Source organism: Humidesulfovibrio sp., assembly GCF_030689645.1.
Taxonomy (GTDB): domain Bacteria; phylum Desulfobacterota; class Desulfovibrionia; order Desulfovibrionales; family Desulfovibrionaceae; genus Humidesulfovibrio.
Genome location: NZ_JAUYFU010000036.1, coordinates 1 through 56,276, shown reverse-complemented (window position 1 = coordinate 56,276; position 56,276 = coordinate 1). Strand labels below are relative to the sequence as shown.

The 56,276-nt window shown below is 63.1% G+C and carries 51 protein-coding genes and 1 pseudogene (1 of these 52 running past the window's edge); 16 read left to right on the top strand and 36 right to left on the bottom strand.

The genetic code is table 11. The features are described 5' to 3' along the window. The 3 genes in view from Q8O35_RS05805 to Q8O35_RS05795 are tightly spaced (at most 28 nt apart) and all read left to right on the top strand, a layout consistent with a single transcriptional unit that may run on beyond the window. Positions 1–1,959, top strand: partial view of a bifunctional acetate--CoA ligase family protein/GNAT family N-acetyltransferase gene (locus Q8O35_RS05805; RefSeq protein ID WP_305571584.1) — the 3' portion only. 768 nt of this gene lie to the left of the window's left edge; 1,959 of the gene's 2,727 nt are visible here — the last part of the coding sequence; its start codon lies beyond the left edge, outside the window; it ends in the stop codon at positions 1,957–1,959. A gap of 28 nt (positions 1,960–1,987) precedes the next feature. Next, positions 1,988–2,422, top strand: coding sequence for a 4Fe-4S binding protein (locus tag Q8O35_RS05800; RefSeq protein ID WP_305571582.1), 435 nt, complete (start codon positions 1,988–1,990; stop codon positions 2,420–2,422). Further along, positions 2,419–4,167, top strand: a complete 1,749-nt coding sequence (locus tag Q8O35_RS05795; protein ID WP_305571580.1) for an aldehyde ferredoxin oxidoreductase N-terminal domain-containing protein — start codon at positions 2,419–2,421, stop codon at positions 4,165–4,167. The genes Q8O35_RS05800 and Q8O35_RS05795 overlap by 4 nt, the downstream gene beginning before the upstream one ends. A 377-nt stretch (positions 4,168–4,544) precedes the next feature. On the opposite strand, the gene Q8O35_RS05790 is transcribed toward Q8O35_RS05795, so the two are convergent. The 12 genes and pseudogenes from Q8O35_RS05790 to Q8O35_RS05735 form a co-directional block, all read right to left on the bottom strand. After that, positions 4,545–4,982: a YraN family protein gene (locus tag Q8O35_RS05790; RefSeq protein ID WP_305571579.1), complete on the bottom strand. Its 438-nt coding sequence runs from the start codon at positions 4,980–4,982 to the stop codon at positions 4,545–4,547. After that, positions 4,928–5,647: a ribonuclease HII gene (locus Q8O35_RS05785; RefSeq protein WP_371133100.1), complete on the bottom strand. Its 720-nt coding sequence runs from the start codon at positions 5,645–5,647 to the stop codon at positions 4,928–4,930. Before Q8O35_RS05785 ends, Q8O35_RS05790 begins: the two co-directional genes overlap by 55 nt. 90 nt (positions 5,648–5,737) lie before the next feature. Further along, positions 5,738–6,088: a 50S ribosomal protein L19 gene (gene rplS, locus Q8O35_RS05780; protein WP_305571576.1), complete on the bottom strand. Its 351-nt coding sequence runs from the start codon at positions 6,086–6,088 to the stop codon at positions 5,738–5,740. A 46-nt stretch (positions 6,089–6,134) separates the two neighbouring features. Then, positions 6,135–7,442: pseudogene (gene trmD, locus Q8O35_RS05775) on the bottom strand (tRNA (guanosine(37)-N1)-methyltransferase TrmD); the annotation flags it as partial. A 2-nt stretch (positions 7,443–7,444) separates the two neighbouring features. Then, positions 7,445–8,179, bottom strand: a complete 735-nt coding sequence (rimM, locus tag Q8O35_RS05770; protein WP_305571574.1) for a ribosome maturation factor RimM — start codon at positions 8,177–8,179, stop codon at positions 7,445–7,447. A gap of 4 nt (positions 8,180–8,183) precedes the next feature. Continuing rightward, the gene (locus Q8O35_RS05765; protein WP_305571572.1) at positions 8,184–8,417 is read right to left on the bottom strand and encodes a KH domain-containing protein; all 234 of its coding nucleotides are present in this window, start codon (positions 8,415–8,417) and stop codon (positions 8,184–8,186) included. Between the two features lie 78 nt (positions 8,418–8,495). Next, positions 8,496–8,735: a 30S ribosomal protein S16 gene (gene rpsP / locus Q8O35_RS05760; protein ID WP_305571570.1), complete on the bottom strand. Its 240-nt coding sequence runs from the start codon at positions 8,733–8,735 to the stop codon at positions 8,496–8,498. A 98-nt stretch (positions 8,736–8,833) separates the two neighbouring features. Further along, positions 8,834–10,408: a signal recognition particle protein gene (gene ffh / locus Q8O35_RS05755; protein ID WP_305571613.1), complete on the bottom strand. Its 1,575-nt coding sequence runs from the start codon at positions 10,406–10,408 to the stop codon at positions 8,834–8,836. 135 nt (positions 10,409–10,543) lie between these two features. After that, a complete protein-coding gene (locus Q8O35_RS05750) occupies positions 10,544–11,329 on the bottom strand; it encodes a GGDEF domain-containing protein (protein WP_305571568.1) in 786 nt (261 codons plus the stop codon). A 38-nt stretch (positions 11,330–11,367) separates the two neighbouring features. After that, the gene (locus Q8O35_RS05745; protein ID WP_305571566.1) at positions 11,368–11,964 is read right to left on the bottom strand and encodes a hypothetical protein; all 597 of its coding nucleotides are present in this window, start codon (positions 11,962–11,964) and stop codon (positions 11,368–11,370) included. 78 nt (positions 11,965–12,042) lie between these two features. Then, on the bottom strand, positions 12,043–12,291 hold the full coding sequence (locus Q8O35_RS05740) for a hypothetical protein (RefSeq protein WP_305571564.1): 249 nt from the start codon (positions 12,289–12,291) through the stop codon (positions 12,043–12,045). A 160-nt stretch (positions 12,292–12,451) separates the two neighbouring features. Further along, a complete protein-coding gene (locus tag Q8O35_RS05735; protein ID WP_305571562.1) occupies positions 12,452–13,177 on the bottom strand; it encodes a helix-turn-helix domain-containing protein in 726 nt (241 codons plus the stop codon). Between the two features lie 500 nt (positions 13,178–13,677). Here Q8O35_RS05735 and Q8O35_RS05730 point away from each other — a divergent pair, with 500 nt between their 5' ends. Both Q8O35_RS05730 and Q8O35_RS05725 read left to right on the top strand, forming a co-directional pair. Then, a complete protein-coding gene (locus tag Q8O35_RS05730) occupies positions 13,678–15,042 on the top strand; it encodes a phosphomannomutase/phosphoglucomutase (RefSeq protein WP_305571560.1) in 1,365 nt (454 codons plus the stop codon). A gap of 336 nt (positions 15,043–15,378) precedes the next feature. Continuing rightward, positions 15,379–16,173 carry an HD-GYP domain-containing protein gene (locus Q8O35_RS05725; RefSeq protein WP_305571558.1) on the top strand — a complete coding sequence of 265 codons (795 nt, stop codon included), beginning with the start codon at positions 15,379–15,381 and terminating at the stop codon, positions 16,171–16,173. A 133-nt stretch (positions 16,174–16,306) separates the two neighbouring features. Here the strand turns inward: Q8O35_RS05725 and Q8O35_RS05720 are convergent, their stop codons facing one another. The 7 genes from Q8O35_RS05720 to Q8O35_RS05690 form a co-directional block, all read right to left on the bottom strand. Further along, the gene (locus Q8O35_RS05720) at positions 16,307–17,044 is read right to left on the bottom strand and encodes an SPOR domain-containing protein (RefSeq protein ID WP_305571556.1); all 738 of its coding nucleotides are present in this window, start codon (positions 17,042–17,044) and stop codon (positions 16,307–16,309) included. 49 nt (positions 17,045–17,093) lie between these two features. Beyond that, positions 17,094–18,788, bottom strand: coding sequence for an arginine--tRNA ligase (argS, locus tag Q8O35_RS05715; RefSeq protein WP_305571554.1), 1,695 nt, complete (start codon positions 18,786–18,788; stop codon positions 17,094–17,096). 141 nt (positions 18,789–18,929) lie between these two features. After that, the gene (locus Q8O35_RS05710) at positions 18,930–19,982 is read right to left on the bottom strand and encodes an elongator complex protein 3 (protein ID WP_305571552.1); all 1,053 of its coding nucleotides are present in this window, start codon (positions 19,980–19,982) and stop codon (positions 18,930–18,932) included. Continuing rightward, entirely contained in the window at positions 19,979–20,860 is an 882-nt protein-coding gene (locus Q8O35_RS05705; RefSeq protein WP_305571550.1) for an ABC transporter ATP-binding protein, read from the bottom strand. Before Q8O35_RS05705 ends, Q8O35_RS05710 begins: the two co-directional genes overlap by 4 nt. Then, positions 20,860–22,038 carry an efflux RND transporter periplasmic adaptor subunit gene (locus tag Q8O35_RS05700; RefSeq protein WP_305571548.1) on the bottom strand — a complete coding sequence of 393 codons (1,179 nt, stop codon included), beginning with the start codon at positions 22,036–22,038 and terminating at the stop codon, positions 20,860–20,862. Before Q8O35_RS05700 ends, Q8O35_RS05705 begins: the two co-directional genes overlap by 1 nt. Positions 22,039–22,310: 272 nt before the next feature. Then, positions 22,311–23,780 carry a sigma-54 dependent transcriptional regulator gene (locus tag Q8O35_RS05695; RefSeq protein WP_305571546.1) on the bottom strand — a complete coding sequence of 490 codons (1,470 nt, stop codon included), beginning with the start codon at positions 23,778–23,780 and terminating at the stop codon, positions 22,311–22,313. Further along, positions 23,765–25,336: a sensor histidine kinase gene (locus tag Q8O35_RS05690; RefSeq protein WP_305571544.1), complete on the bottom strand. Its 1,572-nt coding sequence runs from the start codon at positions 25,334–25,336 to the stop codon at positions 23,765–23,767. The genes Q8O35_RS05695 and Q8O35_RS05690 overlap by 16 nt, the downstream gene beginning before the upstream one ends. A 221-nt stretch (positions 25,337–25,557) precedes the next feature. Here Q8O35_RS05690 and Q8O35_RS05685 point away from each other — a divergent pair, with 221 nt between their 5' ends. Further along, on the top strand, positions 25,558–27,042 hold the full coding sequence (locus Q8O35_RS05685; protein ID WP_305571542.1) for a hypothetical protein: 1,485 nt from the start codon (positions 25,558–25,560) through the stop codon (positions 27,040–27,042). A gap of 463 nt (positions 27,043–27,505) precedes the next feature. Next, on the top strand, positions 27,506–29,221 hold the full coding sequence (locus Q8O35_RS05680; protein ID WP_305571540.1) for a recombinase family protein: 1,716 nt from the start codon (positions 27,506–27,508) through the stop codon (positions 29,219–29,221). 176 nt (positions 29,222–29,397) lie between these two features. Here Q8O35_RS05680 and Q8O35_RS05675 read toward each other — a convergent pair whose 3' ends face one another. Then, a complete protein-coding gene (locus Q8O35_RS05675; protein WP_305571538.1) occupies positions 29,398–30,315 on the bottom strand; it encodes a hypothetical protein in 918 nt (305 codons plus the stop codon). Positions 30,316–30,866: 551 nt separating this feature from the next. On the opposite strand from Q8O35_RS05675, the gene Q8O35_RS05670 reads away from it, so the two are divergent. From Q8O35_RS05670 to Q8O35_RS05655, 4 genes are all read left to right on the top strand, one after another. Then, a complete protein-coding gene (locus tag Q8O35_RS05670) occupies positions 30,867–31,313 on the top strand; it encodes a hypothetical protein (RefSeq protein WP_305571536.1) in 447 nt (148 codons plus the stop codon). A 1,372-nt stretch (positions 31,314–32,685) separates the two neighbouring features. Beyond that, positions 32,686–32,925, top strand: coding sequence for a hypothetical protein (locus Q8O35_RS05665; protein ID WP_305571534.1), 240 nt, complete (start codon positions 32,686–32,688; stop codon positions 32,923–32,925). A gap of 2 nt (positions 32,926–32,927) precedes the next feature. Beyond that, positions 32,928–33,983 (top strand): hypothetical protein, encoded by a 1,056-nt coding sequence (locus tag Q8O35_RS05660; protein ID WP_305571532.1) that lies wholly within the window; start codon positions 32,928–32,930, stop codon positions 33,981–33,983. Between the two features lie 19 nt (positions 33,984–34,002). After that, the gene (locus Q8O35_RS05655; RefSeq protein ID WP_305571530.1) at positions 34,003–34,410 is read left to right on the top strand and encodes a hypothetical protein; all 408 of its coding nucleotides are present in this window, start codon (positions 34,003–34,005) and stop codon (positions 34,408–34,410) included. A gap of 168 nt (positions 34,411–34,578) precedes the next feature. Here Q8O35_RS05655 and Q8O35_RS05650 read toward each other — a convergent pair whose 3' ends face one another. The 3 genes from Q8O35_RS05650 to Q8O35_RS05640 all read right to left on the bottom strand — a co-directional run bounded on the left by Q8O35_RS05650 (position 34,579) and on the right by Q8O35_RS05640 (position 37,427). After that, a complete protein-coding gene (locus tag Q8O35_RS05650; RefSeq protein ID WP_305571528.1) occupies positions 34,579–34,986 on the bottom strand; it encodes a hypothetical protein in 408 nt (135 codons plus the stop codon). A gap of 125 nt (positions 34,987–35,111) precedes the next feature. Beyond that, complete coding sequence (locus Q8O35_RS05645) at positions 35,112–37,061, bottom strand: hypothetical protein (protein ID WP_305571526.1); 1,950 nt, start codon at positions 37,059–37,061, stop codon at positions 35,112–35,114. Between the two features lie 12 nt (positions 37,062–37,073). After that, the gene (locus Q8O35_RS05640; protein WP_305571524.1) at positions 37,074–37,427 is read right to left on the bottom strand and encodes a TraR/DksA family transcriptional regulator; all 354 of its coding nucleotides are present in this window, start codon (positions 37,425–37,427) and stop codon (positions 37,074–37,076) included. A gap of 595 nt (positions 37,428–38,022) precedes the next feature. On the opposite strand from Q8O35_RS05640, the gene Q8O35_RS14820 reads away from it, so the two are divergent. Continuing rightward, positions 38,023–38,241 carry a transposase gene (locus Q8O35_RS14820; RefSeq protein ID WP_371133099.1) on the top strand — a complete coding sequence of 73 codons (219 nt, stop codon included), beginning with the start codon at positions 38,023–38,025 and terminating at the stop codon, positions 38,239–38,241. 242 nt (positions 38,242–38,483) lie between these two features. Here the strand turns inward: Q8O35_RS14820 and Q8O35_RS05635 are convergent, their stop codons facing one another. The 5 genes from Q8O35_RS05635 to phnC form a co-directional block, all read right to left on the bottom strand. After that, positions 38,484–38,897 carry a DUF6326 family protein gene (locus Q8O35_RS05635; protein WP_305571522.1) on the bottom strand — a complete coding sequence of 138 codons (414 nt, stop codon included), beginning with the start codon at positions 38,895–38,897 and terminating at the stop codon, positions 38,484–38,486. A 207-nt stretch (positions 38,898–39,104) separates the two neighbouring features. Then, positions 39,105–40,121: a phosphonate dehydrogenase gene (locus Q8O35_RS05630; RefSeq protein WP_305571520.1), complete on the bottom strand. Its 1,017-nt coding sequence runs from the start codon at positions 40,119–40,121 to the stop codon at positions 39,105–39,107. Next, on the bottom strand, positions 40,118–40,915 hold the full coding sequence (gene phnE / locus Q8O35_RS05625) for a phosphonate ABC transporter, permease protein PhnE (RefSeq protein WP_308735276.1): 798 nt from the start codon (positions 40,913–40,915) through the stop codon (positions 40,118–40,120). The genes Q8O35_RS05630 and phnE overlap by 4 nt, the downstream gene beginning before the upstream one ends. 2 nt (positions 40,916–40,917) lie before the next feature. Further along, on the bottom strand, positions 40,918–41,775 hold the full coding sequence (gene phnD / locus Q8O35_RS05620) for a phosphate/phosphite/phosphonate ABC transporter substrate-binding protein (RefSeq protein ID WP_305571518.1): 858 nt from the start codon (positions 41,773–41,775) through the stop codon (positions 40,918–40,920). A gap of 40 nt (positions 41,776–41,815) precedes the next feature. Then, positions 41,816–42,616 carry a phosphonate ABC transporter ATP-binding protein gene (gene phnC, locus Q8O35_RS05615; protein WP_305571516.1) on the bottom strand — a complete coding sequence of 267 codons (801 nt, stop codon included), beginning with the start codon at positions 42,614–42,616 and terminating at the stop codon, positions 41,816–41,818. Positions 42,617–42,852: 236 nt separating this feature from the next. On the opposite strand from phnC, the gene Q8O35_RS05610 reads away from it, so the two are divergent. The 3 genes from Q8O35_RS05610 to pstA all read left to right on the top strand — a co-directional run bounded on the left by Q8O35_RS05610 (position 42,853) and on the right by pstA (position 45,663). Next, positions 42,853–43,707, top strand: coding sequence for a PstS family phosphate ABC transporter substrate-binding protein (locus Q8O35_RS05610; RefSeq protein ID WP_305571514.1), 855 nt, complete (start codon positions 42,853–42,855; stop codon positions 43,705–43,707). Between the two features lie 129 nt (positions 43,708–43,836). After that, a complete protein-coding gene (gene pstC, locus Q8O35_RS05605; protein WP_305571512.1) occupies positions 43,837–44,727 on the top strand; it encodes a phosphate ABC transporter permease subunit PstC in 891 nt (296 codons plus the stop codon). A gap of 120 nt (positions 44,728–44,847) precedes the next feature. After that, complete coding sequence (gene pstA, locus Q8O35_RS05600; RefSeq protein WP_305571609.1) at positions 44,848–45,663, top strand: phosphate ABC transporter permease PstA; 816 nt, start codon at positions 44,848–44,850, stop codon at positions 45,661–45,663. A gap of 359 nt (positions 45,664–46,022) precedes the next feature. On the opposite strand, the gene phoU is transcribed toward pstA, so the two are convergent. From phoU to Q8O35_RS05560, 8 genes are all read right to left on the bottom strand, one after another. Next, the gene (gene phoU / locus Q8O35_RS05595) at positions 46,023–46,688 is read right to left on the bottom strand and encodes a phosphate signaling complex protein PhoU (protein ID WP_305571510.1); all 666 of its coding nucleotides are present in this window, start codon (positions 46,686–46,688) and stop codon (positions 46,023–46,025) included. 8 nt (positions 46,689–46,696) lie between these two features. Continuing rightward, positions 46,697–47,455 carry a phosphate ABC transporter ATP-binding protein PstB gene (gene pstB, locus Q8O35_RS05590; protein ID WP_305571508.1) on the bottom strand — a complete coding sequence of 253 codons (759 nt, stop codon included), beginning with the start codon at positions 47,453–47,455 and terminating at the stop codon, positions 46,697–46,699. 231 nt (positions 47,456–47,686) lie between these two features. Next, positions 47,687–48,373 (bottom strand): response regulator transcription factor, encoded by a 687-nt coding sequence (locus Q8O35_RS05585; protein ID WP_305571506.1) that lies wholly within the window; start codon positions 48,371–48,373, stop codon positions 47,687–47,689. A gap of 128 nt (positions 48,374–48,501) precedes the next feature. Next, the gene (locus Q8O35_RS05580; RefSeq protein WP_305571607.1) at positions 48,502–49,272 is read right to left on the bottom strand and encodes a GGDEF domain-containing protein; all 771 of its coding nucleotides are present in this window, start codon (positions 49,270–49,272) and stop codon (positions 48,502–48,504) included. Next, complete coding sequence (locus tag Q8O35_RS05575; protein ID WP_305571504.1) at positions 49,158–50,855, bottom strand: EAL domain-containing protein; 1,698 nt, start codon at positions 50,853–50,855, stop codon at positions 49,158–49,160. Before Q8O35_RS05575 ends, Q8O35_RS05580 begins: the two co-directional genes overlap by 115 nt. A gap of 296 nt (positions 50,856–51,151) precedes the next feature. After that, positions 51,152–52,423, bottom strand: a complete 1,272-nt coding sequence (locus Q8O35_RS05570; RefSeq protein ID WP_305571502.1) for a magnesium transporter MgtE N-terminal domain-containing protein — start codon at positions 52,421–52,423, stop codon at positions 51,152–51,154. Positions 52,424–52,447: 24 nt separating this feature from the next. Then, positions 52,448–52,627 carry a hypothetical protein gene (locus Q8O35_RS05565; protein WP_305571500.1) on the bottom strand — a complete coding sequence of 60 codons (180 nt, stop codon included), beginning with the start codon at positions 52,625–52,627 and terminating at the stop codon, positions 52,448–52,450. 15 nt (positions 52,628–52,642) lie between these two features. Continuing rightward, the gene (locus Q8O35_RS05560) at positions 52,643–53,911 is read right to left on the bottom strand and encodes an NRAMP family divalent metal transporter (RefSeq protein ID WP_305571498.1); all 1,269 of its coding nucleotides are present in this window, start codon (positions 53,909–53,911) and stop codon (positions 52,643–52,645) included. 393 nt (positions 53,912–54,304) lie between these two features. Between Q8O35_RS05560 and Q8O35_RS05555 the strand changes: the two genes are divergently transcribed. After that, positions 54,305–55,885 (top strand): alkaline phosphatase, encoded by a 1,581-nt coding sequence (locus Q8O35_RS05555; RefSeq protein WP_305571496.1) that lies wholly within the window; start codon positions 54,305–54,307, stop codon positions 55,883–55,885. Positions 55,886–56,276: the final 391 nt, after the last annotated feature.

Genomic DNA, 56,276 nt, shown 5'->3' with positions numbered 1-56,276 from the left:
GCAGCCACGGGCGGCGGCGCGGAGATAGCCGCCAGCGCCTCCACCGACGAAGTCTACGATGTGGCCTTCCGTCGCGCAGGCATGCTGCGCGTGGGCAGCATCGACGGCCTGTTCGACGCGGCCCAGACCCTTTCCGGCGGGCGGCCCGTGCGCGGCGACCGCCTGGCCATTCTGGTCAACGGCGCTTCGGCGGGCATCATGGCGGCAGACGCCCTGCTCTCCGGCGGCGGGCGGCTGGCCCACTTCACCGATGACACCACCCTCGCCCTGGACAAACTTCTGGGCGGCGCCTGGGACGGCGGCAACCCGGTGGGGCTGCGCTTCGACGCCAAGGCTGCGGACTGGGTGGAGGCCCTCAAAATTCTGCTCACCGATCCAAGCGTGGACGCGGCCCTTTTGCTGCATGTGCCCTTTGCCGGGCTTTCCGAGGTTGAGGTGGCCCAGGCCGTTGCCCTGCAGGCCAAGAAGGCCAAGCGCATGGTGCTCACCTCCTGGATGGGCTCGGACTCGGCCCTCAAGGCGCGCGCCGTTTTCGCCGATGGCGGCGTGCCCACCTACGAGACGCCGGAACAGGCCGTGCGCGCCTTTCTGTACATGGTGCAGTTCCAGAAGAACCAGGAGCTGCTCATCCAGACCCCGGACTCCCTGCCCTCCGATTTCTTCCCCGACACCCAGACCGCGCGCGACGTGTGCGCCCGCGTGCTGGCCGAAGGCAGAAGCGCCCTCACCAGCGCCGAGGCCAAGGACGTGCTCACGGCTTACGGCATCCCCGTGGTGGAGACGCGCCACGTAACCAGCGCGCGGGAGGCGGTCATCGCCGCGGACCAGCTGGGCTACCCTGTGGCCGTGAAGCTCAAGAGCCCGCAGATAAGCCAGCCCCAGGAAGTGGGCGGCGTGGTGCTGGACCTGGAAGGCCCGGACAAGGTCTGGGAGGCCTGCGCCAGCATCCTGGCCCGCGTTTCGCGCCAAAGGCCCGACGCCTACATCGAGGGCTTCACTGTGCAGAAGATGGGACGCCGCGCCGGCGCCCACGAGCTGTTCGTCTCCGTGCACCTGGACCCGGTGTTCGGCCCGGTCATCACCTTCGGCCATGGCGGCGACGCCCGCGAAATGATCCGCGACCGCGCCGTGACCCTGCCCCCGCTGAACATGAGCCTGGCGCGAGAGCTGGTTTCGCGCACGCGCATCAGCGGGCTGTTGTCCGGCACGCCCCAGCACTCCGCAGCCGATGTGGACGACATCTGCCTGACCATCATCCAGATCGCCCAGCTGGTCATCGACGTGCCGCAGATCGTCGGGCTGGACATCAACCCGCTCTACGCCGACGAAATGGGCGTCCTGTCGCTGGGGGCGCGCATGAGCGTGGCCCAGGAGTCGCGCCTGGGCGCCGAGCGCTTGGCCATCCGCCCTTATCCCAAGGAGCTGGAGGAGCCCGCCACGCTCAAGGGCGGGCGCAAGGTCTCCCTGCGGCCCATCCGGCCCGAGGACGAGGCCGCCCACCGCGCCTTCATCCGCCAGCTTTCCGACGAAGACCTGCGCATGCGCTTTTTCGGCTCGGTGCGCCGGGATTTTGACCACAAGGATATGGCGCGCTTCACCCAGATTGATTATGATCGAGAAATGGCCTTCATCGCCAGCGGTACGACTGAGGGCGGCCTGCCCGAGACGCTCGGCGTGGTGCGCACGGCCACCAAACCGGACAACACCGACGCGGAGTTCGCCATCGTGGTGCGCTCCGACCAGAAGGGCACCGGGCTCGGCAGCCTGCTGTTCCGCAAGATGATTGATTACACACGGGGGCGAGGCACGCGCCACCTCTCCGGACAAACCTTGGTGGACAACAAGGCCATGCAGGGCTTGGCGCGCAAGTTCGGCTTCGAGATCAAGCTGAACCCCGACGAGGAGTTGGTGGACATGGTGTTGGATTTTACCAAACAGGCTGATCCGAACGGAATATGAACCGCCAGAAAGGAACTCGGGAGACGTTATGAAAACACTTTTCGCGGCGCGCATGGAGCGCTGCATCGGATGCCAGAGCTGCTCGCTGGCCTGCGCACGGCTGGTGCACAAGCGCCTGTCCTGGTACACCGCAGGCATCCGCGTGGGCTCCTCCGGCGGCATCTCCACCGGCTTTGAGGCCCGCGTCTGCCTGGCCTGCGATCCGCCTCCGTGCGCGGCGGTATGCCCCACGGGCTCCCTTTCGCCGCGCAAGAGCGACGGCGGCGTGAAGCAGGACCGCGGGCTATGCATCCGCTGCGGCAAATGCGTCAAGGCCTGCCCCATCGGAGTCATCGTGCAGGACGAGTTGGACAGCCCCTACATGTGCCTGCACTGCGGCCGTTGCGTGCCGTATTGCCCCCATGACTGCCTGGAGCTGGCCGAAAAAGGCGAAGCCAACTTCGTTCAGGAGGTGGCCGAATGATCCGCCCGCATTTCCGCGTCGTCATCGTCAACCTCACCACCCGCAAGACCCATGTGGAGAACGTCCCAGGCCGCGAGGTCTGGCTCGGCGGCTCCGGCCTGGGCGCGCTCTTGTTCGAGAAGTACGGCGACACCAGCGCCGCCTGGACCGATCCCAAGCAGCCGCTCATCTTCGCCATCGGCCCGCTGACGGGCTATTTCCCGCTCATGAGCAAGACCGTGTGCTCGTTCCTTTCGCCCTACCACGGCCAGTACACGGAGAGCCACGCGGGCGGGCGCAGCGCCCTGGCCCTGCGCTTCGCCGACATGGACGCCCTGGTCATCACCGGCAAAGCCAGTCGGCCCTGCGTGCTCTCGGTGGGCGCCAAACACATGGACATCAAGGACGCGCCCTTCCTGTGGGGCAAGGATGTGTTCACCACGGGCAAGATGGTGCGCAACATGCTGCCCGGCTCCGGCATGCGCAGCATCCTGCGCATCGGCCCGGCGGGCGAGACGGGCTGCGCCTACGCCTGCATCAACGTGGACACCTACCGCCACTTCGGCCGCATGGGCGCTGGCGCGGTCATGGGCGCAAAGAACCTCAAGGCCATCGCCATCCAGGGCGATTCTTCATTCTCGCTGCCCGAAGGCAAGGAGTACGCCAAGGTCTTCAAGGAGATCTACGAGCAGCTCACCGAAACCACAATGATGAGCAAGTACCACGACCTGGGCACCGCCGGGAACGTGGCCGCGCTCAATGAGCTGAAGTCCCTGCCCTGGCGCAACCTCCAGGCCACCACCGACCCCGGCATCGACGGCATCAGCGGCGAGCGTTTCGCCAAGGATATGCTGCTCAGGAACACCGCCTGCGCTGGCTGCCCTGTGGGCTGCATCCACATCGGCTACCTGCGCGAGAAATTCATGGCAGACAACCGCTACCTGTACCGGCAGGTGGCCTACGACTACGAGCCCATATTCTCCCTGGGGTCCATGCTCGGCATGACCGACGGGTTCGGCGTGCTGGGACTCATGGACGCTGTCGAGCGCGAAGGGCTGGACTGCATGAGCGGCGGCGTGGCCCTGGCCTGGGCCACCGAGGCCCTTGAAAAAGGGCACATCACAGAGGCCGAGACCCTGACGCCTCTGAAGTTCGGCGACGCAGCAGGCTACAAGACCGCCATCCACCACCTGGGCGTGGGCACCAACGAGTTCTACAAGCGCCTGGCCCAGGGCACCATGAAGGCCGCCCTGCACTATCGCGGCGAGGACTACGCCTGCGTGCTGGGACAGGAAATGGCAGGCTACGCCACGGGCGAGAGCTTCTTCGTGTCCGAGTCCTTAAGCTTCCGGCACTCGCACCTGGACTCCAGCGCCTACTCCGCCGACCAGAAGCCACAGGACAAGGACGCGCCCAAGATCGTGGCCGGGTTTGTGAAGGACGAGGCCAGCCGCATCGTGCTCACCAGCATGGTGGGCTGCCTGTTCGCGCGCGGCGTGTACTCCACCGAGCGCCTGCAACAGGCCCTCAGCTCCCTGGGCTATGCCGAAACAGATCTGGATGCCGCTGGCGGCGCAATCCAGCGCCTGCGCTGGCGGCTCAGGATGCGCTCCGGCTACGCGCCCATGCAGACCAAAATACCCAAGCGCTACAGCGAAGTCGTTACCTGGAAGGGAGCCATCGATACCGAGTTCATGGAGACCCTGCGCCAGACTTACGCTGCCAAGCTCATTGAACTGGGACAGGAAGAGAAAGAACAAGCGTAAATGCGAGAGAAGAGTTTTTCCGGGGGGGAATGATTCCCCCCCCCGGGCCCCCCTCAGGGCAAGCGAAAGGGCTTGGGTCGAGCAATGCTCGACCCAAGCCCTTTCGCTTGCAAAGGTGTCGGGATGGGAGCGTTTCCCTCGCCATCTCTACACTCCCCAAACGGGCGCTTCCCCTCAATCGGCCCGGCGCGGTTTTGCGGTGCGCAGCGCCGCGAAGCCGCGCCGGAGATTGACGGGGAGTCCGCGATGCCTCCCACGCCAGCCCTGCCCGCTGCCTTGGGCAGCGCCCTCGACGGGCGTCCCGCCCGGCGAGCCTGCGGATTCCAAAGGGCGCATGCCCTTTGGCGGGGTTAAGGGGCGGCGCCCCTGCTTCCCACTCACCAAGGCTGCCAGTTACTGGTCTTGCCTGCACGCGGTTCATCGGCGGTGAGAGCGTTTTCGAAGTGTTCGATGAGCGCGACCTTTCCGGCGCGGAACAGCACGGACACGAGGTCGAAGCGGCAAGGCCGATGCCAGAGGTCGTAGCGCGAGAGGTAGCTTTGGGCCGCACGTTGCAGGCGCGAGCGTTTTTGCGTTGTCAGGCCGTCTGCGGGGCTGGCCAGGGAGCCTTCAGCCCGCGTCTTCACTTCCACGAATACCAGAGTGTCCGCGTCCTCGCACACGAGGTCAAGCTCCAGACGTCCAAGAACCACGTTGCGCTTCAGGACGCGCAGCCCCTTGGCCTCCAGGTGGGTGGCGGCGGCGTCTTCGCCCAGGCGCCCTACTTCGAGGTGCCGGGCTTCAAAACGGCTGTCGTCGGGATTCCGGGCAGACATGACTGGCGCTCCTGTGCGGGGTTGGCGGCGGCAGGGCTGGCCGGGGCATCTGGCCGCACGCCGCGGAAGGTCATGCGGTGGATGGGCGAGGGGCCGAGAGCCTTGAGGGCGGCAAGATGTACAGCGGTGCCGTAACCTTTGTGCACGGCGAGTTCGTAGCCCGGGTGCAGGCGGTCGAGTATTGTCAGCAGGTGGTCGCGGAAGGTCTTGGCGAGAATGCTAGCGGCGGAGATGGCGGGCACCAGGGCATCGCCGCCGATGACCGTGCGCTGGGGCAGGCTGGCCTGAATGGCCTGGTTGCCGTCGATGAGCAGCAGGGCGGGCGCAAGGCGCAGGCGCGCCACGGCGCGCTCCATGCTGCGCAGGCTGGCTTGCAGGATGTTCACGCGGTCTATCTCGCGGGGCCAGGCAAGCCCCAAGGACCAGGCCAAGGCCTGGGAGCGGATGGCGCGGGCAAGGGCTTCGCGCCGCTGGGCGGTCAGGGTCTTGGAGTCGGTGAGTCCGGGCAGGTCGAAGCCTTGGGGCAGGATGCAGGCTGCGGAGACCACAGGCCCGGCCAGACAGCCGCGCCCGGCCTCATCCACCCCGGCGTGCAGACCTGCCTGAAGATGTGGGGGCAGGTCGAACAAAACGCTTTGCAGAACCGGAGCGGGGCGTTTGGCCATCATCGTCCCCTTTGGAAAAGGCGAAGCGTCCCCGGCAGGGCCATGGGGCTCCGCCGGGGACGATTGCGTCCTGCTATGGGACCGGGAGTGTTAGTCCCAGGCCTGACGGGACTTAACGCGGGCGGCCTTGCCGGCCAGGTTGCGCAGGTAGTAGATGCGCGCGCGGCGGACCTTGCCGTTGGCCACGATCTCGACCTTGTCGATGGACGGGGTGTGCAGGGGGAAGATGCGCTCCACGCCAACTCCATCGGAAACCTTGCGCACGGTGAAGGTGGCGTCGGTGGTGCCGCGGCTCACGCGGAGGACCACGCCCTGGAAGATCTGGATGCGCTCTTTGTCGCCCTCGATGATGCGGGTGTGAACCTTGACGGTGTCTCCCGCGCGGAAATCGGGGAGATCCATGCGCACGTGTTCGAGTTCGATTTTCTTCATGATGTCCATATGATGACTCCTTTTCTGGAAATACTGTCGTTATGCATTGCCCTGCGTCGCCCAGCAGCCTGTCCACCAGGATGGCGGCTGCGGCGCGCACCGGCAAATGGTTGTAGGCCGAAAATCCACGCACGGGCGAGACGATGGCGTCGGCCCGCGTAAGCACCTCCGGCGCCAAGCCGTGCCCCGTGCCGAGCACGAGAAGCACCGGAGTTTCCTTCAGCCAGCCGCGCACGGTGCAGGGCGGGGTGAAGGCGATCAAACGCTCCTTGCGTCCCCGCGCCGGACGATACCCGGCGCGTGCGCTGGTGGCCACAATCTTGGGAGCCAGGCCTGTCTGACTGGCCACCCAGTCCAGAGCCTCGTCCAGCCCGGCGACCATGCGCCCGAGCCGCAGGGCCTGAGCCCGGTCCGGGTTGGCCCGGCCGCCAGCGCCGTCGGTCCAATGGTCCAGAAGGCGCTGCCCCAGTTCCCGCTGATCGTCGAGGGGAGTGGCCAAAAGGACTCCACCCAATTCATAGGTGCGGGAAACGCGGCACATATCGTGTATATCGAGGTTTGTCAAAGAGACTGTGGACGTTTTTCCCGCTTTGTCGAGCACAGGATGATGCAGCAGACAGAGAAACAGGCTGCGGCCAAGGGCTGCCGGGCGTTCAAGTCCGCGCAAAAAATTCAGGTCCAATCCGTCCAGCGGAGCCTCTTCCAGCATGTCAGGCCTGCGTGCCAGAGTGCGCTTCAGGGAGGCCTCGCGGCGCCAGCGGTTGATTTTCTCGTGGGAACCGCCCCGCAAAGTTTCCGGCACTTCGCGTCCCTGGTAGACTTCGGGCCGGGTGTAATGCGGATATTCCAGAAGCCCGGCGGAGAAGCTCTCGTCGTCGCCGGACTCCTCCTTGCCCATGAAGCCGGGCAGCAGGCGCGCCACGGCCTCGATGAGGCACAGGGCGGCGGCCTCGCCGCCGTTCAGCACGGCCTCGCCCACGCAGATGGGCTCCAGGCCCTCGCTCTCAAGCAGGCGTTCGTCAATGCCTTCGTAGCGGCCACAAACCAGGGTCAGGGCGCTCTCCTTGGCAAGCTCCCGCGCCAGGGCCTGGGTCAGCGGACGCCCGGAGGGCGCGAGCACTATCCGGCGGCTCGGTTGCGCAACGCTCTTCAAGGCCGCGGCCAGGGGCTCGGGCGACATGACCATGCCCGGCCCGCCGCCGTAGGGGCGGTCGTCCACATGCTGATGGCGGCTCGTGGAGAAGTCACGCGGGTTCACCAGGTCGAAGTCCACCAGCCCGGCCTCACGCGCGCGGGCTATCTGCGCACAGTTGAGCGGGCCGGAGAAGAACTCCGGGAAGAGCGTGAGGATGGTGAAGCGCATGGTTACTTCCCCGACGCGTCTGAGTCGTCGGCATCGTCAAATACAGCGGAAACGTCGGGTCCGCCGGAAAATTCCGGCGCCTTGGCAGCGGCTGGGCCGTCAAGATACAATTCCAGCAGTCCCGGCGGCGGATCGATGTGGATGACCTGCGCATCGGCGTCCAGCCCCAGCAGGAACTCTGGCACGGCGGGGAACAGAATTTCCTTGCCGCCCTGGCTTTGCGGGGCGCGGATGACCCAGGTGAGCTGGCCCGGAGTGTCGAGGATGGCCTCGAACACGCCGACCAGGGTCTCGTCGGCCAAGAACACGCTGGAGCCCAGCAACCGGTGCAGGTACTCCTCCCCCTCATCCGGCGGCGGAAGGTCGGCCTCGGAAATGAGCACCTCGGCCCCGCGCAGGGCCTCGGCCGCGTTGCGGTCAACCACGCCTTCAAGGGTCAGGATGAGCCTGCCGTTGTGGTCGCGAGCGGTAAGCACCACATAGGGACGCGGCCTGCCTGCGCCAGGCCTGACAGCGCCGATTGCCTTGACCGGCTTGGCCGCGCCAGATGGCCCGCCCTTGCTCGGCCCCTTGGGGAGCGCAGCTGGCAGCACCAGAAACAACGTGCTGCCGGGCGCGAAAAGCAGCGGGGAGTCGGCATGGATGTCCATGCACAACTCCCCACGGATGCCGTGCGCCTTGGCCACACGGGCCACGGCGACCAGTCCGCGCCGGTCGGTACCCGCAGTGCCCGACATGGCGTTATTCTATGATCTCGAGCACAGCGCGCCGCTTGACCTTGGCCGAGGCCGCGCCCAAGAGGGTGCGCATGGCGCGTGCCGTGCGGCCCTGCTTGCCGATGACCTTGCCCAGGTCTTCTTTGGCGACCTTGAGTTCCAGCACAGCGGTCTGCTCGCCCTCGATCTCTGTGACCTTCACCTCGTCCGGGCTGTCCACAAGCGACTTGGCGATGTACTCGATCATGTCTCTGAGCATGGCGAAACCCCCATGTGAATAATGTGCGCGGGAGATATGCCGTTAACCCCTGCCGCGAAACTGGCCGTAGGTGCGGACTTAGGCGCTCTTCTTGTTCAGCAGCGAACGGACGGTGTCGCTCGGGATGGCACCCAGCTTGACCCACTTGTCGAAGTTCACCTGGTCGATGACGACTTCGGCGGGATCGGTCATGGGATTGTAATGGCCCAGGAACTCAAGGGGACGGCCATCGCGGCGGCTGGCGCGCTCGAGCACGACCAAACGGTAAAACGGACGCTTCTTGGAGCCCATGCGGGTCAGTCGGATTGTAAGAGCCATGTTGTCTTTCCCCCTAAATAGGTTGTTATTCGGTTTCAGTCCAAATGGCAAGCGGCTGCGCCGCAAGCCGGTTCCGGCGCGCCACGCGCCGCGGTCAATCAGCGCTTTTTGCGCTGCTTGTTCTGCTTCTTCTTCTTGCGTTCCGCCAGGGTCTTCTTCGAAAGCTGCTTCTTGCCTTCCCCGGTCATGCCCGGAGGCATTCCGCCGGGCATCTCCGGCATTCCGGGAATGGCCCCCATGCCCGGCATGCCCTGGGCCATGCCGTTCTGCATCATGTTCTGGGGAAGCTTGCCCTGCGGCTTGGTTCCCGGAGGGGTGTAACCCGCCGGCATTCCCGGGATCCTGGGCATCTTCGGCATCTGCGGGGCTTTGCCCCCGCCACCCAGCATCTGCTGCATCATCTTGTTCATCTGCTCGAAATTCTTGATGAGCGCGTTGACCTCGCCCACGGTCATTCCGCAGCCCTTGGCGATGCGCGCGCGCCGGCTCGGATTGATGATGGCGGGCTCGCGGCGCTCCTTCTTGGTCATGGAGTTGATGATCGCCTCGGCCTTGTCGATCTCCTTCTCCGGCACCTGCATGTCGCCCATCTTCTTGACCATGCCGCCCATGCCAGGAATGAGCTTGAGGATGCTCTCCAGGGACCCGATCTTGCGCATGCGGCGCATCTGGGTAAGAAAATCCTCCAGGTCGAACTTGGCCTGCTGCATCTTGGCGGCAAGTTTTTCAGCCTCGGCCACCTCCATGGTGTCCTGGGCCTTTTCGATGAGCGTCATGACGTCGCCCATTCCCAGGATGCGCTGGGCCGCGCGGTCCGGGTGGAAGGGCTCCAGGTCCGAGAGCTTCTCGCCGATGCCGACGAACTTCAGCGGTTTGCCGGTGACGCTCTTGATGGACAGGGCGGCGCCGCCGCGGGCATCGCCGTCCATCTTGGTCAGCACCACGCCGGTGACGCCCAAACGCTTGTCAAAAGCCTCGGCCACTGTGACGGCGTCCTGGCCGGTCATGGCGTCGGCGACAAAAAGAATTTCCGTGGGCTTGCAGCGGCTCTTTATGGCCGAGAGCTCCTCCATGAGGACTTCGTCCACGTGCAGGCGGCCTGCGGTGTCGAACAAAATGGCGTCGCAGCCTGCTGCCTGGGCCGCCTTCAAGGCGTCGGCGCAGATGTCCACGGGGTTCATGTCCGTGGTGCTGGGGTAGGCGGGAACGCCCAACTGCTTGGCCAGCACGTGCAGCTGCTCGATGGCCGCCGGGCGGTAGACGTCCGCCGGGACGAGATAGGGCTTCAGCTTGTGCTTGGCGCGCAGCAGGTTGGCCAGCTTGCTGGCCGTGGTGGTCTTGCCCGAGCCCTGCAGGCCCACCATCATGATGATGACGGGCTTCTGCTTCAGGTTCAGGCCGGTCTGGTCGCCGCCCAAAAGCTCCACCAGCTCGTCGTGGACGATCTTGACCACCTGCTGGCCGGGCGTCAGGCTCTTGAGCACGTCCGCGCCCAGGGCCTTGTCACGCACACGGTCAACAAAATCCTTCACGACCTTGAAATTGACGTCGGCTTCCAGCAAGGCCATGCGCACTTCGCGCAGGCCATCCTGGATGTTCTTTTCATCCAGGCGGGCCTGTCCGCGCAGGTTGCGGAAGGCTTCAGACAAGCGGTCAGTAAGGCTGTCGAACACGGGCACTACTCCAGGCAAAAACAATTCGCGCCGTCCGGGCCGCTTTCGCGGCACGGTACGGCCCGGCGCAAAAAGAGATTGTGTGTTACATAAGCGGTCAGGTCAAGTCAAGGCCCAGCAGGGGAGGCCCCCGCCTCAGCCTGCGACGGCGTCCACGCTGCCTGGCCCCTGTTCTTTGGCCAGGGCCAGAGCGCTTTTGGTGCGCCCGACAAAGAGCTCCGGCGTGTCCTCGACCTGGGCCTGCGCCACGCCGAGGCAGGCCGTGAGCGCCACGCCCTGGCGAAAGGGGTGCGTGGCGACCAGGGCGGCGAGCTTGTCGGCGAACCGCCGCCCCTGCTCCACGTCGATGCCAGAGGCCAGGATGAGGAACCGGCCGCTGCGCCAACGGAACACGAAATCGGACCGGCGCACATGCTGCTTGAGAACCTGGGCCAGGTCAAAGAGAACCTTGTCACCCGTTTCGTAGCCCTGTGCCTCGTTCACCTGGCGAAATCCGTCCACGTCGAGGAAAATGCCGCAAAAGCGTACGCCGTAACGGCGCAAGGATTCCAGCTCGCGCACGATGAGCTGGTCGAAGGCCGTGCGGTTCAGCACCCCGGTGAGGGCGTCGCGGTGGGTGTGCTGATCCAGGGCATGGGCCAGATGCTCCACCCTGATGGCTGCCTCGCGGTAGGGTCGAATAAGGGCAGTAAAGATCAGGACGGCCTGCCCGGCCAGGACCAGCAGACCCACGGCCAGGGCTGCGTAGCTTTCGCCCGCCAGAATCTTTGCGTGGTCCGGGTGGTCACGGAGCAGGGAGTAGGCCACAAGAAATTCGGCCACCAGAGCAACGGCCAAAACGGCCAGACTGCCAACGTACAGGAGGCTCGCGCCCCGCGCCTGCGGAACGCCGACCAGCGAGAGGTCTTCATCCTGCGGCATAGCCTGTCCCCTCCTTCGAATTTCCGGCAACAGCCGCCCTACTTGGCCACGGGCGGCTCGAAGGTGTAGCGCAGTTCACCCACCCCATTCTTCAGGCGCAGGTCGATATTGACGCTGTCCCAGGTCCAGCCGTAGCGGTCAGACACTTGGCGGCCGGGGCCGTAAAGCTCGATGAGGTGGTCCTTGATGAGAAAGAAGTTGCCCTCGCCCTCAAAGACGATGCCCGCGCCGGCAAAAACGCCCCTGGGGAAGTAATAGGCAACGGTGCGCACCTCGGCCTGGCCGAGACGCAGATGCTCGTCAGGCCGCTGGTAGGTGTTCGCAAGAGGGCGCGGCGTGGTCACGGGCACCAGCCCCAGATCGGCCTTGGCCTTGTCCAGCGGCGTGGCCCAAGGCAGATCGCGAAAAGCCGTGGGGGCGGGACGGGTGGCGTAGGTCATATCCGGGCGCACGGGCCGGGGAGAACGCCTGGGACGAGAAATGAAGGGCGGCGGAGCATCGCCTGAATCATTGGACTGCACCTGTGAAGCGGGCAGCGGCGGGGAGTCCGGCTGCGCCGCATGGCCCATCGGTGCGCTGAACCAAGTGGCCGCCAGGACGAGGGCGGTCAGGGCCGAAGCCGGGAAAAAACGCATGGAGCCTCCAGGGCGCAAGTTTGCACCTGTGCGACTCTCCCCCGTCTGCGCGTGGAAATCAAGGGGCTGGCCGTATTTTTATAAGTAGAAGGCCTGCGACTGCGCCCTGGCCAGGGCGAGCTCGCGCGTTTCCAGCACCAAGCGCCCCAGGCGCAGCAGACTGCGGCCGGAGCTGATATCCTCCAGCAGGCGCTTCTCACGCGAGAGGCGCAGCGTCACGCGGTAGGGAGCGGGGCTGAAGGGATCCGTTGCCTCATACACGCGGAACAGGTCCAAGGGCAGGGCGACCTGCGAGGTTTGGTGCTCAGTGATATGCGCGTTTGACATGGCGTCCTCCTGTCTGGACACGTGCACAAACCGCACCGGGTCAGAATTTCGTCGTGCCGACAAGATGTTTCGGTCTAGCCAAGCGAACTCACCGTCTCTTTTCGGCGCAAAAAAGCCCCCCGCGCCAAAGCGCAGGGGGCCGTGATGCGCAACTGCGAGGCTAAGCCTGGGGGCTCAGGCTCTGAATGACCCAGATCACGCGGCCAAGAGTGCGGGCGGCCATCTCGGCGGCGGGCACATGCAGGTCGGCATGGGACTTCTCCTCGGCGCGAAGGACGAACTGCCCGTCCTGGTAGAACACGCGGCGGATGAGCAGCCCCTGGTGGGGAAAATGCACGGCGCAGAGGTCGCCGTCAGGATGCTGGCGCTGTGACATGTCCACGCCCACAAAGGCGCCGCGCAGGATGAGCGGCTCCATGCCGGCGGCATCAACGCGAAGGACGGCGAGTTCAGGCCGGTAAAAGGACTCGGGGATGGACAGGTCCTCGGTGGGCAGGGGGGCCCAAACGGCGGGATCCGCGCTGCCGCCTGCCATTGTCGAAACCTGGACCACGCGGCCACGAGCATTGGCGCGTCCATAAGCGGCCGGAGTCTCGCGCAGCAGATTCTCCGCAGCGACAGCCCCGCGGCTGGCGTTCAGGTAGACAGGCTCCTGCCCATCGGAAAGCCAGTTGGGGTTTAGCCCGTGACTGCGATACAGCTTCAAAAACCAATCGGAAGGAACGGAGCAGCGCCGCTTGGCGTCAGAGATGCTCGACTGACGCACCTCAAGGACCTCAGCCAACTGCACCTGGGTCCGGGCGCCGGTGGCCTTTTTAATGCGCTCCATGGCCTCCTCAAACCAGCGTTCAAGGCGCTCGTCGCACTTTTTCTTCAACTTTGCCACTGCAATCCTCCGTATTGAAAATCCTGTATCAGTAAACTGAGTAAAGAAAAGCAACTATACAACATACGTTCTGCTGGTGCTTTTCACGAACTGAATATAGTTGGTCGGAAATGCTGCCGTCAAGGGGAAACACACCAACCACTGCGAAGAGGCGCCAAGCCCAGCAATGCGTTGTATTCATAATTCTTAACACACATGGTATGCACACTGAGGACGTTCCTTTTATATCAGGATGCGCTTCTGTCAATATGCAGTCACCAAAATTAAGTAGAATCCGTATACAATACCACACCTGGGTAGGTGATGATCTCATTAAGCAGCCGGTTCGGCCATCCACAGATTACAGAATATCCGTATTGCATCCCAGAGACACGCCCAACCTCCCGCCTTCCCTCCTGTAAGCAGCCGTGATAATGAACCCTTGAACCTGCGCACAGCAGGTCTATAATTCGCTGACCACAGCTTCGTGAACAGCGCCATACGCACCAGCGAGAGCTAAAATGGTTACAAAAGACTCCAGCATCTTCAGGGCATACGACATCCGAGGCATCGTTGGCCGCGACTTCGACGCTGATTGGGTGGAGCGTCTTGGACGCGCCTGCGGCGCATACTTCCTCTCCCTGGGCCACACCCGCGCAGTCGTAGGGCACGACTGCCGCCTCACCTCTCCGGAGTTCCAAGAGCGCCTGGTGCGCGGCCTTGCCGCAACCGGCGTGGATGTGCTGTTTCTGGACATGGTGCCGACGCCGGTCTGTTATTTCGCCATCCGTCACCTGGGGTACAAGGCCGGAGTGATGATCACAGCCAGCCACAACCCTTCAGAGTACAACGGCTTCAAGGTCTGGGCAGGCAAAAGCACCATCCATTCCGGGGAAATACAAAAGCTTGCGGCGTTGATGCAGCAGAACCAGTTCCCCGCAGGCAACGGCCTTGCCACCTACCACGACATCGCGCCGGCCTATCTGGAGACTGTTTCCGCCCTGGTGAAGCTTAAGCGCCGGGTGAAGGTGGTGCTCGACGGCGGCAACGGCGCAGCCGGGCTCATCGCCCGCGACCTGCTGACCCTTGCCGGGGCTGAAGTGATAGAGCTCTATTGCGATCCGGACGGCCGCTTCCCCAACCATCACCCAGACCCCGTGGACGAGAATAACCTGGGCGCGCTCAAGGCCAAGGTTCTGGAAACCGGCGCGGAAGCAGGCATCGGCCTGGACGGCGATGGCGACCGCATCGGCGTGGTGGACCAGAACGCCCAGGTCATCCATGGCGACAGGCTGTTGGCCATCTTCGCCCGGCAGGTGCTCGCGGAGAAGCCCGCGTCGGCCATCATCGGCGACGTGAAATGCTCGCACCTGCTCTTCCAGGACATCGCCAGACACGGCGGGCGGCCCATCATGTCCGCAACCGGGCACTCGCTCATAAAGGACCGGCTGCTTACCGAAAATGCGGCCCTGGCCGGAGAAATGAGCGGGCACATGTTCTTCGCCGACCGCTACTACGGCTTTGACGATGCGCCCTATGCAGCCCTGCGCTTGGTGGAGATTCTCTCCGGCGCGGACAGTCCGGTGTCGCAATTCCTTGAAGACTGGCCAGCCACTTTCGTCACGCCGGAGCTACGCGTTGACTGCCCGGAACACATCAAATTCGCAGTTGCCGACAAGGCCCGCGACGAGTTCGCCAAAGCCTACACCCTTGAGGGCGACGACGGCGCGCGCCTTGTGTTCCCGGATGGCTGGGCCCTTGTGCGCGCCTCCAACACCCAGCCCGCGCTTGTGCTGCGTTTCGAAGCCGAAAGCGCGGAGCGCCTGGCAGAGCTTCGCAGCCTCGTGGAGGTCCCCCTGGCCCGCTGGATCGCCGAAATGACCTGACGCTTCTTCCCCAACCACGCCTGCAAGCCCCGTCGGAACCCCCTGGCGGGGCTTTTTTTGTGCGCACCCTGTGCCTTGGACTCTTACAATACAAGAGTGTCGCCAACAGTGTAGCTGCATGCCCCACAACTTTGACGCGGGCTTGCACGGAAGAACCACCGCCATCACAGCGGCCTGAGGTGAGGCACGCCATGTCCGACGGCACCTTCTTCCCACGACTCGCCAGACGGCAAGCGAATGAAACCGCCGCCACTTTGATGTTGACATTCAATTTCAATCAGTGCATTCAACGACTGCGCGCCAGAACGATCCCATAGGCGGCAAAGGAGAGTGTCAATGTATACGGAAAACCCAGGGGCATGCGGACTATCCGCCAGCGCGGACCCGCACCTTTCGAAAATAACGGCGAAGCCTGGGGGCTGCGGCTGCTCCGGAGCGTGCGGAGGGCTGGGAGCCTGCGCCACGAACACCGCCCACGAAATGGCCGAGAGTCTGGGCCGGGCCGTTGACGCACGGGACAGGAGACTGTTCCAGCACTCCGCAGTGGTCGCGGACCTCGCAAGCCTGCTGGCCCAAGCCCATGGCCTCACGCCGCGCCAGACGGACCTGGTGCACATGGCCGGGCACCTGCATGACGTGGGCAAGATCGGCATTCCGGACTCCATACTGTTGAAGCCCGGTCCGCTCACTCCTGCCGAATGGGAGATAATGCGCCGCCACCCCCAAATGGGCGCGGAAATTTTGCGCCCGGTGAAGGTCTTCTGCGGCAGGCCCGGCGTATGCGAGATGGTTCTTGCGCACCATGAGCGCTGGAACGGGTCAGGGTACCCTTACGGCCTGCGCGGCAAGGACATTCCTCTGGGCGCGCGCATCCTGGCCGTGGCCGACGCGCTCTCCGCAATGACCGAGGAGCGGCCCTACCGCAAGAGCCTGACCGTGGAGGAGGCCATTGAGGAAGTCGAGCGCGGCGCGGGCACACATTTCGACCCTTGCGTGGTGCGCGACCTGCTGGCCCTTCGCGGGCCGCTGGAAAGCCTGCTGAAGAGCGCAACAATCGAGCCCTGCCAACTGGCTGCGACAAACGGCATCCCCTGCCCCGCAGTGTGCATGGGCCCGGCCACTCGCACCTAGCCGGGAGCCAGCCAGAGGGCCATAATTTTCCGCCCACACCTCCACTCCTTCCGCCCACACTCCCCCTCCCAACGCAGAGGCGGCCCGGACGATGAACATCCGGGCCGCCTCAAGCCGCGTCTGGTGGGGGGGGCTAGTTCACCGGCGTTTTTGAACGCATGACCAGCTTCTGGGCTCCGATGCCTGCGAGCTTTTCCTTGAGAGCGCGGGTGTCTGTGGGCGTTCCCTGGAAAAAAACCACCACGCGGTGCCAGGCCTTGCCATCAGCAGCGCCGGTCTCAATGTCGCCCTTGAGCCCAAGGCTCTTCACCCGCTTGAGATACGTCTTGGCGGCTTCGGCGTCAGGGAAGGTTGCCGCCTGGTAGGCGTAGTCGTAGCGCTGGGTGTCAGGGTCGGGCTTCTGCTCGGGCTTCTTCTCCTCGAGCTTGGCAACCTTCTTGTCAGCGAGCTTCGCCGCAGCCTTGTCGCCCGCCTTGGCGTCCTTCTTCTCTGCGGGCTTGTCGCTGGGCTTGGGGTCTTTCTTTTCGTCCTTTTTCGCCGGGACGGCCTTGTGGTCCGAATCGATGGGGCGGGTCGGGGACGGCCCCTCGTGCTTCTTGCCTAGCTGCTCACTATAGCCCAGCTCCTCTGCCTTGAGCACTTCCGGCGGCGGGGCGGCTCGGTTCAGGCTCTCCCTGGGCATTATGCCCGCCACCACAGGCACTGCGGTTTCCGGCCTGTGGCCGCGGCCAACCAGCACCCCAAGCACAAAGAACAGACAAAGCGACAAGGTGAGGCCTGTGATGAGCACAGCCATGCCGCCAAATCCCAGGGTAAAGCTGTACTGCCTGCTGGCGCTATTGGGGTCTTTTAACCTGATGGGCGCATTCATCTGCCGGGACTCCTTGAAAGTTCTGCTGCGTCTGCAATCAGGCCCATATTCAACCCTGCGCGGGGGAAGAGGCCAACGCCGCGTCCTCGCTCACCTGGTCCATGCGCTCCGGCGCGCTGACGCCCAAGAGCTCCAGCCCGGCCGCCAGGGTGACGGCCACGCAGGACAGGAGCAGCAGGCGGGCCGAGGCCACATCCGGCCCGGCGGAAAGCACGTGATGCTGCGAATAATATTTATGTAAAGCTGCGGCAAGCTCAGACAGGTAGTTGCTCACCATATGCGGGGCCAGAGTCTCCGCCGCTGCGGCCACGATGTCTGGGAAGCGCTCCATGAGACGGCACAGCTCCAGATCTTCCGGGGTGTTCAGATGCTCACAGCCAGCCGACCCCGGCGCAGCGGGGAGAATGCCCGCATCGCGCGCCTTGGCCAGCATGGAGTGCACCCGGGCGTGGGCGTACTGCACGTAGTAAACAGGATTGTCCATGCTCTTGCGGCGCACCAGCTCCAGGTCGAACTCCAGGGGCGAATCACTCTTGCGTGAAAGGAACAGGAAGCGCGCGGCATCGGCCCCGACGTAAGAAACCACGTCGGAGAGGGTCTCGAACTTGCCAGCGCGTGTGCTCATGGCCACCTGCTCGCCATCCTTCAAGAGGCTCACCAACTGCACCAGGATCACGGTGAGCGCGCCTTGGCGGCCCAGCGCCGTCACCGCGCCCTGCATGCGCGGCACATAGCCGTGGTGGTCCGCGCCCCAGATGTCGATGACGCGGTCAAAGCCGCGCTTGAACTTGTCGTGGTGGTAGGCGATGTCCGAGGCGAAGTACGTGAGCTCCCCCGAAGACTTGCGCAGCACGCGGTCCTTGTCGTCGCCGAATTCCGTGGTCTTGAACCACAGGGCCCCGTCCTGCTCGAAGGCCAGCCCGCGCGCGGTCAAATCGTCGAAGGTTTCCTTGATGCGCCCGGCGTCCACCAGGCTTTTCTCGGAAAACCACACGTCATGGCCCACACGAAAGTCCGTCAGGTCCTTCTTGATGCCCGCAAGGATCTCGTCCACAGCCTCGGTGAAACAAAGGTCGATTGCCTGTGATTCCGGCATGCTGAGAATGTCTGGATATTGTGTGTGAACACGCCCCGCGATATCCTTGATGTAATCGCCTCGATAGAAATCCTCTAGATCGGGAATTTCCTGCCCGGCAAGCTGGCGCAGGCGCAACCACACGGAATCGCCCAGGATGCGCATCTGCCTGCCCGCGTCGTTGATGTAGTACTCGCAGGAAACCTCGTGCCCGGTCTTGCGCAGCAGGCGCGCCAGACTGTCGCCCAGGGCCGCGCCCCGCCCATGGCCGATATGCAGCGGGCCCGTTGGATTGGCGGAAACATACTCCACCTGGACCTTTTGCCCGCGCCCCGGACTGGACGCGCCATAGGACGCGCCCGCAACGCTCACGTCGTCCAAAATGGTGTGCCAGAAGCTCTGGGCAAAGGTGACGTTGAGAAAGCCAGGGCCGGCCACCTCAATGCGCTCGAAGTGCGAGGACTGGCCGCGCAGATCCGCCGCCAGGGCCTCGGCAAGATCGCGGGGCTTCTGCTTGGCCGCACCGGCCAGCAGCATGGCCACGTTGGCGGAGTAGTCGCCGAATTTGCGTTCGCGTGGCGGCTCGATGAGCGTCTTTTCAGGCCAGGACAGGTCCAGGCGGGTCAGTGCGGCCCGCAGGGCATCCTCAAAATATTGCTTGGCTTTCATGGGTTCCCCTTCAAAAAAACTGCATCTGCCTACCAGATTTCCCGCCAGGAGCAAAGCCCCGCAGGGCCGCAGCTCCCGCTGGGCAGCAGCTACGCCGACGGCGATCTCCTGCCCCGGCAGGCGGGATTGTTCGCGCTGCGCTCAGCCCGCCGCGCGTAAGGCCAGGTCGGGCTCGTCCCACAGGCGCACGGCCAGGCCCAAGGCGTTGTACTCGCGCTCCAGAACGTTCTTCTGCCCCAGGGCCTCGCCCTGCAACCGCCGCGGGATGCTCAGCACCTGGGCGGATTCCGGCAGCTCCGGCAGTCTGCTGCGGATGAAATCAAGCAGGGCGCGGCTGCGAACGAGCTGTCCCAAAGCCGGATGCCTGGGCCCGGCCAGCACGGCCAGCCCCTCCTGCTCCACAAGGCCAAGGCGCGCCAGGGGCACCCCGGCAGACCATAGCGTGAGCAGAGCCGGGGCCAGTGCAGCCACCGCAGCATCAAGAGACCAGGGCTCGAAGCTTCCGGCGCGCCAAAGCTCGGCCAGGGGCGTGCCCTCGAGCACCAGGCAGGGATACAGGCGCGCCAGTTGGGGCCGCAGGCTTGCTGCGCAGGCAACATCAGCCTGGAACATATCCGGCGTTTGGCCGGGCAGGCCGGGCATGAGCTGGATGCCCAGATCAAGGCCTGCCGCGAGCACGGTTTCGCAGCCCAGGCGCGCCGTGGCGCCGTTGTACCCGCGCAGGCTGGCCGAAAGCGCCGCGTCGTCAAAGCTCTGCACGCCCAGCTCCACCAGGGACAGGCCCAGGCTTTTCAGCTCCGCCAGTTGGATCGCATCCACCGCGTCCGGCCTGGTTGAGCAGCGCACGCGGCTTATTCGCCCCGAGTCCAGAAAACGCCCGGCCAGCTCGATGAATCGCCGGGGCCAGGGCTCCGGCAGGGCGGTGAAGGTGCCGCCGTAAAAGGCTATCTCCTGGGGATGTGCGTCCGCAGTCTCCTCAAGCTGGGTCTCCAGCCGGGCGAAGATGGCTTCGAGGGGTTCCTGGGCCTGGCCTGTCTGCGCTGCCTGGTCGCAGAAGATGCAGCGCCGCGGGCACCCGGCAAAGGGCAGAAACACCGGCAGCACGGGGAATCGCAGAACCTTTGGCGGCTCCGGGTGCGGAAAACGCAGGAGGATGCGCCCCAGAGGGGGCGAGAGAGTCACGGAACGGCTCATACGGCAGGAGAGGCCGCACCGGACGAGGTGTCGGAAACCAGCCGCCCGTCGGCGATCTTGATGATGCGGCCTGCTTGCGCGGCCACGGCCTCGTCATGGGTCACCAGCACGATGCTGGTGCCTGTCTGGTTCACCTGGGCGAACAGGCGCATGATCTCCGCGCTGGTGGCGCTGTCCAGCTGGCCCGTGGGCTCGTCGGCCAGGATGAGCCGGGGTTTGTTCAGCAGAGCGCGGGCCATGGCCACGCGCTGCTGCTGTCCGCCGGAAAGGTTGGCGGGCTTGAAATTCACGCGGTCGGCCAAGCCCACTCTGCCCAAAAGCTCAAGCCCGCGTGAGCGCAGCTCGGCCTGGGAAAGATCGGAATACATGCCCGGCAGCATGACGTTCTCAAGGGCCGTGGCGTAGGGCACCAGGTAGAAGCTTTGGAACACGAAGCCCAGCACCGTGTTGCGCAGGCGCGAAAGCTCGTCGTCCGGCAAGCCGGAGACATCACGCCCCAGCAGCCGGTAGGCGCCGCTGGTGGGCGAATCAAGGAGCCCCATGAGATGCAGCAGGGTGCTCTTGCCGGAGCCGGACGTGCCCTGCAGGGCCACGAACTCCCCCGCGCGGATGGTCAGGTCGATGCCGGAAAGGACTTCAACGCCGCCGTCTACGCCGTGATCCCCCGCGCCATTGCCACCCCCGTGTGAACCCCCTTCTGCCTGGGCCGCCTGCGGAACGCCCTTGACCGCATCGGCCTTTGCGCCGCGCCGGAACAGCCGGGCCAGCATGCCCGGCCCCTGGTTCGGGGCCAGCACCTGGCGGAAGACCTTGCGGATGCCGGTCAGCTCCACCACGGGCTCGCCCAGCGGAAGTCCTTGCTGCAAAGCCGAGGTCATCAGCCGCCCTTCTTGCCGCCGCCCGAGCCGCCAGAGCCGTTACTCCCGGCAGGCTTCACGGCGGGCTTTTCCTCACCCTTCTTGGCCTCGGCAGGCTTTTGCTGCCCAGCCAGCACTATCTGCGTGGCCACCTCGTCGCCCTCGGCAAGGCCTTCCAGCACCTCGCTGCGCTCCAGGCCCGGCAGACCGAGCTTGGGCTCCACGCGGCGCACGCCGTCCGGCTGCGACTTGTCCACCACGAACACGGTCTGCTTGCCCGCCACCCACTTAAGGGCCTGATTGGGCACTGAGAGCACGTCCTTGCGCGTGTCCACCACGATGCGGCACTGGGTGGTCATTTCTGGCCGCAGGGAAAGGGCCTGGTCGCGGTCCACGGTGACAAGCGCCTTGTAGTACACGATGTTGTCGCGGATCTCCGGGTCCGGGTACACGCGGTCAACCAGCCCGCTGAAAGTCTTGTCCGGCTGGGAGTCCACGCGGAACTCCACGGGCAGGCCCGGCCGCACGCGGCCCACGTCGGTCTCGTCCACGTAGATCCACATCTCAAGCCGCGTGGGGTCGAGCACTGTGACGAGGTTCGCCACCTGCAGGCCGGCCACGATGGTTTCGCCCTCCTGGGCCGTCACCTGGGAGACCACGCCGTCGATGGGGCTGACGATCTTGGTGTAGGAAATGCGCACGTCGAGGGTCGCCAGCACGGCCCGGGCCGCTCCGCCCTCGGCCTTGGCCACCTTGTGGTTCTGCACGGCCTCGTCCAGCACGCTCTGAGCTTGCAGACCCTGCTTGGTCAGGGTCTCGTACCGGGGCAGGGTGAGGCCCGCGAACTGAGCCTTGGCCTCAGCCAGCTTGACCCGCGCCTCGGCCTCCTCGCGCTGGGCGAGAAGCTCGCGGGCGTCGATCTCAGCCACCACCTGGCCTTTTTTCACCGCATCGCCCACGCGGACGTACACGCGGGAAATGGTGCCCGTGGCCCGCGCCCCGATCTTCACGCTGGCGCCCACCTGGGCCTTGATGATGCCCGTGGCCTCAAGCACGCGGCTCACCGTGTCCTTCTGCACCTGCGCCGTGGCCAGCACCTTGGTCTCTGCGGCGGCCCGGCTCTTTTGGACGAAATAATAGCCTCCGCCAGCCAGCAGCAGGGCGCCCAGGGCATAAAACAGGAGTTTCTTCCGCGTCATGGTGTGTATTTGCGCCTCATGCGTCCGCGCAGCCAAGGAAGTCCCTTGGGCAAGCGCGCCGACGCGATGGTTGAATACGTGCAAAACCCTTTACGCGCAACGCCTTCGGCTGCCCAAAGGGGACCGCCTGGGTCGCGCTGGTGCGGCCAGTCTGGCTGGCCCCACTGGGCATATCGGCGCAACATCCGCCGCAGCTTACGGCTCAGGCTTAGTTTACGCGGCCAGGCGGCGTTTCCGGCGCAGCAATCCCATGCGCCCAACCCGGAGCCAGCTTACTGCACCTGGGTGATGAGCTTGAGGCCGTACTTCTCGATCTTGGCGATGAGCGTGGGCCGCGAGAGGCCCAGCAGCTTGGCCGCGCGCGTGCGGTTGCCTCCGGTTATCTCCAGGGCCTCGGCGATGGTGCTCTTGGCCACCGCGTCCAGCACATGCTCAAAGGCCGCGTTGCCCGCATGATCCATGAGCGCGCGGCGGATGAAGGCGCGCAAGGGGTCGTCCCCGGCCGCCGGGGCCTGCTCCTGCTGGTTGCGCTGCCCTCCAACGTGGCCGCCATGGACCCCGGAGCCGCCGACTCCGATGGCTTGGCGCATCTCCTCGGGCCCGATGGGACACCCGCGGGAAAAGATCAGCGCCTTCTGCAACGCGTTGCCCAATTCGCGCACGTTGCCCGGCCAGGGATGGGCGGAAAGCAGGTCCAAGGCCTCGGGCGTCAGCCCCGGGCTCTGCATGTCCATTTCCCGCGCCAGCCGCGCCAGGAAGTGGTTTGCCAAGCGGGGCACGTCCCCTTCGCGCTCGCGCAGGGGGGGCAGAGTCACCGTGACGACCTTGAGGCGGTAGTAGAGGTCCTCGCGCAGGCGTCCGTCAGCCACCGCAGCTTCAAGATCGCGGTTTGTGGCCGCCAGAATGCGCACATCCACCGGGATGGTCTCGCGCCCGCCCAGGCGCTCGATCTGCTTCTCCTGCAACAGGCGCAGGATCTTGGCCTGCACGTTCATGGGCATGTCGCCGATCTCGTCGAGAAACACGGTGCCGCGCTGGGCCTGCTCAATCTTGCCAACGCGCCTGGAACCCGCTCCGGTGAAGGCGCCCTTCTCATAGCCGAAGAGCTCGCTCTCCAGCAGCGTCTCTGGAATGGCCACGCAGTTGATGACCACGAAGGGCTTGTCGGCCCTAGAGCTGTGCTGCCAGAGGGCGCGGGCCACCAGCTCCTTGCCCGTGCCCGACTCGCCCCGGATGAGCACCAGGGCCTCGGTGGGCGCAGCGCGGCCAATGGCCTTGAAGACCTCCTGCATGGCGCGGCTCTGGCCCACCAGGGCGTCGCCCTGGGTGGCCGCGTCGTGGCTGTCCTCGGGCGCGATGGACACCCGCGCCCGCGCCAGCCGCCCGGCGGTGAGGGCCTGGCCGATGAGCCGCAGGATGTCCGGAATGTCGAAGGGCTTCAAAATGTAGTCGAAGGCCCCGAGCTTGGTGGCCTCGATGGCCGTCTCGGTGCCGCCGTAGGCGGTCATGATGATGACGGGCAGCCCCTGGCAGACGGCACGCATCTGCTGCATGGCCTGAATGCCTGTGATGCCGGGCATGCGCACGTCCATGATCACAAGGTCCGGGGCCGCGGCCTTGACCTCGGCCACCCCGGCCTCGCCCGAGCTTGCAGCGCGGATCTCGAAGCCCTCGCCCTCCAGGATCTTGCCGAAGCTCTGGCGCAGCTGGGCGTCGTCGTCCACAATCAGGATCTGAGCCATACCCTCTCCTGGATGGGCAGGACCAGGATAAAGCAGGCGCCTTGGCCCCGGTCCGACGGTTTCAGGTGGATGTAGCCGCCGTGCTCCTCCATGATGCGCTTGGCGATGGCCAGGCCCAGGCCAGTGCCCTCCTCCTTGGTGCTGAAAAAGGGCTGAAACACGTTCTCGGCCACGTCCGGGGGAATGCCCGGCCCGGAGTCCGTGAGCTGGATGATGGCCACGCGGCCCACCGGACCCATGAACCCGGTCTCTTCGGATATTTCCAAGCGGCCATTCTCGCCCATGGCGTCGCACGCATTGAGAATGAGGTTCACCAGCACTTCCTTCAACTGCTCAGGGTCAACGTTCACCGGGGGCAGGGGCTGCTCGCGCCCAATGCGCACGTCCACGCCGTAAGTCTCCAACCTGTGTTTCAAAAGCACCAGGGTCATGTCCACCACGTCGGACGGGCTCACGTACTGCATCTTTGGCTTGGGCGGGCGGGAAAATTCGAGGAAGTTCCTCACGATGGTGTCCAGGTGGCGGATCTCCTCGCTGATGACTTCAAAGTCCTCGCGTTGGCCGGGCGAAAGGTCCAGGCCGCGCTCAAGGGAGAACAGGCGCATCTTCACGCTGGTGAGGGGATTGCGCACGCTGTGGGCCACGCCTGCGGCCAGCTTGCCCACAAGGGCCAGCTTTTCCGCCTGGATGAGGTGCTCGCGCGAGGCCTTAAGCAGGGCTTGGGTTTCGTCCACGTCGCGCAAAAGGCTCGCCACCAGCACGCCCACAGCCCGCACCTCGTCCGACTGTCCTGAGGGCTGGCCAATGGGCTGGCCCTCCTGGTCCGTCCCAAACGCTGGTCCGCCGTATCCGTGCACGGCCAGGACCGCCGCCTGACTGGAGTCCAGTGCCGCGCCCAGGGCCAGCCGCCGGATCGGCCCCAAAACTTGGCGCAATAGCACCCAGCCCAGCAACAAGCCCAGCACCGCGCCCGCCGGAATGACGAACAGCGAAGCCGTGGTGGCCGTTCGCGCCAGGGAGCGCATGGCCGAAACGCCCAAGTCCGCGTCGCGGGTGTGCAGGTTGAACAGCTCGCGCGAGGCCTCCTGCGCGGCTTGGCGGTGCTTGGCCGCCATGGCCGCCATGGGCGCGCCCTCGCCGGGCAGGCTGTCCGCCAGAGCTTGCAGCGCCTTGGCCTGAAGTTCATACTCCTGGTCGACCCGGTCGACGATTTCGCGCCCGGCCTCAAGGGGCTCGCTGGCGCGCACCTGCAGGAGCGACATGGCGATCGACGCCTTGCGGTCCTTGAAATCCTTGGCGCGCTGCGGGTCCATACGGGCGGCCAGGGCGTCAGCCTCCAGGCCGTAAAGCTGCTCCGACAGGGACAAGGCCCCCACCTGCTGGCTCAGGTTCACCTGGCGCAAAATGTCTGTGGCGTCGAGGTAGTGCTGGGCCAGCCAGTACGTGGCCGTAGCCCCGGCGCAAGCGCAGATGGTAAGCCCCGCCAGAAGCGCGAACACCCGTCCGCGCAGCGAGGGCTGCACGCTCATGGCCAATCGTTTCAGCGCCGTGCTCATGCGTGGCCTCCTTACCCTCAACAGCATAACGCATGCGGGCACGCTTGTCAGCCGCGGCGCGCCGCGTGCCCCTGCGCCCCTTTGCCTGTTGCCGAGCCGGCGCGAACAAGTTTCCACCACCCTGGACAACAACGGTGTCAACAGGCTTATTTTGTCTTTTTACCGGCCATATCATGGCGTTTTTTGTCCGCACCGGGCAGGCCGTGCTACACTGCCAGACCATGAACGAAACAAAGCCCGACCTCCTCCGCGTCCACTACTCCCCGCCGCCGACCGTGGCCCGGTTCATGGCCTCGCGCGCCCTGTACCGGGGCCTCATGGGCCCGGTGGGCTCCGGCAAGTCCTCGGCCTGCTCCATTGAGCTCATGGCCAAGGCCAAGGCCCAGGCCCCGGACGCGACCGGCCTGCGCCGCACACGTTTTGCCGTGGTGCGCAACACCTACCGCGAACTCAAGGACACCACTCTCAAGACCTGGCTGTCCTGGTTCCCTGAGGACGACTTCGGCCCCTTTGCACGCACCGAAATGACCCACCACCTGCACCTGCCGCTGGACGATGGAACAAGCATAGAGGCCGAGTTCCTGTTCCGCGCCCTGGACAAGCCGCAGGACCTGAAGAAGCTGCTGTCGCTGGAGCTCACCGGAGCCTGGGTCAACGAGGCGCGCGAGCTGCCGCTCTCGCTCATCGAGGCCCTAGGCGACCGCGTGGAGCGCTTCCCCTCCGCGCGGGAGGGCGGCTGCTCCTGGGCCGGGGTCATCATGGACACCAACCCGCCCGATGCCGACCACTGGTGGCACCGCCTGGCCGAGGAACAGAAGCCAGAGGGCTGGGACTTCTTCCGCCAGCCTGGCGGGCTCCAGGAAATCGACGGTGCCTTCCACCCCAACCCCCAGGCCGAAAACCTGCCCCACCTGCCCAAGGATTTCTATCTGCGGCGCATGGCCGGTAAAAACCCGCGCCACGTGCGTGTCTACTATTGCGGCAAATACGGGTTCGTGCAGGACGGCATGCCCGTGTACCCGGAGTTCGACGAGGCCCGGCACGTCGCCCAGGCTCCCCTCGACGCCGTTGACGGACTGCCGCTCTTTGTGGGGCTGGACTTCGGCCTGACCCCGGCCGCCGCGCTGGCCCAGCGCCTGCCTGATGGCCGGTGGCTATTCCTCGACGAGCTCGTGTCCCAAAATATGGGCATGGTGCGCTTCGCCGCTCTGCTCAACGACCTGCTGCACGAACGCTACGCACAACTCACCCCGGTCATCTGGGGCGACCCGGCAGGCATGGCCCGCGCCCAAACCGACGAACGTACGCCCTACGACATCCTGCGCGCAAAGGGCCTGCACGCCCGGCCAACAACCACCAACGACCCGCTGCTGCGGCGCGAAGCCATGGCCGCCGCCCTTAGCCGCAACATCGACGGCGCGCCGGGGCTCATGCTCTCGCCCCGCTGCCGCACGCTCATTCGCGGCATGGCCGGGGCCTGGCGCTACCGCAGGCTGCTCGTCAGCGGCGAGGACCGCTACACCGACGCGCCCGAAAAAAACCGCTTCTCCCACGTCTGCGAAGCCGCGCAGTACCTGCTGGTGGGCGCTGGCGAAGGGCTACGGCTGCTGACGCCTCAAGGACCAGCGAGGATGCGCCAAGCTAAGGCCGTCAATGAAAGAGGAGGGAGAGGAGAACGGGAAGGATTTTTTTCCGGGGGGGAATGATTCCCCCCCGGGCCCCCCTCAGGGCAAGCGAAAGGGCTTGGGACGAGCTTCGCTCGACCCAAGCCCTTTCGCTTGCAAAGGTGTCGGGATGGGGGTGTTTCCCGCGCCTTCTCCCGCCCCTCTCCAACACTCCAAAACCGGGCGCTTCCCCTCAATCAGCCCGACTCGGCTTTGCGGTGCTACGCGCCGCAAAGCCGAGTCGGAGATTGACGGGGAGTCCGCAAAGCCGCCCACGACAGCCCTGCCCGCCCCCTTGGGCAGCGCCCTCGCCGGGCGTTGCGCCCGGCGAGCCTGCGGAGTCCAGAGGGCGCATGCCCTCTGGCGGGCACTGTGGATGTATTAAAATGATATCCTGCCATGTTCACAACGGTCTGGCATGACTAGCCTTGCCTCTTTCAGTTTTACTCTGGCACCCTAAAAAATTTCCTGGCTGCCTTTCGCCCGGGTCGCTATAATTGGAAGCATGAAGAAACCCACCGCGACCGCTCCGGTCCCTCGGCCCATGGCCAAGGCGTATGCTTACATCCGCCTCTCCTCGCAAGCGCAAGCCGCCGGCGACGGCGAGCGCCGACAGCGCGATACAGCGCAGGAGTTCTCGACCCGGCACGGGTACGAGATCGTCGACTACCTGCAAGACATCGGCAAGTCCGCGTTCCGCAGTTCGAATGCCTTACATGGCGAATTGGCCGAGTTCCTCAAGATAGCGCAAAAAGGTACACTCGAGAAGGGAACGCTCCTGATTGTCGAGTCGGTGGACCGCCTGTCGCGAGACGAACTTCAACCCTCCATACGGCTTTTACTCAACATTTTCGACTACGGCCTTTTGCTCGGCATCATCTCCGAGGACAAAATCTTCAGCGAAATCAACTTCGATGATTTCCTGCAACTGCTCAACGACATGGCGCGCTCAAACAAAGAGAGCGCCATGAAGTCCGTGCGATCCCTCGAAAATTGGAAGACAAAGCGGGAGAAAGCCAAGAAGGGAATCCCTGTCACCAAACAATGTCCTCACTGGATGAAAGTCAAAAACGGCAAGTTCAAACTGATCCCAGAGCGCGTCGAGATCGTCAAACGGATATTCGCCTGGTACTCGGAGGGCAAGGGGCAGGGCAAGATCGCCGACCTGCTGACGGAGAATGGCGTGCAGGCTTGGAACAAACGCAAGCCCGTCTGGCACCAAAGCTACATCTTCAAGTTGCTTCATAACCGGGCTGTCATCGGCGAATACCTGCCAGAAGTGACCACAGCGGGCGGCAGGAAAATCATCGAGACCATCGAAGGCTACTACCCGGCTATAATCGATAGGGACACATTCGAGTTGATCCAGGATAAAACCCGGCTTCGGCGTGAGAACCACGCCGGGAGGAAGGGCAAAAAATACGCGAATCTTTTCCAAGGCATGACCCGCTGCGATGTATGCGGCGCGCGGATGCGCTACCTTAACCATACAAAAGATGTCACGAGGAAAAGTGGTCTGCGGCCTTGGGCGCTCTATCTGGCATGTTCAAGCTCTCTCAAGAAAAGCGGGTGCAAGAACAAACAGTACTACAGCTACTTGCATATGGAAAACTTCATCCTGTCCGGCGTCCTGTCCGATATCGACATCATCGAGGCCGCCGGTATGCACGTCGAGCGGCAGAAGCAGAATCAGGAGCGTGTGAAGGAGCTGGACGCGCAACTCATCCGGGTAAAGGCCACCATTGGCCGCATGATCGAGACGCTGGAGAACGACGACCTCGGGGACATGCCCGAACTCATTCAGGCGCTAGCGAAGAACCGCAAGCGGCGCACAGAACTGGAGGAGCAGCTTGCTACGGCGCGCGCCGGCGCGGCTGAAGCTCGCGAGGCCGCCCAATCTGCGGGTCTGTTCCGCCTCGTGGAGGAAGCCTACGGCGAGAAGATGCCAGAAGGCATCGACATGTCTGAAGAGGCCGTCTACTCCCGCCGGGTGCGCATCGCGGATCAGATGCGCGCTGTCATCGAGGATGTCGCGTTCCACGAGGATCACATGATCCGCATCAAGACACGCGCTGGCACCGTCTACGAGCTTGTGAAGCGCGAATGGACGCGCATCGAAAAGAGCAAGCGCATCGGCGCCAAGGGCACCCTGACTGCCCGAAGCTACGCAGGCCGCGCCGTCATGCAGCTTGGAACCGAAGATGACGAGGAGGCAAAGTAGCCACTAGCCTCCTTTCCTTCTCCATTTCCTTGTCCCGTCCTTTGCCTTCGCTTCCTTCTTTCTTGCCCCCATTCCTTGCTTCCTTGCATTGTCAGGCTCCCAAACGTAAGCCGCCGGACAACAAGCCCGGCGGCAACACTTCGCAACGCCCCGTCCGGGTCGTCACAATTTCCCTGCTATCGCACCGTCAGCGACGCGGAGTTCCCGCAGTCCTTGGTCACGAAAAGGTGCCGGAGGCCGGGGTCGTCGTTCGAAACCAAGACTCCAGAGCGGTTGTGACCATTGCGCCAGCGAGGCGATCCGGCGGGATGCCAGATGGCGCAGTCGTGCCACCATTCGCCCAAGTCTTCGACGGGCTTCGTCTGCGCGGCTTCGCGAAGAAGCTCGGTCGTAAGCGGCACATGGGGCCGCGGCTTGTACTGCGCAGCCATAAGTTCCGCGGAGCGACGGTTCGCGTCTGTTGGTGCTTCGGGCTCCCATGCTTCGCCCCATGCCGTTCTGTTGCGGACGATGACCTTGGCGGCCAACTCGAGCGGATACTTTGCTGCGAAGAGCACGCCGGGGCGGCGGGCAAACGACAGCACGAGCGAGCCGCTTGGCCTCGCGAAATCGCCGTGGGGCCACAAATGGCCTATCTGGCGGAACGGCGGAATGACGGAGTCCGTCGCCGAGATGAGCATGCCACAAATGGGACGCAGCATGGCTGTGATGTCACCGCTGGGCGACGGCCACGCGCCGATGAGTTCCACCGCATCCCTGCTGCCAAGTGAAACGAAGGTGTAGGGTGAGCCGGAGCCGTCAAGGGAGAACGCAGCGGGCGGGAGCGCATCGAGTTCGCGCCAGACGCGGCCCGCGCCGCCCAGCGCTTCCGCGTGAAGGACGAGTCGACGTTGCACGGAGAGCACGTCTCGGACCGTCGTGCGGTGCACACGGCCCTGCGAGTCCAAACAGCCGACCAAGTGGGGGTTGCCCGCCGCTTCGGCGAGCAGCAACTGCCGGGTGATGGAGGAACGGCACGGCTTGCCGGTCCTCCGCGACAAGCAAGGCAGCACTATTGCTTGGGCCAGTGTTGTGAGCGTGAGTCTCGTGGTCATGATCCCTCCTGGTTTTGGTGAAAGGGATCACGATCTCTCGAATTCTCGCTGAAAAATCTAGATCAGAAATTTGCGAAATGACGATTTCAAAGTCTTGACTTCAGCATCGTGCCACAGCGGTCCAGGCAATAAATTTCCTTCATTCCTTCGGCTAGACCATCGCTACACGCACGTTAGCACGAGCGCGCCGTGCGGCAAGGCGACCCCATTCGGGGGCGGCTACGCCGCGCCTTGCCCCACGCCGCTTGCTCGTGCAGCGCACAGCTATGGGGCGACGGTCGAAGATGTCTCGCCGCCGGTGGGGGGCTCGGGTCATAGATGTTGTAGGGAGGGCGTACCGGCCCGCTTTGAAAGGGTGAGGTCGTCTTCCTCAAGGTTTGTGAGCGCTGAAAGGCAGCGGAGTACCTACGCGCTTGCGCCCAGTTCTGGACGGCTAGCCAACTTGTACACGATTTTCATTAAACACCTGAAGTCGATCACTTTTTCCTGGGCTCTTCTCTCGGTTTGTGCTATAGATTGATTCCCAAAACGCACAAAACCAAGGAGAAAATATGGACGGAATCTTCATCTGCACAGCGCTGCTCATCGCCATCGTGCTCCTGCGTCAGCGTGGGCAGGAGTCGGACGCGTTAGCTTACGCGCCGGTTCGCGTGGCCCCGGACGACACCGCCACCGCTGCTGTCATCTGCGGCAGCGGCCTCATGACGCATGAGGGCTCGCTCCTCTTCAGCGACGACGACTGGCCGACAAACAGCGCGACGGACGACAGCACCATATCCTTCGGCTACGAGTCGGATACGAGCCGATGGACTGACCCGACGTATGCGTACGAGCTGGATAATATCTATCACGGTACGCTCGTTGACCCGACGTACCATGACGACAGCTTCACCAACTCATCCACCTTTGACGACTCGTTCTCATCGAGTAGCTTCGATGACAGTTGTTCAAGTAGCAGCTTCGACGATTCCTTCTCATCTAGCAGCTTCGACGACTAGCTGACAGAGACTCTTGCCGTACCGAGACGGCACAGCAAAAGGGGGCCTTGCGGCCCCCTTATCATTTGATGATCCATGATTCGGAATCCTGCCTTGACCGACCTAGTCTCCTTTGCCCGGACGCATTTCCTCGTCCCGTCTGCCCTTCGCTTACAGCTCGGTAGCCAACCGATACCTGCCACGGATTGTTTGTCCGTGGTCGGGCGCAGACGTTGCCTTTGCAGGGGGTTACTATGAGACCTCTGTACCCTGCACGCCGAATCGGCGTACAGGGTACATCCTCGATTCCATTGAAACGGCACTTTCCAAGCCAGTTGATAGCCAGCTAGTATCTTGTCAGTACGCCGCCGTGGGCTTTTACCCCACATGCCGATATCAACCGCCTTAGGCGCTATCTGTGCTCATGATTTCACCGCCAGGGCATTCTTCCTGGCATCTGCTTCTTTCGGCCCCCGAGGTGTCACAGCGAGGCGGTACTCCAAGGCTAGTACATGAGTTTTATAGCGATAGTTCCTCTCGTCGCCGTAGCGGTGCGGGTCGGGCTTTCGCCCTTTAGCATGGCTGCTCTAGCCGCATCGTGCTTATTTCCGGTTGCCAGCCGGTTTCGTCACGCGCAGCCGCCATGCCCCTTCCACGTCACGATCCAAGCCCGTGAGGGCGTAGGTGTCGTCCCGTGACCTGGGTTTCCCAGGTTTGCAGCATTCAACGTATCCAAGCGCACCAACTCGTTGATAGCCATGATCTCAACGACACTTCACACCTTCTGCTAACGCAAAAGTAGCTTGTGCCGCTGGATCCCGAACCGTACAGGCGCGTTTCCGTCGCATACGGCTCTCCGGTTGCGAGCAAACTTGATGAGACCGTCGCTGGCTAGACGACGGCTACTGGTTGGCTACCAGAAGTTTGCTCTCGGTCAAAACGGCAGGGTTAACGATTCCGATTGGCATGGCAAAGACGAGCGCCTTGGTTTTGGAGCGCACGTCTCCTGATCCTCTTCCTCCTACATGTACGGGTTTGCGCATCCCTTCTTGCGGCACGTGAGTGACGTCCACTGCGGGCCGTGTCGGTGTGAGGGCCGACGGGGTAGAATGCGGGGCTGCGCACAGCATACCACGTCGGTGCCGGCGATGCGCAAGGGCAGCGGGCAGGAAAGGCTCGAAGTCAGTCCACCTCAATGATGAAGCCATTTACACTTTATGTTTCAGAATATTGCGTGTCATCGAATGCGCTAGACGCGGCATGCCGGCCGCGATTGTGAAAAAAGTAATTTCGACCAACCCCGGATTTCACGTTGACGGATTTCCCTCAAGCAGTCAGCCGTGATTTGATGGCCCCCCTTTCCGCAACCTTTAACCCGTATACGGAGGTATACATGGCCATTATCAAAAAGGCGACGAAGTGCGACAAGCAGCTCAACATCAAGATTACCGTGCAGGTTCATGCCCGCTATGAAGCGGTCAAGAAGGCTTGCCTAGCGAAGAGCTGGGTGTTCACTCTCCAGCCGGACTTCGAGTCTTGGTTGAACACGCAGCTTGACGGTGCGGAAAAGGAGCTTGCCGCTCACGACAAGACGTTGGCGAAGCAGGCGACCGAGACCGGTGTCGGCGCGTAGCCGTGGGCATCATAAAGGAATACCAGCGGCCCGGGCCGGGGGACGTTGCGCTCGTGCGCCGAGCGCAACGCTCCCTTGCCTTGGCTGGCCGACATCACGATCTGATGCGGTACCTCGAGCGTGACAGTTTCCAGAATGTCGCCGGGGCGCTTGTCGAGCGCTACATGCCGCGCTCCAGCCGGAAGCAGCTTGAGATAGCCGAGGTCTTCGGTGAGCTCTACGCTGTCTGGTTCGTGCTCGCGCCCATCGCCAATGGCGCACAAGGCTACTGGCGCCCGTGGTGGTGCCCCGGCGTCTTCACAAGCTGGATGCGTATCGAAGCGAATCGCTTTCACCGTTGCTGGCTCGGGCATGTCGGCTACGACTGGACAACCACGCAGATAGCGCCCGGTGCGGCGGCGGCACGAATCACCGACGAGGCGTTCATCGCCCACGTGCAGTGTCTGCTTGACCATGCGGCCGGGGGTACGCTGCGCGCCAGCTTCGCCCGGTACGTCCTGGGCAGCCTTGCTTGGCGGCATCTGGCAGAGACTACTCTGTCCGTAGCCCGCGAGTACCGTGCGGGCATGATGTGGAACGAAGACGGCTGTTGGCTCATGTCGGCGAAGCCGTTCGAAGGTGTCGGCGCGGTGTGGACCGACCTGCGCGAGCAGCCGGCGAAGGTTCTCGCTTGGGAAGCGCACGTAGCCAAAGGCTTACTGTACGCTAGGATGCATGACGTGTCCGTGCAGCGCCTGAAAGAGAGCGTGCGCACGGCGCTGGCCTCCGACGCCTCTCCCGAGCACAAACTCCGGCGCATCAACGCCGCGGCGCGTAGCTTTTACCACTTCGCGCGCTACGCGTTTGACGCTCGGCAACAAGCGCAAGAGCTTGAGGCCTGGATATGGCGGCGCGTGAACCGGCACATCGTTCAGACTACGCCGCCGCTTACCGGCCGGTACTTCAATCTGCGCCACGTCCCCTGGGACACGCGGCTGCACTTCGAAAGGAAGTCGTATCTGCTGGATAAAGACGTGTCCGAAGAGCAGTGGATCAACCTGTGGAACCCGCACCGGTAGCGGGAAGGTAGGAGTATAGATGTCGCTCACGTACGACAAGGATGGCTTCAAGCTCTCCATCACCGCCGGTGTCGCAGACGAGGCGAAGGGCAAGCGACGCTGGACTAGGGTGGCAGCCAACTTCATGGGGTATTCATGCTCTGATCTGGAGAGCCTGGCCACGCTCAAGGCATGTCTCGACTGCTTCCGTCGGGGCCAGCTCGCCCGTGGCAAGCCGCAGCCATGTCTGGGGACGGAAGCGGATGGCGTACTGTTCGCCGTTCGGCAAAAGGACAAAGTGCTGTACCTGCAGATGCAGCGCATGGTCGACGGGCGCATGACCGAGGAGACATATCTCGCGCAGCTCGACGCAGCCCGGCTTGAGATAGCCGTCGGAAAAGCCTTTCAGGCCCTGTCGCCCGTAACCGTGTGGGGACCGGAGCCATAACAACAAGCAAAGCAACAGGGGCGGACACGCAAAACCACTCACAGTGCATCCCACTAACCTGCTACTAAGTCTGGTGGGTACGGTTCAGCTAACGGATGGCACATTCAGCAAATTTGAGGAAAACATGATGAAGAAACAGATGCTTGTCATGCCCACTTACACTACAATCTACAAGGATGGCAGGTAGCTGCGGCTCCCTGCTGCTGTGGAGAAGATCGGCTTGCCTCTGCGCACGTTCCGTGCTTGGCGCAATAAGTACCGCTTAGATTCCAATAGCTCGGGATTGTTCGCGAAGTCGACAAGTTCGTGTTTTTCGATCTGAACGCCTGGGCTCGCTATCTTGAACGTATCCAGATGGCGGCTGTCAAGGATGCGAAGGCGCGGCAGAACCGCTTCTGCCTCGTCCTTTTCTTTCCTGCCGCAGCCATCGCGATGGCCATCGCCGCAGCGTTGCTCCGAGACGGGTGCAAATGTTAACCGGCGAGTTCCTTCTTCCTTTGTCTTGGCATGAGATAGATGCGGGAAATCATCAACCCAGCGGCACTTCGGCTCTTCGTTACCATAGGGGCCAATCAATGATCAGAGCAAGTCTGGCGACGGCCAAGAAGGCCTTCTCATTTGCCTTCACAACAGTCCCCACTCTTTGCCAGTGCCCAGCACGGAACTCTCCTTCGGAAGACGCATCAAACACGAACACACGGCTAGGCAGCTGAGCGCAACACAGCGGGCTTGAGCGAAGCCACATCCTTGTCGCCGCGGGCATGCTCACCCGGATCTTCGCCCGCATCCGCGCGGATCTCGTCCACGATGCCCGCGAGGTTGCGCGCCTGCTGGGCCAGCTCGCTCACGGCCCGGGCGCTCTCCTCCATGACCTGGCTCGTCTCCTCGCTGATGCGCCGCATGTCCTCCATGGACTGGCTCACCTCGCGCCCGGACTGGGCCTGCTCCCGCGCGGACTGGGCGATGCCGCGCACCTCCCCGGCGGCGCGGGAGGCCAGCTCCACGATCTCCGCCAGGGCGTAGACGGGAATCTTCAGGATGCGGGCGATGGCCAGCCCGGCCAGGCCCATGGGGCCCGGCGTGGCCGTGAGGATGCAGTCGAAGTCCTGCTCGAAGCACCAGGCCAGCATCTTCAGGAACGGCGGATAGGCCAGGGTCAGCTCCGGATATTCCGGCATGGCGAAGGAGCCCACGGGCTCGAAGTTCTTGGCCCCCTCCATCGGCGCGCCCCTGGTGCAGGTCACGCAGGTCATGTCCTTGCCGTATTTTTTGGCCAGGGCGATCTGCTGCTGGATGGTCAGGGCCACCCCGTTGATCTCTGCGAAGGTGTCCGTAAAATGCGCCACCCGCAGTTCGCCGCCGCTCCGATTCTGCCGACGCACGCCGAAGGTCTCCATGCACATGCCGGTGAAGCTGCGTTCCCTGGCGAACAGTTCGCTTGAGAGGAAATAGGGCGAGAGCAGCGCGTAAAGTGAGCCCGCCGAGGCCACGTCGTGGAACAGCTGAAAGATGTTGGCGCTGCGCACCGAGGCCAGCATCTTGTCGGCGAAGCGCGACAGGAGCCGGTCCGAAACGCGCCGCACGAAGCGCCGCCACAATTCCTCGGGCGGCACGCTGCGGGTCACGCTGCCGCGCGCAGCGGCGGCCAGCTCCGGGTCGGCCTGGATGGTGCGCGTGGCCTCGGAGAGCAGCATGGCCTGGGGCGAATCCTTGTCGGCCAGGCGCTCGTACAGGGCGGTGCGCACCCGGTCCTTGAGGCGCTCCAGAGGTGTGGCGCGGACCTCGCGCCCGGCCCTGGCGGGGTCGAGCAGAATGTCCGCGAGGCGCATGCAGGCGTGGCTGCGGGGCAGCCGTCCGGCGCGGCTTTTGTAGAACTGGTAGGCGATGCCGTAAAGATTGTGGGCCATGGCCCAGGGCGTGGCCGTGCCGCCCAGCACCCGGCCCCGGCCTTCGCGGATGCCGTCAAGCAGGTTCGCCAGCGTGGCCGGGCCGTCGAACTCGGTGTGCCTGCGGGCGATGGACAGAGACGAATGGTCGTCGCTGCCGCCCACCAGGCTCTTGATCCAGGGCGCCGGACCAGAGGGCTCGATGCCATGCCTTTCGGCAAGACGCTCAATGTCCGCAGGCCGCAGCGCCTCCACCACCTGGCGCAGGAAGGCGTTCTGGGACTCGTCGCGCGAGCCGTTCAGCTCGAAGATGTTGAACAGCAGCAGGCACTGCTCGAAATGCGCCGGGGTCAGACGGTCATTGACCGCGAACAGAGGATGCGCCAGCACGTGCACGATGCCTTCCTCGCGCAGGTAGGGCACAAGGTCGAAGACGTTCTCGCGCAGGCGCTGGAACTCCGCGTGCTGGGCCTCGGTGATGTCGTAGGCCAGCACGTGCAGCTTGCAGCGGTCCTCGGGAAAGTATGTGGTGATCTCCTCGCTGACGAAGGCCCCTGGCAGGTGCGCGATCTCAAGCGAGCCGCTGATCGTGTTGTGGTCGGTTATGGTGACCATGCCCATGCCCCGGGCACGCGCGATCTCGTAGATGCGCATGGGCTCGGTGAAGCTTTCCGGGCACCCCATGCGCTGCAGGATCCATTGGGAGGGACGCGTTGAAAACTTGGAGTGGACGTGCAGATCGATACGAAAGGCGTCTGGGATCACAGAGCCTCCTGGTCATGCGCAACGGCGCAACCGGCCGCGTTCATTGTCGGCCTGGCAATGCACGCAAAGCTGGGCGGTAGGGTTGGCCATGAGCCGCGCAAGGCCGATCTCCTCGCCGCATTCCTCACAGTCGCCGTAGCAACCGGTGTCCATCCGCTTGAGGGCGGCCTCAATCTCGCCTCGGCGCTCCTCCAGCCTGCGCCGCAGGGCGATCTGCATGCCCACCTCCACCACGCGCGAGGCAAATTCGTTCTCATCGGCGCAGGCGTCGAGCCGGGGTTGCTCGTCCAATTCGGCGTCGGGGCAGGGCCGCACGCGGCAGCCATCGAGGGCATCAAGCAGGCGTTTGCGCAACATCTCCAGCATGGTCTCCTCCGTAGGTAGCGGTTGAGCCGGTCTTTTCCGGTGTGCAGAGAATGTCTAGCATGACGTTTGCGCGGGCAGGTTTCCTCTGTGTGACGCCAGCGGAACAAATTGTCCTCTTTATGGGGGCACCGAATAGTGAGGGGCGGCTGAAATGAAGTTTGCCGAGCCAAGAACTTATCCGTAATCAAATGGCACTGTATTCTTTTTTTCCTATAATTCAGAGCGGATGTGCATCATGGAAAGTCCGTTCATGGCGAGGTGTCTGATGAGTTCTGGGGGCATGTTGGACCGCTGATGCCTGCGCGTAAGGGTCTGGACGAGGGAAGCGACAATCGCAGGCAAGACGGGGAAATAGTCGATGGACCCCCGTAAAAGGCATGAGGGCATCGTGTTCGTGTTTCGCAGAAGGCTACCAGTAGAAAGCTCCTCCCAAGGAGCAGTTTGGCAACGCAAGTTCGGTGCGCAAACACTTCCGAAAGTAGCTCAACGCTGGATTATTCTTGCAGCTCTGGCAAGTTGGGCTAGCAGAGTACGACGACATGGAAAGTGTCGCCAGGGTGTGGCAAAGCATCAAAGGCTCAATGGTTAGGCTCTTTTGGCTCAAGAATCCGTCGGGCGAAATCAAAGGACCGGGTGGAGAAATGGAAGCAAGCGGCAGGTGTTGGTGGACGAGAGTGGAACCCCACTGTCGATCATCGTAACCGGAGCGAACAGGCATGAAGTAACCCAGCTTACACGACTGATGGTAACGGTAATTTTAACTACGGCAGGCAAAGGCATGGTATGCCTCTATGCCGACAAGGGCCACGATTGAGATCCAGCGCAAAGAGCAATCGCTGAGAGGGGATTCATGCCATGTTTCTTCTGGAAGAAACATGGCCTGGGCGTTCGTGAAAGAATCGATGTTGGGTGTTCGAGGTGACGCACTCTTGGCTCAATCGGTTCAGGAAGCTCCTGGTTCGATGAAAATAGTTAGCGGATAGCTTCGAGGCCTTGCTTCACCTGGCCGCAGCAAAAACTTGGTGGGGAAAAGTGACAGCAATTTACGGTTAGGTTCTAGGTCTGCGCCGTCTGGCACTGGTCGGGCTCGCGCCACGACCACGCCAGCCAGACGATGAATACTGTGCATGCGATTTCGATGGCGCTGAAGAAGATATAGTAAAGAGAAGGTGTCGTCCCAGTAAAGAGCGTCGCAGACTGGACGCCGGTCATAAGCGTCCCGGAGAAGAGGTTGGCTAGGCGGTTCATCTTGTGCCGCATAACTTTCGTCAGGATGGTCATGGCGATGGGGATCTCCATCAATATGGCTGCCCCGAACAGGAATTCCCTGGTGATTGGCGTTCCGTCAACACGGCCAGATAAAAACTGCTTCAGGATGTCATTGTCCATAAGCATCACAACGTCGCAATAGAGGTAATTGAACATTACGAATATCCACAACCCCGAAAGAGTTGATTCCACGCTTCGCATCTGCTGCCCTCGCGATACAGGGTTGGTGGTTCAGATAAATACTGTCGCACTGTGCCTGATGCGATGTGACGAGGCAACATATTGTACGCACTGAAAATGACGGAGGTGGCGAAAAATGCGCCAAGTTCCCAAAAGCCCCCGGCATTTCTTCACCTGGCCGAAGCAATCGTTTGGTTGAGAAATGTAACAACTATTCACGGATAGGCTCTAAGCCCCGACAGACACATGTATGGGGGAATTGACCGCGCCGTGGGGTCTGAGGCCTTGAAGGGCCTCCACAATATTCTCAGCCGCCTCCATGGCGATTTCCAGGCGGACATGCTCCACGGCCGAGCCAAGGTGCGGAGTGAACACTGTTCGCAATTCCGAATCAAGTAGGGCCAAGTTCACTGCATTTGGACGTCCCGGCAGAGCCCAGTCCTCGAACTCAAAGACGTCCGCCGCGTATCCCGCCAGTCGGCCTTGGCGTAGCGCCGCCGCCACAGCGGCCTCGTCCACGCAGGAGCCTCGTCCGGCGTTGATGAGCAGACAGTCTGGCCGCACAAGGGCAAGCTTTTCCGCGCCGAGCAGGTGCCGCGTACCAGGGGCCAACGGGGTAAGCAGAACGACGAAGTCCGACCTGCGCAGCAAGTCATCCAGCCCGGTCTGCTCCACGTGGAGCTCCGCAGCCCGGTCCGGCCCAAGAGGGCAGACATCGTGCCCCAGCAGCCGGGCACCCCAGCCCTGGAGCCGCCCCGCCACAGCCTGCCCGAGCCTGCCCATCCCAATGAGGCCGACGGTTGATCCCTGTATCCCTGTGCCGTAGAGAGTGGGCCGCCAACCGTGAAAGTTCCCGCCCATGACTATCTGGTCCCCTTGACGGAAATTGCGTCCAAGCGAGAGCATGAGCCCGATGGTCAGCTCCGCTGTGGGCACAGTAAGCAGGTCCGGCACGTTGGTGAGCCATACACCGCGCTCGGTGATGGCCTCCACGTCGTAGTTGTCAAAGCCTTTGAGCGCCGCCCCGATGACCTTGAGTCTTGGGGCGTGGTTTAGGAGCTCCTGGTCCACCCAGTCAGGCATGAACATCATGGCTGCATCCGCTTGGGCCAACCGCAAGAACAATTCCTTTCTGGGTAGGCTTTCGCGGGTGTCGTTCAGCAGGAGGCGGCAGTGTTGCGTCAGATACTCGGTCACTTCGGGGTGTATCCAGTGCGTGATGACGGTGAGCGGTTTTTCCTTCATGCGAATTTCCCCCTGAGCCAAGAGCCCAGCGCATCGACAAGTGTCACCATGACAAGCATGACAAGCAAGAGCGCGGCCACCTCCTGGTACTGCATGAGGCGCAGCGAACCCATGAGCTGGAAGCCTATGCCCCCTGCGCCGACCATTCCCATGACCGTAGACGCCCGAAAGTTGTATTCCCAGCGGTACACGGCAATGTCGGCCATTTGGGGCAGCACCTGCGGAAGCATGCCGTGGAGCATGACCTGCATGGGAGTGGCGCCTGTGGCCCGGATGGCCTCCACCGCACGCTTGTCGCAGTGCTCCACGGATTCGGCAAAGAACTTGCCCACCATGCCCACGGAATGTAGCCCCAGTGCCAGCACACCCGGGAGCGCCCCGAACCCCACAGCCGCCACGAACACGATGCCCATGATCAACTCCGGCACTGAACGCAGGAAATTAAGCACCCCCCTGGCGAGGCGGTGGACCACGGGATGCGGCGAGGCGTTTGCGGCCGCCAGAAAGCCCAGGGGAATCGACAGACACACGGCCAGGAAGGTCCCGGCCACGCTCATGGCCAGTGTGTCCAGCAGCGGCATGCCCCAATTCGCCCAGTTGCTGAAATCCGGGGGCATCATTTCGCCCAGGAGGTCCGCCAAGGCCGGGCCAGCCTCCATGAGCCTTTGGGCGTCGAACAGACCGGAATGCGCAAGGCAAGCCCCAACCGCCAGCATGCCCAGTCCGGCCTTGGCGAGGCTTGCCAGGTATTCCCGCCTCAGTTCACCGATGGTGAATTCATATGTTTTGGACATTGCTACATCTTGGCCAGGTCGAGGTTGAGAATCTTGGCCAGGTCACGCACCACATCGTAGTCTTTGTCCGTGATGGCAACGAACCCGTCAGCCTTGAAGGGCTTGAGCACTGCCGGATCGTTCAAGCCGGTGAAGGCGGCCCTGATCTTTTCCTTGAGGGCGGGGGCAAGGTTGGAGCGCATGACCCAGGGGTATTCGGGAAACTCCTTGGACACGGCCAGCACTTTGACCTTCTTCAAGGAAATGGTGCCCTTTTCCACGAGCATGTTGAAGATGGACTCGGAGAGCCCGCCCGCCTGGGCGTTGTTGTTTTGCACGTTCAGGGCCACGGCATCATGGCTGCCCAGGAAGTGCTCCTCATAGTCGCGCTTGGGCTCCAGTCCCTTGGCCTTGAGGATGGACTTGGGGATCAGGTGCGAGGACGTGGACGCGGTATCCCCGTAGGCCATCTTCTTGCCCTTGATGTCCTCGATGCTGTTCACCCCGGAAGCGATGCTGCCAATGACCACGCCGCGATAGGTGGCCTTGCCTTTCTTCTGCATGGCCGCGAAGGGCTCGATGTCACTCTTGGATTTGGCCAGAACATAAGACAGGGGACCGAAGAAGCCCAGGTCGAGGCGGCCGTGGCGCATGGCCTCGATCATGGAGGAGTAGTCGGTGGTGACCACCAACTCCACTTTCTTGCCCAGACTCTTCTCCAGATAGTCCTTGAGGGCCTGGTTGTTCTTGATGATGGTGCTGGGGCTTTCGTCCGGCAGCAGGGCTACCTTGAGCGTTCCCGGATCAGGGTTGGCGGCAAAGGCATGGGTGCCAAGGATGAGGCTCATGCCGACAAGCAGAAGCGATGCGATGCGTTTCATGGATTCCCTCATGGCTTGCTAGAAGGTTTCGGATGGTGGTTCAGGCAGCCTTGGCCTCAAGGACGGCAAGCTCGTTCTCACCGGTCTCTTCCTCGGGCTGTGACGAGACATCACCGCCAGAAGTGTAGATCTCTTTAAGAGCGCTTTCGCTCAACTCGTTTGGCGGAGCATCGAACACAACCCGCCCGTCCTTGAGGGCAATGACCCTGTCGGCGAACTTCCGGGCCAGGTCCACCTGATGCAGGCTCACCACCGTGCAGATGCCATCCTCCCGGCAGATCTTCAGGAGCAGTTCAAGAATCTCCTCTGACTTGGCGGGATCCAGGCTGGCCACAGGTTCATCAGCCAGGATGATGCGCGGCTTCTGAGCCAGGGCGCGGGCGATGCCTACGCGTTGCTGCTGGCCGCCCGAGAGCCTGCCGGCGCGCGTGAGGGCGAAATCCAGTAGCCCTACGCGCTCAAGGCACCCAAGAGCGTCGGTGACATCCTTGCGCGACCAGGGGAGCAGGCTCCTCCAAAGCGGCGTGCAGCCAAGGCGACCGTTAAGGACGTTGGCCAGGGCCGTCTGGCGAAAGATGAGTTGGTGCTGCTGGAAAACGAACCCTGTCATGCAGCGCAGTGCGTGACGCTTGGAGGCGGTGTCGATAGACCCTATCCCCTCAATCTCCACCGTTCCGCCAGTCGGAACGGTGAGCTGATTCAGGCACCGCAGCAGGGTTGATTTTCCGGCCCCTGAGGGACCGAGGAGAACGCTGAAACGGCTGGCTTCAAAGGTAAGATCCGTGGGATATAGCGCCGTGTGCGCCTGGTAGATTTTGGTGAGGCCTTGGATCGTGAGCATATGGAAGCCCTCCTTGCATGGGAGGAACCCTAGCTTCTGAACTCCAAGGAGTCATGACGGCAGAGTCACAGGCATGTGACAATAGCAGCAGACCTGTTCAGAGGAGCCAACAAGAATAATACGGCCGTCTTTCCTGCGTCACCCACCTTTTGCCGGGCCGTCACACAACCGTCACATGGCGGGGCTTTATGATGTTCCGTGCAAGCGTAAACATCAACCCCTTCGGAGGCTCATCCATGAAACGTCTTCTTTCCGCCGCACTCGCCGCCCTGGCCGTGCTCGGCCTCGCCGCCGTCTCCTTCGCCGGCGACCTCCCGGTCAAGGGCTCCACCACTGTCCAGCCCATCATGCAGAAGGCCGTCGAGGCCTTCATGGCCAAGAACAAGGGCGTGTCCATCTCCATCTCCGCCTCCGGCTCCGGCGACGGCGCCAAGGCCCTCATCGACGGCAGCACCCCGCTGGCCATGATGAGCCGCGAGATGAAGGAGTCCGAGATCAAGCAGGCCAAGGATAAGGGTGTGAACCCCAAACAGATCATCATCGCTTACGACTGTCTGACCCCCATCGTGCACCCCTCGAATCCGGTGAAGAACCTGACCATGGACCAGCTAAAGGACATCTACACCGGCAAGATCACTGACTGGAAGGACGTGGGCGGCGCAGCCGGCCCCATCTCCGTGGTCTCCCGCGACTCCTCCTCCGGCACCTTCGAGTACTGGAACGAGCACGTCTTGAAGAAGGAGCGCGTCTACGCCCGCGCCCAGATGCAGGCCTCCAACGGCGCCGTGGCCCAGACCGTGTCCAAGCAGAAGTCGGCCATCGGCTACGTGGGCCTGGCCTACACCCAGAACAAGGGCCTCAAGGCCGTAACGGTGGAAGGCGTCGGCGGCAGCGTGGAAAACACGCTCAACGGCACCTATCCCATCTCCCGCGGGCTGTACCTCTACTCCAACGGCGAGCCCACCGGCGACGTGGCCAAGCTCGTGAACTACATCCTCTCCGACGAGGGCCAGAAGATCGTTGCCTCGGTGGACTATGTGCCCCTGAAGGCCGCCAAGGCCGCGAAGGCGGACAAGAAGGCCAAGAAGTAACAACGCTTCCCCGAGCGCCAAGACCGTTTCGACCTTCCTCCTTTGGGACCCCTCCTCCCAGCCCGGCCCGGCCCATCCGGACCGGGTTCGGGCGGAGGGGTCGAAACGCAAGAGACCGGAGATTCGCCCATGCGCCGCAGCACCAGGGAAATCCTCATCAAACGGGCCTTCATGGCCACGGCCGTGACCTCGCTGGCCGTGCTGGCGCTGATCATGGTCTTTTTGTTCATGGAGGGCCTGCCCGCCTTCAGCTTCGTCAGCGTGAAGGGCTTCCTGCTGGGCATGGACTGGTACCCCACGGACGAGGCCAACCCGGCCTACGGCATCCTGCCGCTCATCGTGGCCAGCGGCGCGGTGACGGCCCTTTCTTCCCTGGTGGCCATCCCCCTTGGCGTCATGACCGCCGTGTACCTGGCGGAGATCGCCTCCCCACGCGTGCGCGCCGTGGTCAAGCCCATTGTGGAGATGCTGGCGAGCCTGCCCTCGGTGGTCATCGGCTTCTTCGGCATGGTGGTCATGGCCCCGTTCCTCCAGGAATTTCTCGACATCCCCGTGGGCCTGAACCTGGCCAACGCCGCGCTCATGCTGGCCTTCATGAGCGTGCCCACCATCGCCAGCGTCAGCGAGGACGCCATCTACGCCGTCCCGCGCGAACTCAAGGAAGCCAGCTTCGCCCTAGGCGCTACCCACCTGGAGACGCTTGCGCGCGTCACCATCCCGGCCTCGCTCTCCGGCATCGGCACCGCCGTCATCCTGGGCATGAGCCGGGCCATCGGCGAGACCATGGTGGTGCTCATGGTGGCGGGCGGCGCGGCGGTGATTCCGGACTCGCTCTGGAGCCCGGTGCGGCCCATGCCCGCGAGCATCGCGGCGGAGATGGCCGAGGCGCCGTTTCGCGGCCACCACTACCATGCGCTCTTCGCCACGGCCATGGTGCTCTTCCTGGTGACGCTCTGCTTCAATATCCTGGCCGACAACATCTCCCACAAGCACAGCCAGACCGGCTCGGCCAGCCTGTAAAGCGAGGCGAACATGAACGTTGACGCGACCGTCTCCCTGCCCACGCCCCCGCGCCGGTCCCTGTCCGTGACCACGGGCCGCGACCGCGTGCGCAAGACCAAGCAGTGGCTGGCCTTCCTGATGCTGCGCGGCGCCATCCTCATCGTGGCCGCAGCCCTGGCCGTCATCATCGGCTTCCTGCTGGTCAACGGGCTGTCGTCCATTTCGTGGAGTTTCCTGACCGAGGTCCCGCGCAACAACATGACCGAGGGCGGCATCTGGCCGTGCATCGTGGGCACGGTGCTGCTGTCGCTGGGGGCCATGGCCGTGGCCCTGCCCCTGGGCGTGGCCAGCGCCATCTACCTGCACGAGTACGCCCAGCCGGGCAAGTTCATGCGCGTCATCCGCCTGGGGGTGAACAACCTGGCGGGCGTGCCCTCGGTGGTGTTCGGCCTGTTCGGCCTGGGACTGTTCGTCACGGTGCTCGATCTCGGCGTGTCGCTCCTGGCTGGCTGGCTGACGCTGGGCGTGCTGTGCCTGCCGGTGATCATCGGCACCACGGAGGAGGCCCTGAAGAGCGTCCCGGCCACCTACCGCGAGGCCTCCCTGGCCCTTGGCGGCACCAAGTGGCAGACCATCTGGCGGGTGGTGCTGCCCAGCGCCCTGCCGGGCATCCTCACCGGCTCCATATTGGGCATCAGCCGCGCCGCGGGCGAGACCGCGGCCATCATGTTCACGGCGGCGGTGTTCTACACCCCGAAGATGCCGACCTCCATGTTCTCCGACGTCATGGCCCTGCCCTACCACATCTACGTGCTGGCCACCGCGGGCACGGAGATCGAGAAGACCCGGCCCATCCAGTATGGCACGGCGCTGGTGCTCATCGCCCTGGTGCTGGGCATGAACCTCTTCGCCATCTTCCTGCGCGCCTGGCTGCAGAGACGGGGGGAGCGGTAACGGGCAAAACAAAGAGGCTTCAGCCGTACAGCCATCAGGCTTCCCACTGCCAGGGCAGATGCCCCCCCGGACACTTCGCTGACAGGCTCTCTGCCTGCAAGCTGCGCATCCTCGGGTTGGTCCAAGCTGCCTCCCTCTCATCTTCGGCATAACTGCGGCCAGCATCTCCACCACGCACAAGGTGCGAAACTGTCCACCAATGTGCCTTTGTGCGGGTGCAAGAAGCTCTGCGCCTCCTGTTCCTCGTCATGGGCAACAAGATGCTCCATGCCCTACCAAGTCTGCACGACAAGCGGCCTGGCCCAGAGTTGACGCTCCAGGCCAGGCCGCTTGAATGTAGTTTGACCGGAGGGACTTCTCTAACCCTTGCACCTGTGTTTCACGTTCTGGCCTTCCTTGATGAAGATGACGGCCTCGGCAAGGTTGGTGGCTAGGTCACCGATTCGTTCCAGGTGCCGTGAGGCCATTATGACATGCACGCTGCGCTCCACGATCCGTGTCTCCTCGACCATGGTGCTGATGGCCTCCTTGAGCACCTTGAGGGACAGTTCGTCGGCGGTGTGGTCCATGGCGCAGATCTCCCCGGCCAGCACCGTGTCTTCGTCCACAAAGGCACGCACGGCCTTGGTCAGCATATCCTGCACATGGGCGCAGAGCCGCTCCATGCGAGCATTGGCTGGCAGGGGCGGCCGAGTGGACAGAAACAGGGTGCGGTGGGCCAGGTTCACGCATTCGTCGCCGATGCGCTCCAGGTTCACGGTGAGGCGCATGGAGCCGATGATGAGGCGTAGGTCTTTGGCCATGGGCTGGTCCAAGGCCAGCAGTTCCAAGTTGAAGGTGTCGATGGCGTCTTCCATGTCGTTGACAGCCGCATCGTTCATGACCACGCTCTCGGCCAGGTCGGTGTCGTTCTCCAGATAGGCGCGGGTGGCGTCGTGCACGGCCTTCTCGGTGAGGGCGGCCATGCGGATGAGCTGCATGCGCAGTTCGTCGAGCTTCTGGGTGAAATGGATGCGCTGCTGCATGTGTCCCCCTAGCCGAAGCGGCCGGTGATGTAGTCTTCTGTCTGCTTGTTGCGCGGGCGGGTGAAGATGGTGCGAGTGTCGCCCTCTTCGATGAGTTTGCCTAAATAGAAGAAGGCCGTGCGGTCGGACACGCGCGCGGCCTGCTGCATGCTGTGGGTGACGATGATGATGGTGAGGTCGCGCTTGAGCTCGTGGATCAGGTCCTCGATCTTCTGGGTGGCGATGGGGTCGAGCGCGCTGGCGGGCTCGTCCATGAGCAGGACCTCGGGCCGCACAGCCAGGGCGCGGGCGATGCACAGGCGCTGCTGCTGGCCGCCGGAAAGGCCCAGCGCCGAGGACTCCAGGCGGTCCTTGACCTCGTCCCGAAGGGCCGCGCCGCGCAGGGACGACTCCACGCTCTGGTCGAGCACGCGCTTGTCCTTCACGCCGTTGACGCGCAGGCCGTAGGCCACGTTCTCGTAGATGGTCTTGGGGAAGGGGTTGGGCTTCTGGAATACCATGCCGATGCGCCGCCGCAACTCCACCACGTCCACGCCGGGGGCGTAAATGTCCTCGCCATCCAGGGTGAGCCGGCCGTCGACCCGCGCGCCGGGGATGAGGTCGTTCATGCGGTTGATGCAGCGCAGGTAGGTGCTCTTGCCGCAGCCCGAGGGGCCGATGAGCGCCGTGACCTGGTGCTCCTCAAAGTTTAGGTCCACTTGGTGCAGCGCCTGGAAGGCCCCGTAGTGGAAGTCCAGGGACTGTGAAGCAATCTTTATGTTGGGCATGGGCTCTCCGTGCTCTGCCGGTCAGGGCCAAGCGGGACACTTTCCCGCCAAGCCGTTGCCTGCGGGGTGAAGATACTCTTTGGGCGCAACATCAGGGACACGAGAATGTGACAATTCGGTGACGAAGCACAGGGAGCAAGGTCCCGCAAGCGTTGATCTTGAGTACCAGCCACTCATGGCGCACGGCGAGGGAGGAGAGAAGGGCGCAATAGTTGCTGGCGGGAATGCATTTCAGTCTTTGAACCGGTATCCCACGCCGCGCAAGGTCTCGATCCAGTCGGCATAGTGGCCCAGCTTGACCCGCAAGCGGCGCATGTGCGTGTCAATGGTGCGCGAAGTCCCTTCGAATTCCGTATTCCAGACCATATCCAGGAGCCTGTCTCTGGAGAGCACGCGGCCCCGGCTCTGCACGATGGCCTTGAACAGCTTCTGCTCGGTGGCAGTCAACACGCGCTTTTCGCCGTCCACTAACATTTCATGAGCAGCAAAGTTCACCATGAGCCCTTCGCGCTGGAAAGTGTCCGAGTTTTCGTCATGTTCCGAACTTGTCCTGCGCAGCACGATCTTGATACGCAGAAGGAGTTCGCGAGTGCTGAAGGGCTTGAGCACATAGTCCTCGGCTCCAAGCTCCAGACCCACAACGCGGTCCACCTCATCGGTGCGCGCGGTGAGAAAGATCACCGGCACCGCGCTTAAGGAAGGGATCTGCTTGAGCGTGCGGCAAACTTCAAAGCCGTCCATTTCCGGCAGCATCAGGTCGAGCAGCACGAGGTCAGGACGCCAGCGGTCCATGACGTTTAGAGCCTGTTTTCCGTCCAGCGCCGTGCGCACTTCAAAGCCTGCCGCGGTGAGATTGTAACGCAAGAGCTCACACGTTTCCGCATGATCCTCCACCACCATGACTCGCCGCTGTTCCATGAGCTAAGCTCCCCGTTATGAATGAGATGAAAGGCAGCGTTACTTGCAATTGCGTTCACCTTAGACCCCTCCGGGGCGCCCATTGTTACCTTGGCGTTACGTCGGGGCAAAGGTTCCGCAACACCGGATCAGGCTGCAGAGTCTTCCTTGAGCGGGGCAGGTTCGGCGCAGACTCCCTGACCGTTTCCGGGCAGTTGTTCGGTGCCCAGCGGTTGCCTGCGATCCCTCGCGTACACATTACCGGGCAGGGACTTGGCGTATTTCTTCACATACGCGGCGCGTTCGCCGATCTCCTGGAGACTGCAGGGTCCGCCGATCTCCAGGATGCCGATGCTGAGCGACACCAGTGGATAGGTTCGCTCCACGCCGTCGCGGCCCGTGGCGATGACCTCGCCGCGCGTGCGGTCCTCCAGACAGTAGCAGCCCCGGATGAGGCGCTTGAAGCTGCGCGTAGTGGCCTGGCAGATGCGCTCCACGTGTTCTGGCTTGCTCATCAAAACGAAGTCGTCCCCGCCGATGTGAAAGAGCTTTGCCGTGGCGTCACCATAGCGGCGCACGCTGTGGTCCAGCAGGTCTGCGGCCAGCTTGATGACCCGGTCGCCGTTCTTGAAGCCATAGGTGTCGTTGTAGACCTTGAAGTTGTCCAGGTCGGCGTAGGCGATGGAAAAGCATTTCCCGGCCGCCACGCTGGCCTCGACCTCCTGCTCCAGGGTCACGTTGCCGGGCAGGCCCGTGAGCGGGTTGGTGCCCTTGGCCATCTCCACCTGGACGCTCGCCAGGGTGCTTAGAAGCCGCTGCACGGTGACGATGCCCAACACCCGCCCCTGGCTGGTGACGATGATGTCATCGTAGGCCTTGATCTTCTCGCGCTGCATGGCGGCCTTGGCCGTTTGCTCCACGGGCGTTGCCTCGTCCACGATGAGCGGGCTGCGGTCCATGATGGCCTCCACGGGCCGTTTGGCATACAGGGCCGAACCGAACCGAACTGCCCGGAGAGCTGCCGATTGAGCTGGTATTCCATGACCAGGCCGATGGGCCTCTCCTCGTCCACAATCACGATGCTGGTATGTTGGCGTGTGGACTCGAAGCACTGCTGGGCGTCGGGCACGAGCATCCCGGCCGGGCGCACCTGCGCGGCCTCCACAAGATTGCCGATAGGCATGAGGCAGGAGGTGCTGATTCGCGTCTGCTCCTGACGGGTCCGCAGATAGGTGGTGTCGAGCGCCAGGGAGGGCTTGGGCGTGGCTGGCTTGGCCAGGTAGTAGCCCTGACCGTAATGCACGCCGATGTCGATGAGGCAGGCGGCCTGGGCCTGTGACTCGATGCCCTCGGCGATGATCTTGGAGCCGATCTTGTCGGCAAAGGTGACGAAGGTTTCGATGAGCGCGCGCTTCACCGGATCCTTGTCGATGCCCTGGATGAGGCTCATGTCGATCTTGATGAAATCCGGCCTGATCTGGGCGATGGAGGTGAGCCCGGAATACCCGGCCCCGGCGTCGTCGATGGCCACCAGATAGCCCTGGCTGCGGTAGTGGTCCAGCGTGCGGTGGAAGAGGGCGAACTCTGTGATGCTGTGCCGCTCGGTGATCTCAAAAACAATGTTCTCCGGGGCGAGCCCCACGGTTTCGAGCAGCTCCAGCGTTTTGCCGTGGGTGAAATTCGGGTCGGCCATGGTCTTGGGATGGATGTTCAGAAAGAGCTTTTGCCCAGGGGCTATGAGTCCCAGGGTGCTGATGGCCTTTTCGCGGCACAGGCGTTCCAGGGCGAAGAGCTTGCCGGACTGCTCGGCAAAGTCAAAGAGCATGGCCGGGGACTGAAAGGCCGTGCCCTCGGGGCCGCGCGCGAGGGCCTCCCAGGCCAGGATGGTGCCGGTGGTGAAGTCTGCGATGGGCTGGAACACCGCGCGCACGTCCCGGTTGTGCAAAATGGCATTGAATTCGGTGGACAGGGAGAGCTGGCTTAAATCCAGGCGCATTTTGGCGCGCAGCCGGGCCTCGTTCACGGCCTGGAACAGCCGGGCCTCGCGGTCCTGGCCTTTGGCTACGGTGTGGCGAGCGCAGCCGAATCCCAGGTCCAGCTCACGCCCGGCCCAGCGCAATAGGTGCGCGTTGGCCTCGCGCTGAGCCAGGAGTCGGATCTCGTAAGCCGTGTCGTGCTGAGTGCGCGGATCATCTCCTTGGCTGGGCCAGCCCAGCAGGTATTCGCCAGGTTCAAGCGTCATACAAAATGGCACCACATGCAGGCGTTCGCTGACGGCCCGGCGGAGCACGGCAGTGAGCTGCGCCTCGACCTCCTGAGCCAGGTCGTTGCCGTAAAGTTCGCGCAACAGGGGGAAGTCGCGCACGTTGATGAGCAGGATGTCGAAGTCCTGCCCATTGCGCACGAGTTCACGCAGGCGGTTTGTGCGCAGGTCAGGAGCGCCAGTGTCGGCTGCTGGCGCATGCTTGCCATTGCGTAGCAGGTGCAAAACGGTTTTGATCATTGCGGACCTCGGGGGATCTGGCTGTGTGGTGTATGTGACGTGTATGTCTCGCGTGGAGATAGTATGTCCCGACGACGGTTGTGTGACGCCCTTGTGACAACCTGGAAAGCATTGGGTACAGAAAATATGGAAAACGCCCGGAGAAACATGTCCGTCCGGGCGTAGGTGGAGCGCGAAGCTTGCGGCTAGCGGTAGTGCCGGTTGCTCCCGCCCATGGCCAGGAATACCTGGGGAGGGATGATCTGTAGGAGTTGACCTAATGCGAGAGGGCTACATCAGCACCGCGTGGCCGCTTGCTATACATAGGTATGCTTAAGCTTCATGACGTCTCGGTAGGGAACCACGCCCTGGATCACATCCTTTTCGTCCAGGACGGGAATGGCCCGAAAGCCATAGCGCTCGAACATGGCTGCGGCGTCCTTGAGGGTGTCCCCAAGGGCCAAGCTCTTGACGCCGGTGGTCATGATGGCGTCCAGCCGCTGGGAGGGCTCTGCGCGCAGAATCGAATGGTAATTGACCACTCCGAGCAGACGGTTGTCGCCGGAGAGGACGTAGACGTACCAGATGACGTCCTTGTCGCGGGCGACCTCGCGGAATTGCTGAAAGACCTCGTCGACCTTGGTCTCGGGCGGAAAGGTGATGATGCTGTCCGTGGCGAAGTCGGCGATATCCTTGTCGTGGTCGTCCATGAGCGACTCGATCTTTTCGACATGGTCCTTTTCGTCCATCAGGGCCAGGATGTCGTCGGCATCGGAGGCCGGCAGGGCCGAAAGCACATCCGCAGCCTGGGCCGGGGTCATTTCGTCAATAAGGTCGGCGGCCATCTCGTCGCCGATGCTTTCGATGATTTCGCGTTGCACGCGGGGTTCGATCTCTTCCAGGGTGTCGGAAGCTTTTTCCAGACCCAATGCGTTGAAGATGGCTAGGCGCTGATCGTGCTCCATCTCCTCCAGGATGTCGGCCAGGTCCACAGGGTGGATCTCATGGATCTTGTCCTTTAGGATGTTGAGCTTGAGGCTGCCAGTGAAACGGCCCAGCTCATGTGAGAGCGGCTGCACGAATTTCCAGGGAATGGGCTCATCCTTGAGGGTGGCCGCCAGGTCGCTGATGAAGCTGGCCAGGCGGCTGAGGCCGATGCGGCGTAGGAAGCTCTGGCGCGAGCAGTCCACGCCGCTGACAAACAGTTTGCCACTGCGGCCGCACAGGCGCACGTCGTAGACCACCTCGACCTCATGGTCCTCAAGGTCTACGATTTTCTTATCCAGGATGTGATCCTGCAAAAGCACCAGGCCGTCGAAGTGGTCCTTCTCGCGGCTTTCAATGCTTTCCAGGCTCACCGCGACCTCCCGCTCCCCGATCTCGACGTCGGACCACGGGACCAACAGCGACTTGTAGCCAAAGGAGCGGCGGACGATGATGTCGGTGATTTCCGGCAAGACCTCAGTCTCACGGATGACCATATCGTCGAGCTTGCCGATCTTCTTGCCGTTCCATACGACCTTCAGGCCGAGGAGGTCAGAAAGGGAATAGGCCTGCTCGGTGCAGGTAGAATTGTTCTGCTGGACCATGATGTTCTCCCTTATAATGCTGGGCTACGCCGTCAGCACAGTGATGAACTTGTACAGAAGCAGGCCCACCAGCAGCAGCAGGTAGCAGCGCAGGAGCAACAGACAGACCTTGACCGGGCGGGACATGACCAGGCTCGGCGTGGCGTATTTCTCGTTGATCTCGTTGATCTTCCGGAAGTGTTTGCGCATGAAGTTCTTGAACATGGTCAGCCTCCCTGGCTAGCCGAACAGGCTCGGAAACAGCGCGCTGGCCGCATAGAGCGAGGAGAGCACGACGATGACCGAGACAATGCCGATGTTGACGATGTTTTCAAAGAGCGTGTTCTTGTATGCACCCATGGTCTTTTCGTCGTTCAAAAGCAGAATCAGGAAGACCAGGGCGGCGGGCAGAAGCGTCACCGCCACCACCTGCACGAAGAGCGTGATGAGCACCAGCGGGGCACCGGGGATAAGCACCACGCCGCCGGCGGTGACAAGGGCCAGAAAGTAGGCGGCATAGAACCAGGGAGCTTCCTTGATCTTGTTGTTGAGCGAATGCGCCCAGCCGAAGATCTCGCCCAGCGCCCAGGAACTCGCGAGGGAGATGCAGATGGCGCCGAGGAGCCCTGCGTCGAAGAGCCCGATGGCCATGAACGTTCCGGCATAGCCGTGGGTTCCCATGAGCATTTTGGAGGCCTGGGCTGCGTCGTCAATCTCCATGCCCGGCAGCACTGTGCCCACCACAATGATGATGAAGGCCGCCACCACCACGGTCAGGATGGAACCAAGCAGGGTGTCGAACTTGCCGAAGGGGATATCCTTTTCCGTCATGCCCTTGTCCACCACGGCGCTCTGCTGGAAAAAGATCATCCAGGGCGCGATGGTGGTGCCTATGTTGGCCATGAGGAAGAAGAAGAGCTGGTTGTCGAACTTGCCGCCAGGAAGATTGGGAATGACCCCTGCGAGCACGGCGGAGGTGTCCGGCCGCACCCAGAAGGCCGCCGGGATGTAGATGAGGTTCAGCAGGCAGAAGCCCATGGTGATTTTTTCCCAGGTCCAGTAGCGACCGTTCAGCACCATGAAGCCCATGATGCCGATGACGCCGAGGATGGTCAGCCAGGGGGGCACCCCGAAGATGCCCATGGCTGCGGTCATGCCGATGAATTCGGTGATGAGCGTCAGCCAGTCGCAGAAGACGAGGTCGATGAGCGAGAACCAGCCCCAGAAGGCACCGAAGTTCTCGAAGATGGCCTCGGCGTGCCCGCGCTTGGTCACCGCACCCAGACGTACGGTCATCTCCTGCACGAAGTAGGCGACGGGCACCAGCGCGATGAGAAACCAGATGAAATTGTAGCCGTACTTGGCGCCCGTGGCGGCATACGTAGTGATGCCGCCGGCGTCGTTGTCGGCAATCATGACCACGAGGCCAGGACCGGAGAGTATGAGGAAGAGCCGCAGGGCCTTCCAACTGCGGCGGAACATGTAGAAAAGCTTGGTGAAGATGTTCATGAGAACCTCCATGTGCCACCCCTGGCCGCCAGTATTCTTTGTCGGTGGGGCTCGTGGAAACGGGACCGGTTAGGCGGTCCAGGGCCTGGCCTGGGATCTCCACCAAGGGGAGCGGGCGGTTCCAAGGCGTTCAAGGATTAGGCCTCGACCGCGCGGAGCGTCTACTGTCTTTGTGCAACATTTCCGTGACGAAAACGTGCCGACCGCAGGTGGACGGTGGCTCCGCCGCTGGCGAACGTTTGAAGACCAAGTCGGTCCGAAGGAACAGGCCAGCTATCCCTGCACGGGCGGCTGGTCTTCACCGTCATGCACTTTTCACCCTCCCGTCACACTGGCGCCCTGTTGCGGGGCTAGCATGCTTCGGAACACCGCTAGACCACGGAGGAGCCGGATATGCGTGAAGACACACAGCAGGACGGACTGAGCAGACGCGAGTTGCTGCGGCTTTTGGGAACAGGAGTGCTTGCGGCGCTGGCGCCGGGCATGATGCTCGGGCAGGCCCAGGGCGCGGGCAAGACGGCGGGAGACGGCTTCGAGCGCGCGGCGGGGCCCGGCGTCATCTTCGTGGTGGGCGACGGGATGCCCCTGGGCGTGGTGCGCGCCATGCACGAAATCCGCACCGGGGTCTTTGGCCGGGCGGACTCCAATCTGTATGCCCGCCTGCGCGATCCCAAGTCCTCCGTGGGCTACATGGCCACGGCCAGCCTGTCGAGCATCGTCACGGACTCGGCTCCGGCCTCGGCAGCTTGGGCCACCGGGGTCAAGACGGTCAACCATTCCTTGTCCGTGCTGCCAGACGGCCGCCCGCTTACGACCATCTTTGAGCTGGTGAAGCCGCGTGGCGTGGCCACAGGCCTGGTCACCACCACCCGCGTGACCCACGCCACCCCGGCAGCCTGGATCTCACATCAGCCTGACCGCGACAGTGAGGACGCCATTGCAAGTGAGATGCTGGCCTTCAACCCCGATGTGCTCCTGGGCGGCGGCAGCACCCACTTCGACGCCAAGAAGCGCAAGGACGGACTCGACTTGCTGGCTGGATTCGCCAAGGCTGGTTATGACACCGTTACCGACCGGGCTTCGCTTCTGGCCGCGCCAACGCACGCCAGGCCTCTGGTGGGTCTGTTTTCTCCCTCGCACATCGCCTACCATGTGGACCGCCTGAACGACTCGGCGCTTAGCTCCCAGCCCTCCCTGCCAGAGATGACTGCTGCGGCCCTGAAGCGCCTAGCCAAGAATCCCGACGGTTTCCTGCTTCAGGTGGAGGCCGGGCGCATCGACCACGCCAGCCACTCCAACGATGCCTGGTCAGCCATCATGGACACTATCGAGTTGGATGACACCCTGGGCGTCATCGACGCCTTCCTCAAGGTCAACCCGCGAACCCTGGTCATCGTCACCTCGGACCACGGGAACTCCGGCTGGGGCGTCAACGGAACCGGGCCGGAGTATAACGACGCCACCAGCGCCCTGCGCTCCTACCGTGCCGGCAAGGCCTCCTTCGAGGCCACCATCAAGCGCATGAAGGACAAGAGCGTGGGCGAGATACAACAACTCGTGGCCGAGATGTCGGGCTTTCCCATCAACTTGGACGAGGCGCGGCTCATCCACGAATCCATGCAACCTGGTTACAAACCATTCCCTGGCGACTTCATCTACCAGCCTGACGCCACTATCGGGAAAATCCTGGCCCACAGCGCATACCCGTCCAAAGGCGCGCCGTCTTTGCGTCGGGGCAACGTGGGCTTCACCTCCTGCAACCACACTGCCGAAGACCAGCTTCTCCTCGCTTACGGCCACCAAGCCAAGGAGCTCGGCCTGGACCGTCTGGTGGACAACACAGCACTCTTTGACGTCATGTGCCGCGCCTTCGGCGTGACCCACAAGAACCCCACCATGTCTCTGGCCCAGGCGCGGCCCCTCATCTTGGCAAAAGTCAAAGGCGTGGGCATGTTCCGTCGACATATTGTGTAGAGGAAAGCGGCCGGGTGGCCATCCCGTGCCTCGCCACGATTGGTTCACTCATGTGGACGTCTCTTGTGGGGATGGGGCGTGGTGACTTCCTTGGAGGGGGGCGGCATTGGTGTAAGGTTGAATAAACCCGTTTCGCACTGCTTCAAGTCGCTGTTCAACCATCATATGTGTCCCGCGCATGCAGGGACTATCGACATGGCAAGTTGACAATAGCCCTGAATTAAATGTGATATTTCTATACCGGTCTACACTCAAAGGGGAATCATTGGTCTTGAGGTAGCTCCATTGCGTCAACTTGAGCCAACAGCCATCGTCTCACGCGCTATACCGATGCAATAACCACCTAACACTCAGTCATAGAGCATTTTTTAATAAATCTTTGAGCCGGGGT

What these genes read in the sequence shown, in the direction of transcription:
- Q8O35_RS05725 (WP_305571558.1), top strand. Translation starts at nt 15,379, where the DNA reads ATGTATACGGAAAACCCAGGGGCATGCGGACTATCCGCCAGCGCGGAC.
- Q8O35_RS05635 (WP_305571522.1), bottom strand. Translation starts at nt 38,897, where the DNA reads ATGCGAAGCGTGGAATCAACTCTTTCGGGGTTGTGGATATTCGTAATG.
- Q8O35_RS05700 (WP_305571548.1), bottom strand. Translation starts at nt 22,038, where the DNA reads ATGACGCGGAAGAAACTCCTGTTTTATGCCCTGGGCGCCCTGCTGCTG.
- Q8O35_RS05690 (WP_305571544.1), bottom strand. Translation starts at nt 25,336, where the DNA reads ATGAGCACGGCGCTGAAACGATTGGCCATGAGCGTGCAGCCCTCGCTG.
- rpsP (WP_305571570.1), bottom strand. Translation starts at nt 8,735, where the DNA reads ATGGCTCTTACAATCCGACTGACCCGCATGGGCTCCAAGAAGCGTCCG.
- Q8O35_RS05655 (WP_305571530.1), top strand. Translation starts at nt 34,003, where the DNA reads ATGTCGCTCACGTACGACAAGGATGGCTTCAAGCTCTCCATCACCGCC.
- phnE (WP_308735276.1), bottom strand. Translation starts at nt 40,915, where the DNA reads ATGTCCAAAACATATGAATTCACCATCGGTGAACTGAGGCGGGAATAC.
- Q8O35_RS05730 (WP_305571560.1), top strand. Translation starts at nt 13,678, where the DNA reads ATGGTTACAAAAGACTCCAGCATCTTCAGGGCATACGACATCCGAGGC.
- Q8O35_RS05720 (WP_305571556.1), bottom strand. Translation starts at nt 17,044, where the DNA reads ATGAATGCGCCCATCAGGTTAAAAGACCCCAATAGCGCCAGCAGGCAG.
- Q8O35_RS05800 (WP_305571582.1), top strand. Translation starts at nt 1,988, where the DNA reads ATGAAAACACTTTTCGCGGCGCGCATGGAGCGCTGCATCGGATGCCAG.
- Q8O35_RS05570 (WP_305571502.1), bottom strand. Translation starts at nt 52,423, where the DNA reads ATGGTCCAGCAGAACAATTCTACCTGCACCGAGCAGGCCTATTCCCTT.
- Q8O35_RS05630 (WP_305571520.1), bottom strand. Translation starts at nt 40,121, where the DNA reads ATGAAGGAAAAACCGCTCACCGTCATCACGCACTGGATACACCCCGAA.
- rimM (WP_305571574.1), bottom strand. Translation starts at nt 8,179, where the DNA reads ATGTCGGGCACTGCGGGTACCGACCGGCGCGGACTGGTCGCCGTGGCC.
- Q8O35_RS05665 (WP_305571534.1), top strand. Translation starts at nt 32,686, where the DNA reads ATGGCCATTATCAAAAAGGCGACGAAGTGCGACAAGCAGCTCAACATC.
- Q8O35_RS05695 (WP_305571546.1), bottom strand. Translation starts at nt 23,780, where the DNA reads ATGGCTCAGATCCTGATTGTGGACGACGACGCCCAGCTGCGCCAGAGC.
- Q8O35_RS05575 (WP_305571504.1), bottom strand. Translation starts at nt 50,855, where the DNA reads ATGATCAAAACCGTTTTGCACCTGCTACGCAATGGCAAGCATGCGCCA.
- Q8O35_RS05585 (WP_305571506.1), bottom strand. Translation starts at nt 48,373, where the DNA reads ATGGAACAGCGGCGAGTCATGGTGGTGGAGGATCATGCGGAAACGTGT.
- Q8O35_RS05670 (WP_305571536.1), top strand. Translation starts at nt 30,867, where the DNA reads ATGGACGGAATCTTCATCTGCACAGCGCTGCTCATCGCCATCGTGCTC.
- Q8O35_RS05555 (WP_305571496.1), top strand. Translation starts at nt 54,305, where the DNA reads ATGCGTGAAGACACACAGCAGGACGGACTGAGCAGACGCGAGTTGCTG.
- Q8O35_RS05785 (WP_371133100.1), bottom strand. Translation starts at nt 5,647, where the DNA reads ATGGCCAAACGCCCCGCTCCGGTTCTGCAAAGCGTTTTGTTCGACCTG.
- pstB (WP_305571508.1), bottom strand. Translation starts at nt 47,455, where the DNA reads ATGCCCAACATAAAGATTGCTTCACAGTCCCTGGACTTCCACTACGGG.
- phnC (WP_305571516.1), bottom strand. Translation starts at nt 42,616, where the DNA reads ATGCTCACGATCCAAGGCCTCACCAAAATCTACCAGGCGCACACGGCG.
- argS (WP_305571554.1), bottom strand. Translation starts at nt 18,788, where the DNA reads ATGAAAGCCAAGCAATATTTTGAGGATGCCCTGCGGGCCGCACTGACC.
- Q8O35_RS05560 (WP_305571498.1), bottom strand. Translation starts at nt 53,911, where the DNA reads ATGAACATCTTCACCAAGCTTTTCTACATGTTCCGCCGCAGTTGGAAG.
- Q8O35_RS05710 (WP_305571552.1), bottom strand. Translation starts at nt 19,982, where the DNA reads ATGAGCCGTTCCGTGACTCTCTCGCCCCCTCTGGGGCGCATCCTCCTG.
- Q8O35_RS05795 (WP_305571580.1), top strand. Translation starts at nt 2,419, where the DNA reads ATGATCCGCCCGCATTTCCGCGTCGTCATCGTCAACCTCACCACCCGC.
- pstC (WP_305571512.1), top strand. Translation starts at nt 43,837, where the DNA reads ATGCGCCGCAGCACCAGGGAAATCCTCATCAAACGGGCCTTCATGGCC.
- phnD (WP_305571518.1), bottom strand. Translation starts at nt 41,775, where the DNA reads ATGAAACGCATCGCATCGCTTCTGCTTGTCGGCATGAGCCTCATCCTT.
- Q8O35_RS05790 (WP_305571579.1), bottom strand. Translation starts at nt 4,982, where the DNA reads ATGTCTGCCCGGAATCCCGACGACAGCCGTTTTGAAGCCCGGCACCTC.
- Q8O35_RS05685 (WP_305571542.1), top strand. Translation starts at nt 25,558, where the DNA reads ATGAACGAAACAAAGCCCGACCTCCTCCGCGTCCACTACTCCCCGCCG.
- Q8O35_RS05745 (WP_305571566.1), bottom strand. Translation starts at nt 11,964, where the DNA reads ATGCGTTTTTTCCCGGCTTCGGCCCTGACCGCCCTCGTCCTGGCGGCC.
- Q8O35_RS05640 (WP_305571524.1), bottom strand. Translation starts at nt 37,427, where the DNA reads ATGCTGGAGATGTTGCGCAAACGCCTGCTTGATGCCCTCGATGGCTGC.
- Q8O35_RS05705 (WP_305571550.1), bottom strand. Translation starts at nt 20,860, where the DNA reads ATGACCTCGGCTTTGCAGCAAGGACTTCCGCTGGGCGAGCCCGTGGTG.
- Q8O35_RS05750 (WP_305571568.1), bottom strand. Translation starts at nt 11,329, where the DNA reads ATGCCGCAGGATGAAGACCTCTCGCTGGTCGGCGTTCCGCAGGCGCGG.
- pstA (WP_305571609.1), top strand. Translation starts at nt 44,848, where the DNA reads ATGCTGCGCGGCGCCATCCTCATCGTGGCCGCAGCCCTGGCCGTCATC.
- Q8O35_RS05740 (WP_305571564.1), bottom strand. Translation starts at nt 12,291, where the DNA reads ATGTCAAACGCGCATATCACTGAGCACCAAACCTCGCAGGTCGCCCTG.
- Q8O35_RS05765 (WP_305571572.1), bottom strand. Translation starts at nt 8,417, where the DNA reads ATGCTCAGAGACATGATCGAGTACATCGCCAAGTCGCTTGTGGACAGC.
- Q8O35_RS05610 (WP_305571514.1), top strand. Translation starts at nt 42,853, where the DNA reads ATGAAACGTCTTCTTTCCGCCGCACTCGCCGCCCTGGCCGTGCTCGGC.
- Q8O35_RS05675 (WP_305571538.1), bottom strand. Translation starts at nt 30,315, where the DNA reads ATGACCACGAGACTCACGCTCACAACACTGGCCCAAGCAATAGTGCTG.
- rplS (WP_305571576.1), bottom strand. Translation starts at nt 6,088, where the DNA reads ATGGACATCATGAAGAAAATCGAACTCGAACACGTGCGCATGGATCTC.
- Q8O35_RS05565 (WP_305571500.1), bottom strand. Translation starts at nt 52,627, where the DNA reads ATGTTCAAGAACTTCATGCGCAAACACTTCCGGAAGATCAACGAGATC.
- Q8O35_RS05680 (WP_305571540.1), top strand. Translation starts at nt 27,506, where the DNA reads ATGAAGAAACCCACCGCGACCGCTCCGGTCCCTCGGCCCATGGCCAAG.
- phoU (WP_305571510.1), bottom strand. Translation starts at nt 46,688, where the DNA reads ATGCAGCAGCGCATCCATTTCACCCAGAAGCTCGACGAACTGCGCATG.